At 74.9% G+C, this 53301-nt stretch carries 53 protein-coding genes and 1 tRNA gene (1 of these 54 only partly in view); 30 read left to right on the top strand and 24 right to left on the bottom strand.

Annotation, left to right across the window (positions count from 1 at the left end; translation table 11 throughout):
- The 3 genes from AB0O09_RS21560 to AB0O09_RS21550 form a co-directional block, all read left to right on the top strand.
- Window positions 1-1400, top strand: a 1400-nt coding sequence (locus AB0O09_RS21560) for a threonine/serine exporter family protein (RefSeq protein ID WP_363543516.1), incomplete at its 5' end; no start/stop codon positions are given.
- 56 nt (window positions 1401-1456) lie between these two features.
- Window positions 1457-2575, top strand: a complete 1119-nt coding sequence (locus tag AB0O09_RS21555; RefSeq protein WP_363543515.1) for a hypothetical protein — start codon at window positions 1457-1459, stop codon at window positions 2573-2575.
- A 100-nt stretch (window positions 2576-2675) separates the two neighbouring features.
- Entirely contained in the window at window positions 2676-3980 is a 1305-nt protein-coding gene (locus AB0O09_RS21550) for a GNAT family N-acetyltransferase (RefSeq protein ID WP_363543514.1), read from the top strand.
- Between the two features lie 39 nt (window positions 3981-4019).
- Here AB0O09_RS21550 and AB0O09_RS21545 read toward each other — a convergent pair whose 3' ends face one another.
- Window positions 4020-4799, bottom strand: coding sequence for a TetR family transcriptional regulator (locus AB0O09_RS21545; RefSeq protein ID WP_363543513.1), 780 nt, complete (start codon window positions 4797-4799; stop codon window positions 4020-4022).
- A gap of 232 nt (window positions 4800-5031) precedes the next feature.
- On the opposite strand from AB0O09_RS21545, the gene AB0O09_RS21540 reads away from it, so the two are divergent.
- Entirely contained in the window at window positions 5032-5559 is a 528-nt protein-coding gene (locus AB0O09_RS21540; protein WP_363543511.1) for a GNAT family N-acetyltransferase, read from the top strand.
- On the opposite strand, the gene AB0O09_RS21535 is transcribed toward AB0O09_RS21540, so the two are convergent.
- Together AB0O09_RS21535 and AB0O09_RS21530 are read right to left on the bottom strand one after the other, a co-directional pair.
- Entirely contained in the window at window positions 5547-6026 is a 480-nt protein-coding gene (locus tag AB0O09_RS21535) for a macro domain-containing protein (RefSeq protein ID WP_363543510.1), read from the bottom strand. The two genes, AB0O09_RS21540 and AB0O09_RS21535, sit on opposite strands and share 13 nt — an antisense overlap.
- A 204-nt stretch (window positions 6027-6230) precedes the next feature.
- On the bottom strand, window positions 6231-7514 hold the full coding sequence (locus AB0O09_RS21530) for an MFS transporter (protein WP_363543509.1): 1284 nt from the start codon (window positions 7512-7514) through the stop codon (window positions 6231-6233).
- 131 nt (window positions 7515-7645) lie between these two features.
- On the opposite strand from AB0O09_RS21530, the gene AB0O09_RS21525 reads away from it, so the two are divergent.
- Window positions 7646-8617, top strand: a complete 972-nt coding sequence (locus AB0O09_RS21525) for a LysR family transcriptional regulator (protein WP_363543508.1) — start codon at window positions 7646-7648, stop codon at window positions 8615-8617.
- A 27-nt stretch (window positions 8618-8644) separates the two neighbouring features.
- Here AB0O09_RS21525 and dmpI read toward each other — a convergent pair whose 3' ends face one another.
- From dmpI to AB0O09_RS21510, 3 genes are all read right to left on the bottom strand, one after another.
- Window positions 8645-8929 (bottom strand): 4-oxalocrotonate tautomerase DmpI, encoded by a 285-nt coding sequence (gene dmpI / locus AB0O09_RS21520; RefSeq protein ID WP_363543526.1) that lies wholly within the window; start codon window positions 8927-8929, stop codon window positions 8645-8647.
- A 38-nt stretch (window positions 8930-8967) separates the two neighbouring features.
- Window positions 8968-9876, bottom strand: coding sequence for a LysR family transcriptional regulator (locus AB0O09_RS21515; protein WP_363543507.1), 909 nt, complete (start codon window positions 9874-9876; stop codon window positions 8968-8970).
- 128 nt (window positions 9877-10004) lie between these two features.
- Window positions 10005-10619, bottom strand: a complete 615-nt coding sequence (locus AB0O09_RS21510; protein ID WP_363543506.1) for a YceI family protein — start codon at window positions 10617-10619, stop codon at window positions 10005-10007.
- A gap of 188 nt (window positions 10620-10807) precedes the next feature.
- Here AB0O09_RS21510 and AB0O09_RS21505 point away from each other — a divergent pair, with 188 nt between their 5' ends.
- From AB0O09_RS21505 to AB0O09_RS21490, 4 genes are all read left to right on the top strand, one after another.
- On the top strand, window positions 10808-13891 hold the full coding sequence (locus tag AB0O09_RS21505) for a DEAD/DEAH box helicase (protein ID WP_363543504.1): 3084 nt from the start codon (window positions 10808-10810) through the stop codon (window positions 13889-13891).
- A gap of 5 nt (window positions 13892-13896) precedes the next feature.
- On the top strand, window positions 13897-14136 hold the full coding sequence (locus AB0O09_RS21500) for a hypothetical protein (protein WP_363543502.1): 240 nt from the start codon (window positions 13897-13899) through the stop codon (window positions 14134-14136).
- 92 nt (window positions 14137-14228) lie between these two features.
- A complete protein-coding gene (locus tag AB0O09_RS21495; protein ID WP_363543500.1) occupies window positions 14229-14789 on the top strand; it encodes a carboxymuconolactone decarboxylase family protein in 561 nt (186 codons plus the stop codon).
- A gap of 81 nt (window positions 14790-14870) precedes the next feature.
- Window positions 14871-15443, top strand: a complete 573-nt coding sequence (locus AB0O09_RS21490; RefSeq protein ID WP_344625229.1) for a DUF4291 domain-containing protein — start codon at window positions 14871-14873, stop codon at window positions 15441-15443.
- A 19-nt stretch (window positions 15444-15462) separates the two neighbouring features.
- On the opposite strand, the gene AB0O09_RS21485 is transcribed toward AB0O09_RS21490, so the two are convergent.
- Entirely contained in the window at window positions 15463-15984 is a 522-nt protein-coding gene (locus tag AB0O09_RS21485; protein WP_363543498.1) for a MarR family winged helix-turn-helix transcriptional regulator, read from the bottom strand.
- 64 nt (window positions 15985-16048) lie between these two features.
- Between AB0O09_RS21485 and AB0O09_RS21480 the strand changes: the two genes are divergently transcribed.
- The 5 genes from AB0O09_RS21480 to AB0O09_RS21460 all read left to right on the top strand — a co-directional run bounded on the left by AB0O09_RS21480 (window position 16049) and on the right by AB0O09_RS21460 (window position 18931).
- Entirely contained in the window at window positions 16049-16498 is a 450-nt protein-coding gene (locus tag AB0O09_RS21480; RefSeq protein ID WP_363543496.1) for a MarR family transcriptional regulator, read from the top strand.
- Window positions 16495-17346, top strand: coding sequence for a nucleotidyltransferase domain-containing protein (locus AB0O09_RS21475; protein WP_363543494.1), 852 nt, complete (start codon window positions 16495-16497; stop codon window positions 17344-17346). Before AB0O09_RS21480 ends, AB0O09_RS21475 begins: the two co-directional genes overlap by 4 nt.
- Window positions 17347-17442: 96 nt before the next feature.
- Window positions 17443-17829: a helix-turn-helix transcriptional regulator gene (locus AB0O09_RS21470; RefSeq protein WP_344625233.1), complete on the top strand. Its 387-nt coding sequence runs from the start codon at window positions 17443-17445 to the stop codon at window positions 17827-17829.
- Between the two features lie 82 nt (window positions 17830-17911).
- The gene (locus tag AB0O09_RS21465; RefSeq protein ID WP_363543491.1) at window positions 17912-18466 is read left to right on the top strand and encodes a hypothetical protein; all 555 of its coding nucleotides are present in this window, start codon (window positions 17912-17914) and stop codon (window positions 18464-18466) included.
- Window positions 18467-18589: 123 nt separating this feature from the next.
- Entirely contained in the window at window positions 18590-18931 is a 342-nt protein-coding gene (locus tag AB0O09_RS21460) for a DUF2516 family protein (protein ID WP_363543489.1), read from the top strand.
- A 96-nt stretch (window positions 18932-19027) separates the two neighbouring features.
- On the opposite strand, the gene AB0O09_RS21455 is transcribed toward AB0O09_RS21460, so the two are convergent.
- On the bottom strand, window positions 19028-20650 hold the full coding sequence (locus AB0O09_RS21455; RefSeq protein WP_363543487.1) for a SpoIIE family protein phosphatase: 1623 nt from the start codon (window positions 20648-20650) through the stop codon (window positions 19028-19030).
- A 237-nt stretch (window positions 20651-20887) separates the two neighbouring features.
- On the opposite strand from AB0O09_RS21455, the gene AB0O09_RS21450 reads away from it, so the two are divergent.
- Window positions 20888-21436 carry an O-acetyl-ADP-ribose deacetylase gene (locus AB0O09_RS21450; protein WP_363543485.1) on the top strand — a complete coding sequence of 183 codons (549 nt, stop codon included), beginning with the start codon at window positions 20888-20890 and terminating at the stop codon, window positions 21434-21436.
- A 285-nt stretch (window positions 21437-21721) separates the two neighbouring features.
- Here AB0O09_RS21450 and AB0O09_RS21445 read toward each other — a convergent pair whose 3' ends face one another.
- Window positions 21722-22540, bottom strand: coding sequence for a class I SAM-dependent methyltransferase (locus tag AB0O09_RS21445; protein WP_363543483.1), 819 nt, complete (start codon window positions 22538-22540; stop codon window positions 21722-21724).
- A gap of 443 nt (window positions 22541-22983) precedes the next feature.
- On the opposite strand from AB0O09_RS21445, the gene mshA reads away from it, so the two are divergent.
- Both mshA and AB0O09_RS21435 read left to right on the top strand, forming a co-directional pair.
- Complete coding sequence (mshA, locus tag AB0O09_RS21440) at window positions 22984-24264, top strand: D-inositol-3-phosphate glycosyltransferase (protein ID WP_363543524.1); 1281 nt, start codon at window positions 22984-22986, stop codon at window positions 24262-24264.
- 93 nt (window positions 24265-24357) lie between these two features.
- The gene (locus AB0O09_RS21435) at window positions 24358-24909 is read left to right on the top strand and encodes a YbjN domain-containing protein (RefSeq protein ID WP_363543481.1); all 552 of its coding nucleotides are present in this window, start codon (window positions 24358-24360) and stop codon (window positions 24907-24909) included.
- A gap of 13 nt (window positions 24910-24922) precedes the next feature.
- Here AB0O09_RS21435 and AB0O09_RS21430 read toward each other — a convergent pair whose 3' ends face one another.
- Window positions 24923-26248, bottom strand: a complete 1326-nt coding sequence (locus tag AB0O09_RS21430; RefSeq protein ID WP_363543480.1) for an MFS transporter — start codon at window positions 26246-26248, stop codon at window positions 24923-24925.
- 149 nt (window positions 26249-26397) lie between these two features.
- On the opposite strand from AB0O09_RS21430, the gene AB0O09_RS21425 reads away from it, so the two are divergent.
- From AB0O09_RS21425 to AB0O09_RS21410, 4 genes are all read left to right on the top strand, one after another.
- Window positions 26398-27156, top strand: coding sequence for a phosphoglyceromutase (locus AB0O09_RS21425; RefSeq protein ID WP_344625240.1), 759 nt, complete (start codon window positions 26398-26400; stop codon window positions 27154-27156).
- Between the two features lie 153 nt (window positions 27157-27309).
- Entirely contained in the window at window positions 27310-27711 is a 402-nt protein-coding gene (locus AB0O09_RS21420) for a YciI family protein (RefSeq protein ID WP_359978964.1), read from the top strand.
- Complete coding sequence (locus AB0O09_RS21415) at window positions 27708-28967, top strand: DUF6596 domain-containing protein (protein WP_363543479.1); 1260 nt, start codon at window positions 27708-27710, stop codon at window positions 28965-28967. The genes AB0O09_RS21420 and AB0O09_RS21415 overlap by 4 nt, the downstream gene beginning before the upstream one ends.
- Window positions 28968-29170: 203 nt before the next feature.
- Window positions 29171-29758: a lytic polysaccharide monooxygenase gene (locus tag AB0O09_RS21410; protein ID WP_363543477.1), complete on the top strand. Its 588-nt coding sequence runs from the start codon at window positions 29171-29173 to the stop codon at window positions 29756-29758.
- A 102-nt stretch (window positions 29759-29860) separates the two neighbouring features.
- On the opposite strand, the gene AB0O09_RS21405 is transcribed toward AB0O09_RS21410, so the two are convergent.
- A complete protein-coding gene (locus AB0O09_RS21405; RefSeq protein WP_344625244.1) occupies window positions 29861-30040 on the bottom strand; it encodes a hypothetical protein in 180 nt (59 codons plus the stop codon).
- Window positions 30041-30253: 213 nt separating this feature from the next.
- Window positions 30254-30934 carry a phosphate signaling complex protein PhoU gene (phoU, locus tag AB0O09_RS21400; RefSeq protein WP_363543476.1) on the bottom strand — a complete coding sequence of 227 codons (681 nt, stop codon included), beginning with the start codon at window positions 30932-30934 and terminating at the stop codon, window positions 30254-30256.
- A 299-nt stretch (window positions 30935-31233) separates the two neighbouring features.
- Between phoU and AB0O09_RS21395 the strand changes: the two genes are divergently transcribed.
- On the top strand, window positions 31234-32535 hold the full coding sequence (locus tag AB0O09_RS21395; RefSeq protein WP_363543474.1) for an ATP-binding protein: 1302 nt from the start codon (window positions 31234-31236) through the stop codon (window positions 32533-32535).
- A complete protein-coding gene (locus AB0O09_RS21390) occupies window positions 32532-33227 on the top strand; it encodes a response regulator transcription factor (RefSeq protein WP_030267755.1) in 696 nt (231 codons plus the stop codon). Before AB0O09_RS21395 ends, AB0O09_RS21390 begins: the two co-directional genes overlap by 4 nt.
- Window positions 33228-33322: 95 nt before the next feature.
- Here the strand turns inward: AB0O09_RS21390 and AB0O09_RS21385 are convergent, their stop codons facing one another.
- Window positions 33323-33991 carry a DUF461 domain-containing protein gene (locus tag AB0O09_RS21385; protein WP_363543472.1) on the bottom strand — a complete coding sequence of 223 codons (669 nt, stop codon included), beginning with the start codon at window positions 33989-33991 and terminating at the stop codon, window positions 33323-33325.
- Window positions 33992-34450: 459 nt separating this feature from the next.
- Between AB0O09_RS21385 and AB0O09_RS21380 the strand changes: the two genes are divergently transcribed.
- The 6 genes from AB0O09_RS21380 (at window position 34451) to AB0O09_RS21355 (ending at window position 41037) form a co-directional block, all read left to right on the top strand.
- Complete coding sequence (locus AB0O09_RS21380) at window positions 34451-34933, top strand: CarD family transcriptional regulator (RefSeq protein WP_014136563.1); 483 nt, start codon at window positions 34451-34453, stop codon at window positions 34931-34933.
- Window positions 34934-35240: 307 nt separating this feature from the next.
- Window positions 35241-36026: a 2-C-methyl-D-erythritol 4-phosphate cytidylyltransferase gene (gene ispD, locus AB0O09_RS21375; RefSeq protein ID WP_363543471.1), complete on the top strand. Its 786-nt coding sequence runs from the start codon at window positions 35241-35243 to the stop codon at window positions 36024-36026.
- Window positions 36016-36534: a 2-C-methyl-D-erythritol 2,4-cyclodiphosphate synthase gene (gene ispF, locus AB0O09_RS21370; RefSeq protein WP_363543470.1), complete on the top strand. Its 519-nt coding sequence runs from the start codon at window positions 36016-36018 to the stop codon at window positions 36532-36534. Before ispD ends, ispF begins: the two co-directional genes overlap by 11 nt.
- A 158-nt stretch (window positions 36535-36692) precedes the next feature.
- A complete protein-coding gene (gene cysS, locus AB0O09_RS21365; RefSeq protein WP_363543468.1) occupies window positions 36693-38084 on the top strand; it encodes a cysteine--tRNA ligase in 1392 nt (463 codons plus the stop codon).
- Window positions 38085-38219: 135 nt separating this feature from the next.
- Window positions 38220-39212 carry a 23S rRNA (guanosine(2251)-2'-O)-methyltransferase RlmB gene (gene rlmB / locus AB0O09_RS21360; protein ID WP_363543467.1) on the top strand — a complete coding sequence of 331 codons (993 nt, stop codon included), beginning with the start codon at window positions 38220-38222 and terminating at the stop codon, window positions 39210-39212.
- A 280-nt stretch (window positions 39213-39492) separates the two neighbouring features.
- On the top strand, window positions 39493-41037 hold the full coding sequence (locus AB0O09_RS21355) for a DoxX family protein (RefSeq protein WP_363543465.1): 1545 nt from the start codon (window positions 39493-39495) through the stop codon (window positions 41035-41037).
- Between the two features lie 159 nt (window positions 41038-41196).
- Here the strand turns inward: AB0O09_RS21355 and AB0O09_RS21350 are convergent, their stop codons facing one another.
- From AB0O09_RS21350 to ugpC, 3 genes are all read right to left on the bottom strand, one after another.
- Window positions 41197-41970, bottom strand: a complete 774-nt coding sequence (locus AB0O09_RS21350; protein WP_363543522.1) for a nucleotidyltransferase family protein — start codon at window positions 41968-41970, stop codon at window positions 41197-41199.
- A gap of 255 nt (window positions 41971-42225) precedes the next feature.
- Window positions 42226-42654, bottom strand: a complete 429-nt coding sequence (locus AB0O09_RS21345) for a hypothetical protein (protein ID WP_363543463.1) — start codon at window positions 42652-42654, stop codon at window positions 42226-42228.
- 285 nt (window positions 42655-42939) lie between these two features.
- Window positions 42940-44031, bottom strand: coding sequence for a sn-glycerol-3-phosphate ABC transporter ATP-binding protein UgpC (gene ugpC / locus AB0O09_RS21340; protein ID WP_363499271.1), 1092 nt, complete (start codon window positions 44029-44031; stop codon window positions 42940-42942).
- 307 nt (window positions 44032-44338) lie between these two features.
- Here ugpC and AB0O09_RS21335 point away from each other — a divergent pair.
- Window positions 44339-44412 (top strand) — tRNA-Thr (locus AB0O09_RS21335).
- Window positions 44413-44500: 88 nt separating this feature from the next.
- Here the strand turns inward: AB0O09_RS21335 and AB0O09_RS21330 are convergent.
- The 8 genes from AB0O09_RS21330 to AB0O09_RS21295 all read right to left on the bottom strand — a co-directional run.
- Entirely contained in the window at window positions 44501-45655 is a 1155-nt protein-coding gene (locus tag AB0O09_RS21330) for a site-specific integrase (RefSeq protein WP_363543461.1), read from the bottom strand.
- Window positions 45655-45843 (bottom strand): helix-turn-helix domain-containing protein, encoded by a 189-nt coding sequence (locus tag AB0O09_RS21325; RefSeq protein WP_363543460.1) that lies wholly within the window; start codon window positions 45841-45843, stop codon window positions 45655-45657. The genes AB0O09_RS21330 and AB0O09_RS21325 overlap by 1 nt, the downstream gene beginning before the upstream one ends.
- Window positions 45844-46298: 455 nt before the next feature.
- Window positions 46299-47774: an ATP-binding protein gene (locus tag AB0O09_RS21320; RefSeq protein WP_363543458.1), complete on the bottom strand. Its 1476-nt coding sequence runs from the start codon at window positions 47772-47774 to the stop codon at window positions 46299-46301.
- A 2-nt stretch (window positions 47775-47776) separates the two neighbouring features.
- On the bottom strand, window positions 47777-48631 hold the full coding sequence (locus AB0O09_RS21315) for a bifunctional DNA primase/polymerase (RefSeq protein WP_363543457.1): 855 nt from the start codon (window positions 48629-48631) through the stop codon (window positions 47777-47779).
- Between the two features lie 226 nt (window positions 48632-48857).
- Window positions 48858-49139, bottom strand: a complete 282-nt coding sequence (locus AB0O09_RS21310; protein ID WP_363543455.1) for a hypothetical protein — start codon at window positions 49137-49139, stop codon at window positions 48858-48860.
- Window positions 49136-49342: a hypothetical protein gene (locus AB0O09_RS21305; protein ID WP_363543453.1), complete on the bottom strand. Its 207-nt coding sequence runs from the start codon at window positions 49340-49342 to the stop codon at window positions 49136-49138. The genes AB0O09_RS21310 and AB0O09_RS21305 overlap by 4 nt, the downstream gene beginning before the upstream one ends.
- A 194-nt stretch (window positions 49343-49536) precedes the next feature.
- Window positions 49537-51702 carry a hypothetical protein gene (locus AB0O09_RS21300; RefSeq protein WP_363543451.1) on the bottom strand — a complete coding sequence of 722 codons (2166 nt, stop codon included), beginning with the start codon at window positions 51700-51702 and terminating at the stop codon, window positions 49537-49539.
- Between the two features lie 116 nt (window positions 51703-51818).
- A protein-coding gene (locus AB0O09_RS21295; RefSeq protein ID WP_363543450.1) for a hypothetical protein crosses the window boundary here: on the bottom strand, window positions 51819-53301 show its 3' portion. Its footprint extends 71 nt past the window's final position; the window shows 1483 of its 1554 coding nt (coding positions 72-1554); its start codon lies off the right edge, out of view; the stop codon is at window positions 51819-51821.

The following is a 53301-nucleotide window of genomic DNA, read 5'->3' as shown; positions in this document are numbered from 1 at the left end:
CGGACCGGATGCGCACCCTGCTGCGCACCCCGATGACCGAGCGGCCCGCCTTCGAGCGGACCCCGCGCGACCTGCACCCGTCGGCCGCCCGGCACGTCCCCCGGGTGCTCGACCTCACGCTGCGGATCGGCGAACTGCTGCTCGCCAGCGGCGAGGCCGCCGAGGACGTCGAGGCGGCGATGCTGGGCATCGCGCACGCCTACCGGCTGGACCACTGCGAGCCGCAGGTCACCTTCACGCTGATCTCCATCTCCTACCACCCGTCGCTGATCGACCCGCCGGTGAGCGCCGCCCGGACGGTCCGCCGGCGCACCTCGGACTACACCCGGCTGGCCGCGGTGCACCGGCTGGTCGCGGACATCACGGCGGAGAAGATCCCGGTCAACGACGCCTACCGGCGGCTCGCCGTGATCCGCCGCAACCGGCACCCCTACCCGGTCTGGCTGCTGGCGCTGGCCACCGGACTGCTGGCGGGCGCGGCGACCTTCCTGGTCGGCGGGCGGATCGACGGCAAGGCGTGGCTGGTGTTCGCCGGCGCCTTCCTCGCCGCGGTGGTCGGCGACCGGCTGGCCTCGACGATCGCCCGGCGCGGGCTGCCGGAGTTCTACCAGTTCGTGGTCGCGGCGACGCCGGCCGCGCTGATCGGCATCGTGCTCTCCTTCAACGACCTGCACCTGCGCGGCTCGGTGGTGATCACCGGCGGCCTGTTCGCGCTGCTGCCCGGCCGGGCGCTGGTCTCCGCCGTCCAGGACGGCCTGACCGGCTTCTACATCACCGCCGCCGCCCGCCTGCTGGAGGTGCTCTACCTGATCGCCGGCATCGTGATCGGCGTGATGTCGGTGCTCTACCTCGGCGTCAACTACAACGCGAAGCTCCGCCCGGACGAGTCGATCGGCGGCGCCGTCGACCCGCCGATCCAGCTGCTCGCCGCGATGGTGCTGGCGCTGGCCTTCGCGGTGCTGCTGCAGACCGAGCGGCGGACGCTGCCGATGGCCGTGCTGATGAGCGGCATCGGCTGGTCGACGTACGGCGTGCTGACGAACGCCGGGGTCTCGCCGATCGCGGCGACCGGCGCCGCGGCCGGCCTGGTCGGCCTGTTCGGCCAGCTGACGGCCCGCTACCGGCGGGCCTCCGCGCTGCCGTACGTGACGGCGGCGATCGGCCCGCTGATGCCCGGTTCGGCGCTCTACCTCGGCATGCTGGCCTTCGCGCAGGGGCACGCCAGCGCCGGGCTGGTCTCGGTCACCCGGGCCGCCGCGCTGGCGATGGCCCTGGCGGTCGGCGTCAACCTGGGAGGCGAGGTCGCCCGGCTCTTCCTGAAGACCCCCGGCGCGACCGATCCGCTCGCGCCCCACCTGCTCGTCCCCCGCCGGGCCGCCAAACGCACCCGCGGGTTCTGACCGGTCGTTGGCCCCTCGACGCCCCGGAGCACCACCCGAGAACGAAGGCACCACCCGTGATCAACGACCTGCTGGACGGCTACCGCGAGCACATCGTCGACGCGCACAAGCAGCCGCTCTTCCTGCTGCTCGTCGGCTTCATCGTGTCCTTCGTCGGCATCCGCTTCAGCGTGCGGATGATCCGCGCCCAGGTGCGCTGGTGGCCGGGCAACATCACCCCGGGCGGGCTGCACATCCACCACATGGTGTTCGGGCTGGGCTTCCTGCTGGTCGGCGGGATCGGGGTGTTCGCCACCAACGGCGGCCACCCCTGGATCGACTGGTTCGGGCTGTGCTTCGGCATCGGCTGCGGCCTGGTGCTGGACGAGTTCGCGCTGATCCTGCACCTGGACGACGTCTACTGGAGCGAACAGGGCCGCAAGTCCGTGGACGCCGTGGTGCTCGTCCTGCTCGGCACGGCGCTGCTGCTCACCGGCTACGTCCCGCTCGGCGTCGTGCCCGGCCAGACCTCCGCGACGGGCGAGGGCCGGTGGGGCCTGGTCGCGGTGATCTCGGTGAACGCGCTGGTCTCGGTGGTCGCCCTGGTCAAGGGCAAGCTGTGGACGGGCCTGCTCGGCATCATGGTGCCCGGCCTCGCCTGGGTCGGTGCCGTCCGCCTCGCCAGGCCGGGCAGCCCGTGGGCCCGCTGGCGCTACCCCTCCCGGCCGCGCCGGATGCAGCGCGCGGTGCGCCGCGAGCGGCGGCTGCACGCCCGCGCCGACGTGGCCCGCACCTGGCTGTTCGACCTGATCGCGGGCGCCCCGGACAAGGTGCCCGCGCACCACACCGCCACCCACCGGGTCGCCGAGCGGATGGCCGCCCGGGCCACCGCCCACCTCGACGTGCAGCACGCCCGGGCGCTCGCCCGCCGCTCGGCCCGGCTCGCCGACCGGCGGGCCGCCGCGCTGGCCGGCGCCCGGCGGGCCGGAGGGGCCGCCGCGGTGCTGCCCGCCGGCCATCCGGCCGCACCGCCGGAGCCGGAGCGCCAGGCCCTGGCGCACGCCCGCCGGCGGACCGTCCGGGCCGGCCGGCAGCGGGTGTACGCGGCCCGCCCGTCCGCCGCGGAGACCCCCGAGCCGTACGCCCCCTACCGCCACCCGAAGCTGCCGCACCCGCAGCCGCGCCGGCAGGGCTGACCGCCGGGCCGCGACCGGGGGCGGGACGGGACGCCGCCGGTGCCGCGGGCCGCGCCGAAATTCGGATGCCGGCCCCCGGGACCCGCCGTACCGTGGCCGGATGAGCAAGGACGCACCGGCCGGGGCCGGCCGGCACACCGAGGGGCGGCCGACCGCACCGGACGCCGTCGAGGTCCGGGCCGTCACCGAGGACGAACTCCCGCTGTGGGACCGTGCGGTGGCCCGCGGATTCCTCCGCCCGCACCTGGCCGAGGGCACCGAGTACCGGCGGCTGACCTTCGAGCCGGGCCGCTTCCTCGGTGCCTTCGACCCGTACGACCCGTCCCGCTGCGTGGCCACCTTCCGCAGCTTCGACACCGGGCTCACCGTGCCCGGCGGCGCCCTGCTGTCGGTCGACGCGATCACCGCCGTGACGGTCAACTCCACCCACCGCCGCCGCGGCCTGCTCCGCCGGATGATGGGGCAGGACCTCGCGGCCGCGAAGGAGCGCGGCAGCGCCGCGGCGATCCTGATCGCCGCCGAGCACCCCATCTACGGCCGGTACGGCTTCGGCCCGGCCACCCGCAACCAGTCCTGGACGGTCGACCTCGGCCGCGGCCGGCTCCGCGAGGACCTGCCCGCCTCCGGCGGGCGGACCGACTTCGTCACCATGGCCGAGGCCCGCAAGCACGGCGCCGAACTGCACGAGCGCTGGCGGCGGCGGCAGCCCGGCGCGATCGGCCGCGGCGACACCTGGTGGAAGCTGCACACCGGCGAGGTCACCCTGCCCGGCTTCGACTGGAAGGAGCCCTTCCTCGCGCTGCACCGCGACGCCGAGGGCGCCGTCACCGGTCTGATCGCCTACACGGTGGACGACGTGTGGGAGGGCAACCTGCCGAACTGCACCCTCACCGTCCAGGACTTCCTGGCGCTGGACCGCGAGGCCGCCGTGGCGCTGTGGCGCCTGGCGTTCTCGGTGGACTGGGTCCGCACCGTCGCGATCGGCAACCTCGCGCCCGACGACCCGCTGCCGCTGCTGCTCACCGACCCCCGCGCGGCCGTCCCCGGGCGGGACAGCTCCGACTTCCTCTGGCTGCGGCTGCTCGACCTGCCCGCCGCGTTCACCGCCCGCGGCTACCGTGCCCCCGGCCGGCTGGTGCTGGAGGTCGCCGACCCGGACGGCTTCGCGGCCGGCCGCTGGGCGCTGGAGACCGCCGCCGACGGCACCGGCCGCTGCACCCCGACCGAACAGGCCCCCGACCTCGCGCTGGACGCCTCGGCGCTCGCCGCGCTGTACCTGGGCACCGAGTCCGCCGTCCGGCTGCACGCGGCCGGCCTGCTGGCCGAGCTGACCGGCGGCGCGGCGGACCGGGCCGACCTGCTGCTGCGCACCGCCGTGCAGGCCTGGAACCCGGACGGCTTCTGACCGGTGGGCCCGGGCCGACGCGGGACGCCGGCCGGGGGCTCAGGTCGCGGTGCGGCCTATCGTCGGCAGGATGAAGTCCTGGATCAGGCCCTTCACGTCCCGCACCAGCGGGCGGAACACCCGGTAGCGGGAGAGCACGACCACCTTGGCGACCATCGGGGTGGACCGGCGGACGAACTCGCGGGTGCGCTCCTGGTCGGGGGTGTGGTCGAAGACCCAGTACAGCACGATGATCATCAGGTGCAGCCAGAGCAGGTCCGGCAGCAGTTCGGCCAGCTCCTTGTCCAGCTTGGGCGCGACGTCGGAGCCGGTCAGCACGTCCCGGAAGAGTCCGACGGCGGTGGCCCGGGCCCGGTGCGACTCGTTGGCGAACGGGCTGAGCGAGCTGTTCGGGTCGGCGGCCGTCCGGAAGAACTGGGCGGCGAACTCGTGGTACGGCGCGGCGGTGTCCAACCAGGAGGACAGCGCCACGTGCAGCCGGTCGGCGAACTCGGTGTGGCCCTGCATCCGCCGCGCGGCGTCCACGGCGTGCTCGACCGTCATCCCGTCGTAGAACCCCTGGATGAGGAATTCCTTCGAGGCGAAGTAGTAGTACGCGTTGCCGACCGAGATCCCGGCCTCGGCCGCGATCGCGCGCATGGTGGTCTTCTCGTAGCCGCGTTCCTGGAACAGGCGCATCGCGGTCTCGAGGATCAGCGCCCGGGTCTGCTCGCTCTTGCCGGTCTTGGGGCGCGCCCGGCCACCCGGGAGCTCCGCCCCGAGCCCGGCGTCCTGGGCGCTCTCGTCCATGCCTGGGGTGCCGCCCTTCTGCTCGTCCACGGCCCTGAGCCTAGCCGGGCGCGGGGGGTGTCCCGCCCGGGCCGGGCGGCGCGGGCCGGGCGGAGCCGCACCGGATCTCCCCTCCGTACCCGGTGCGGTCCGCCCCCGCAGGTTTCGAACGCGTTCAAAACCTGCTCCGGGAGACTCTAGGGCCGTGCCCGGGACGACTTCAAGCGGAACCGGCCGCGGCCGTGCCGGACCGGGCCCCGACGGGCCGTGAAAGGCTCGGGACATGACCGCCGAGATCACCGTCCGCGAGGGCGGACCCGCCGACGCCCCCGCCGTCGCGGCCCTGCACGCCGACAGTCGGCGCACGGCCTACGCCGGCCTCGTCCCCGCGGAGGCGCTCGGCGACGGACCGCCCGCCCAGCGCCTGGAGATCTGGGAGCTGCGCCTCACCGCCGACTACGGCGGCCCCGAGCACACCCCCGTCCTGCTGCTCGCCGAGGAGCCCGGCGGCGCACCCGTCGGTTTCGCCTACCTGGTGCCCGAACCCGACGGCCGCGTCCTGCTCGACAACCTGCACGTCCGCCCCGGCCGTACCGGCGGCGGCATCGGCACCCGGCTGCTGCGCGCCGCCCTCGTCCGCGCCGCACCCGCCGCTCTCCGCCTGGAGGTGCTGCGCGACAACCACCGCGCCGTCGCCTTCTACGAGCGCGAGGGCGGGGTGCGCACCGCCGAACGGACCGCGGTGTTCCCCGGCGGCCACGAGGTCACCGAGTACGAGTACAGCTGGCCTCGGCCGGCTCACCGGTCGTAGACCGTCACGGCCACCCCCTGCTCGGCCAGCCGGGCGCGGACCAGCGGCTCCACCCGCTCCCAGCGGCCGCCGGCCAGCCCACAGCCGATCCGCGGCATGTGCACCGACGCCCCCAGCCGCCGGGCGTGCCCGGCGAGCTCCGCCAGCCCCGCGTCGATCGCCTCGTACCGCACCGGCACCCCGCTGGAGCGGCCCGTGCGGATGCCCCGCTGGCCGACGAGGTTCGCCACCCAGACGTACCTCCCCACCCGGACCAACTGCACCGCACCGAGCCCGAAGCCGTTCCGGGCCCGGTCGCGGTGCCACGCCCGGTAGGCGGTCTCCGGCTCCGGCCAGCGCCGCGACAGCGCCAGCACGAAGCCCTTGCCCCAGCCGCCCAGGTCGTTGCAGACGTGCGCGATCACCTTGACCCCGGCGCCCTGCGGCGCACTGGCGTCCCCCCGTACGTACGTGATCCCTGCGGTCATGCCCGCGACGCTAGTGCCCGGCACCGACAGCGGGCCCGGGGATTTCCGCCGGCCCGCGGCGGGTGACGCGGGGTCGGCCGGGGAGGGTGGCCGGGGCGGCGCGGTGGTGTCTGCGTGCAGGTGCGTGGTCCCTTCGGCGACGGCCTGCGGTGCCGGTGGCCGGTGTGGACGGGTGGGTGCCGGGGTCTCGTGCGTGCGGTGGGGTCAGTCGGCGCAGGCCGCAGCGGGTACGGCCCGGTCGGTGGTCCGGCGCCCGGCGGGGGAGGGGGCCGCGGCGCGCAGCCGGCGGGCGCCGGTCGCGGCGATCAGCAGGGCGGTGGCCGCGGCCGCGGCCGGGACGAGGTAGCCGGCGCCCGCGGGCATGCGCTGGGCGACCGCGCCGCCGATCGCCGAGCCGGCCGAGATGCCGACCAGGATCGCCGAGACCGCCGCGGCCATCGCCTCGTTCAACCGGCTGGCCGGCACGAGCCGCTGGACGAGCGTCATCCCGCTCACCATGGTCGGCGCGGTGCCCGAACCCGCCAGGAAGAGGGCCGTCGCCAGCACCGCGGGCCCCGCGCCGAAGAGCCCGGCCGCCGCGGGCAGCAGCATCAGGCCGGCCATCGCCGCAACGCCGCCGAGCAGCCGGGCGGCCGGGCCGCGGCGCGGCCGCAGCAGCCCGGACACCAGCCCCGACACGCACGACCCGGCCGCCACCAGGCCCAGTAGCAGCCCCGCCAGCGAGCCGTGCCCGGTCGCGTCGGTGTACGCGATGGTGGTGACCTCCATCGAGCCGAACACCACCCCGGTGGCGAGGAACATCGGCAGCAGCACCCGGAGACCGCCGCGCCCGCCCGCCGGCCGGCCGGCCCCGCTCGTCCCCTCCCCGCCGGCAGCGCCCGCGGGCGCCGGGGCGAGCGGCGGTTCGGTGCCGCGCTGCACGGCCAGCAGCAGCACACCGGCCGTGCAGAGCACCCCCGCGGTGAGCAGCCCGGTCTCCGGGGTGAACGCCCGGCAGAGCAGGACGGCCAGCACCGGGCCGAGCATGAAGCAGAGCTCGTCCAGCGCCTGCTCCAGGGAGTTGGCGAGGTGCCGGCCGGCCTCGTCGCCGCGCAGCAGGTGCGCCCAGCGCGCCCGGACCATCCCCCCGACGTTGGGCGCCGTCGAGGAGGCCGCCCAGCACAGGAACAGCGTCCAGTCGGGTGTGCCGGACCGGACGCAGAGCAGCAGCCCCGCCGTCGGCACCGCGGCCGCCAGGACGGAGGGCACCGCGACCCGGGCCTGCCCGTACCGGTCGACCAGGCGGCCCAGCAGCGGCAGCAGGACGGCGAGGGAGACCATCCCGGCGGCGGAGACGGCCCCGGCCAGTGCGTAGGAGCCGCGCCGTTCCGAGATCAGGACGACGGCACAGACCCCGCTCATCGACATCGCGAGGCGGGCCGGCAGCGCGGCGAGGGTGAAGGCGAGCGCCCCGGGCAGGGCGAGGATGCGGCGGTACGAGGCGGACACGGGTCTCCCGGTCGAGGATCGGCGGTGCCACCAGCCTCGCCGCCGCGCGGGCCGCAGGTCCAACACCTGTTCGGCCCGATTCACGCACCTGCGTTGTCAATCGGCGGCCGGTTGCCTACGCTGCCGTGATCATGCCCCAGGACCTGCACCCCCGGCTGCTGCGCGGATTCGTCGCGACCGCCGAGACCCTCCACTTCGGCCGGGCGGCCGCGCTGCTGCACCTCGCCCAGCAGGCGCTCAGCCGGGACGTCCGGGCGCTGGAACGGCAGTTGGGCGTGGTGCTGTTCCACCGCACCACGCGCAGCGTCCAGCTGACCCCGGCCGGGGAGGCCCTGTTGCCGCAGGCCCGCCGCCTGCTGGCCCTGCACGACGAGATCGTCTCCGCCGTCCGGGCCCGGCCCCTGCTGGTCGACCTCGGCAACGACGTGGACGGCGCCGACCTCACCCCCGGCCGGCTGCTCGCCGCGGCCCGCGCCGCGGAGCCGGAGGCCGAGCTGCTCGCCCGGTTCCACGGCGGACTGGCCGCCGCCGCGGCGGAGTTGCTCGCGCACCGGCTGGACGTGGCCTTCGGCCGGCAGCCCGGCCTGCCCGCCCGGGTCCGGGCCCAACTCGCGCACGTCCCCGTCCGGCTGGAGCCGATGGCGGTCTTCCTGCCGGCCGACCACCCGCTGGCCGGCCGGGCGGCCGTCCCGGTGGCGGCCCTGGCCGGCCACCCCGTGGACGTCCTGGCCGGCAACCCGGCCACCACCGAGTGGACGGACCTGGGGCTCGACCTGCTGGCCGCGCACGGTCTGACGGCCGCACCCGGGCACGCCCCGCCGGTCGGCGTTCCGGAGCTCGCCCGCTACCTCGCCCGGCACCGCGAGCCGGTGCTGACCACCGTCGGCGGGCCCGAGGTGCCGGGCTGCGTCACCCGGCCGCTGGTCGACCCGGTGCCGCTCAGCCTGGTGGGCCTGGTGCACCGGCCCGGCCTGCGCCACCCCGGGCTGACCGCGCTGCTCGCCGCGGCGGCGGACCTGGGGCGCCGGGAGGGCTGGCTGCGGCGCCCGCCGGGCAGTTGGCTGCCGGCGGAGGACGCCGCCCTGCTGCCCGGAACGGGATGATCCGCGGTCCCGGTGGCGCGGTCGCGGCTACTTGTCCGCGACCAGGGTGCCGGCGGCGCCCCAGCTGTCGGCCGGGACCTCGTGGATCCACACCTGGACGGTCTCGGCCGGGATCTCGTAGGCCTCGACGAAGGCGTCGGTGATCTTCTTGACCAGCTCGCGCTTCAGCTCGACGGTGCGGGGGCCCTGCTGCACGGTGACGATCGGCATGGTGCTCTCCTCGGTCCTCGGCCGTCCGGTGCGGCTCCTCCGCCCGGCCCGGCCTCCTGGGAGGAGTCCACACCCGGGGGTGGGCCGCGACCCAGACCCGATCGGCTCCGACAGCGATCACGAACCCTGATCGTTGCAGGTCAGTGGCTGTTCTCCGCAGGCATGGCGGACTGCGCCCGGTCCTGCCGGCAGGCGCTGAGCAGCAGCCGGGGCAGCGGTGCGCCGCGCCGGACGGCCAGCGAGGTGGGCAGGGCGAGGCGGGGGGTGCGCAGCGGACGGAAGGCCACCCGGCCCGCCACCGTCCTGCGGGCGTTCTCCGTGTAGACCACCGTCCAGGTGGCCGGGCCGGAGCCGATGGCGGCGAGGGTGTCCTGCAGGGTGCCGGAGGCCGGGCCCGGGACGGGCTCGAAGCCCGCCTCGCGGCAGGCGGCCGTCACCAGGTCGACCAGGGCGGGGTGGTTGCGCCGCTCGGTGAGCCGCAGCGGGAGGGCGGCGAGGTCGGCGAGGTCGATCGCGTCCTGCTCGGCGAGCGGGTGCCGGGCGGGCAGCGCGACGGTCAACTCGTCCTCCCAGAGCGCGAGGAGGCGCAGCTCGCCGTCCTGCTCCGGTCGGACGCCGCGGACGAAGGCGGCGTCGAGCCGGCCGTCCGCGAGCCGGGCCAGCCGCTCGGCGGCGGGCAGCGCGCAGAGTTCCACCTCCACGCCGGGGGCGTGCCGTTCGTAGGCGTCGAGGATGCGGTCGAGGCGGGCGCCGAGGCCGGTGACCGTGCCGAGGCGGAGGCGGTCCGGGGCGGTGAGCGTGGCGGCGAGGGCGCGCGCGGACCGCTCGGCGTCCAGGACGGCGCGGGCCGCGGGCAGGAAGCGTTCTCCGCTCGGGGTGAGCCGGACGTGGCGGGGCGAGCGGTCGAACAGCTCGACCTTCAACTCCCGCTCCAGGCGGCGGACCTGCTGGCTGACGGCGGGCTGTCCGAGCAGCAGCCGCTCGGCGGCCCGGCCGAAGTGCAGTTCCTCGGCGACGGCGACGAAGCAGTGCAGCTGCCGCAGTTCCATGGCCGTACCCCCCGCTCGACCTGTGACTGTAGCCGACGGCGGAGCGGGCCGGCCGGGCCCGGGCACGGCGGCGCCCCCGCCGTCGGTGTCGGCGGGGGCGTGGCCGGGTGTCGCGAACCGTACTGCCGTCAGGCGGACTTGACGGCGGAGATGTCGAAGGTGAGCTTGACCTTCTCGCCGATCAGCACGCCGCCGGTCTCCAGCGCGGCGTTGTAGGTCAGGCCCCACTCGGTGCGGTCCACGGTGGTGCGGCCCTCGAAGCCGATCCGGGCGGCACCGTACGGGTCGGTGGCGTGGCCGGTGTAGTCGAGGTCGAGGACGACCGGCTTGGTGACGTCCTTGATGGTGAGGTCACCGGTCATCCGGTAGGTGTCCTCGCCGATCCGCTCGGCGGAGGTGGAGGTGAACCGGATCTCCGGGTACGTCTCGGCGGCGAAGAAGTCGCCGGTGCGCAGGTGCTCGTCGCGCTGGGCCTGGCTGGTGTCCACGCTGGCGACCTTGATGACCAGCTCGGCGGAGGAGTTGCCGGGCTCGGCGCCGTCCAGCTTGAGCTTGCCGTCGTACTCGGTGAACTCGCCCCGGACGTTGGTCACCATCGCGTGGCGGACGGCGAAGCCGATCCGGCTGTGCGCGGGGTCGATGGCCCACTCGCCGCTCAGGTGGCCCAGGTCCGGGCCGTTGACGGCGGCCGGGGTGGTGGCGACGGCGGTGGCGGTGTCGTTGCGGCGGCTGAAGATGCCCATGGCTTCCTCCTCTGGTGCGAAGCCATATTGTTTAGGCTTCAACTTGTTGGCTCCACCATAACCCCATCTGGTTCAAAGTTCAACCATCAGTTTCGTCCGGCAGTTTCGTCCGGCCGGCGAACGGCGGCAGGGCCGCCCCCGGAGACCCCGGCTAGGGTGAACCGGTCGGCCCACGGAAGGTTCCACCCATGGACGCGCTGCACGCCCTCTGGCAGGACGGCGGCCGGCTCGCCCTCTGGGCCGAGAGCGGCGCCGCGTACCACGACCGGCCGACCCGCCCCGGGCCCGGAGCCGGCCCCGCCGCACACCCCTACGCCCTCCCCGCCGCCGCCGTCGCCCGGCTGCTCGCCGGCCTCGGCCCCGGCCCCGGCTGGCTCGCCGCCCAGGCCGCCGAACGCTGGGCGACCCTGCACCTGCCCTCGCTCGGCGGCGCCCCCGCCCCCTCGCCCCAACTGCCCACCGGCACCCGCCCGCAGGGCGCCGCCCCCACCCCCTGGCGGGTCCCCGTCCTCGTCCTCGAAGGCCCGCGCACCGCCCAACTCCTCGGCGCCCTCTTCGACCCGCACCGTGCCACCGCCCACTGCCAACCCGACGACGGCCCGCCCACCGAACTCGCCTACGGCTCCTCGCTGCGCTGGCTCACCGCCGTGCACGACCTCGCCTGGCGGCTGGTCGGCCGCGGCCGCGTCCTGCCCGCCCTCCACGAGGCCGACGGCACCCCGTACGCCCGCTGGCGGCCCGCACCCGACGGCGAGGACCGCGCCGAGGCCGCCGCCCTCGCCGCCGGCTGCCCGCGGGTCTGCCTCGCCACCGACCCGGCGGCCGCCGCCGGCCCCCGCCGGGCCGACACCCTGCTCGCCGACGCGCTCGACACCCTCACCGACCTGGAGGCCCGGGCCGCCCTCGCCGACCTGCCGCCCCCACCCGGCGACGACCCCTGGCTGACCGCCCTGCATGCCCCCGACGCCCGCCTCGACACCGTCCCCGACGGACTCGCCGAACGCCTCGCCGCCTGGCACGCCCGGGTCCCCGCCGACCTCGCCGTCCGGCTGGTGCTGCGGCTCGTCGAACCGCTCGGCCCCACCGAGGAGGAACCCGAGGGCCGCGCCGACGACGACTGGCGGCTCGACCTGCTGCTCCGGGCCGCCGACCGGCCGTCCCTGCTCGTCCCCGCCGCCGACCTGTGGGCGCAGGGCCCCGGCCACGCCGCCCTCGCCCGCACCGTCCCCGACCCCGCGGCCGCCCTCGCCGCCGAACTCGACCGGGCCGCCCTGCTCCACCCCGCCCTGCGCACCACCGCCCGCGAGATCCGGCCCACCGGCCTCGCCCTCGACCGGGCCGGCGCCCTCGCCTTCCTCCGCGACGCAGCCCCCGCACTCGACCGCGCCGGCTTCGGCATCCTGCTGCCCGCCTGGTGGCAGCGCCGCCCCCGGCTCGGACTCACCCTCACCGCCCGCACCGCCACCCCCGGCACCGTCGACCGGCCCTCCCGCATCGACCGCGACGACCTGCTCGCCTTCCGCTGGCAGGCCGCCCTCGGCGACACCCCCCTCACCGAGGACGAACTCGCCGAACTCGCCGCCGCCCAACAAGGGCTCGTCCGCCTCCGCGGCCGCTGGACGGAGGTCGACACCGCCCAGATCCGCGCCGCCCACGCCTTCCTCACCCGCCACGCCACCGGCACCATGGACCGCGCCGACCTGCTCCGGCTCGCCCTCGACGAGACCGCGCACATCGCCGGCCTCCCCGTCACCGCCGTCCACGCCGACGGACCGATCGGCGACCTGCTCGCCGGCCGCGCCGGCACGGACCCCGCCGACACCTCGGACGAGGCCGCCCCGCCCGGATTCCACGGCGAACTCCGCCCCTACCAGCGGCGCGGCGCCGCCTGGCTGCACGCCCTCGGCGGACTCGGCCTCGGCGCCGTCCTCGCCGACGACATGGGACTCGGCAAGACCGTCCAGACGCTCGCCCTGCTCGCCCGCGAGCACGCCGAGGGCGCCACCGGACCCACCCTGCTGGTCTGCCCGACCTCCATGGTCGGCACCTGGCAGCGGGAGGCCGCCCGCTTCACCCCCGGCCTGCGCGTCCGGCTCCACCACGGCCCCGAACGCGGCACCGCCCGCACCGCCGCGGCCGCCGACCTCGTCGTGACCAGCTACGACACCGTCCGCCGCGACGCCGCCGACCTCGCCGCCGTCCGCTGGCGCCGGATCGTCGCCGACGAGGCCCAGGCCGTCAAGAACACCGCCACCGACCGCTCCCGCGCCCTGCGCTCGCTGCCCTCCGGCCCGCGGATCGCCCTCACCGGCACCCCCGTGGAGAACCGGCTCGCCGAACTCCACGCCGTCCTCGACTTCGCCAACCCGGGACTCTTCGGCAGCGCCGAGTCCTTCCGCGAACGCTTCGCCGTCCCCGTCGAGCGGAACGCCAACCCGGCCGCCGCCGAACGGCTGCGCCGGCTCGCCGGGCCGTTCCTGCTGCGCCGGGTCAAGAGCGACCCCGCGATCGCCCTCGACCTGCCCGCCAAGCAGGAGTTCACCGTCCCGTGCGGGCTCACCGCCGAACAGGCCGGCCTCTACCGGGCGGTGGTCGCCGACCTGATGCAGCGCCTCGACGGGACCCGCGGCGTCGAACGCAAGGGCGCGGTGCTCTCCGCCCTCGGCCGGCTCAAGCAGGTCTGCAACCACCCCGCCCAACTCGTCCGCGACCGCGGCCCGCTGGCCGGCCGCTCGGGCAAGATCGACCGGCTGGAGGAGATCCTCGCCGCGGCCCTCGCGGGAGGCGAGCGCACCCTGGTCTTCAGCCAGTACACCGAGTTCACCGCCCGGCTCCGCCCCCACCTCGCCGAGCGGCTCGGCACCGAGGTCCTCCACCTGCACGGCGGCACGCCCCGGCCGGAGCGCGAGCGGCTCGTCCGGCGCTTCCAGGAGCCCGGCGGGCCCGGGGTGTTCCTGCTCTCGCTGCGGGCCGGCGGCACCGGACTCACCCTCACCGCCGCCAACCAGGTCGTCCACCTCGACCGGTGGTGGAACCCGGCCGTCGAGGACCAGGCCACCGACCGGGTCCACCGGATCGGCCAGCGCCGCGGCGTGCAGGTCCGCCGGCTGGTCTGCACCGGCACCGTCGAGGAACGGATCGCCGACCTCGTCGAGGCCAAGCGGACCCTGGCCGGCACCGTCGTCGGCGAGGGCGAGCAGTGGATCACCGAACTCTCCGCCGACGCCCTGCGCGACCTGCTCACCCTCTCCGCCGACGCCACCGGAGCCTGACCGCCGTGACCGCCGAACGCCCTGACGAACGCTCCGCCGAACGTCCCGACACCCGCCCCGCCGCCGGCCCGGCCGGGGCGGACCGCGCCTTCTGGGACGGCGACTTCACCCTCCGCACGGACGACGAGGACCGCCCGGCAGCCCCCGCCCTGGACCCGCTCGGCCCGTCCGGCAGCACCGTGCGCGGCCGCGACCTCGCCGACCTCCTCGCCCCCGCCTACCGGCGGTTCACCGGCACGGGCTGAGCGCACCGCGCCCCCCGGCCGCCCGGTGTCACGTTTCCGGGCGCCGCACCGTCCCCTTGCGAGAACAGCGCGACGCCCCAGGAGGCACGGCCATGGCCCGCATACCGCTCACCCCGCCCCGCACCCTGCTCAACCGCATCGGCGCCTGGTACTCCCGGCGGACGTACGGCAAGGTCCTCGACCCCGGGCTCGCCCTCGGCCACAACAGCCGGGTGCTGCTCACCTTCGTCCGCACCGAGCGCGGCGTCGCCCGCTGGAACGCCCTCGACCCCGGCCTCAAGCACCTCGCCGTGATGGCCGCCGCCGCCCGGATCAACTGCTCCTGGTGCCTGGACTACGGCCACTGGGCCGCGGACGGACTCGGCCTGCCGCTCGACAAGATCGCCCTGGTGCCGCAGTGGCGGGAGCACACCGAGGCGTTCACCGAACTCGAACAGCAGGTGATGGCCTACGCCGAGGCGGTGACCGAGACCGAGCCCGCCGTCACCGACGAACTCGCCGCCGCCCTGCTCGCCCGGCTCGGCGAGGCCGCCTTCGTCGAACTCACCGCCATGGCCGCGCTGGAGAACTTCCGCTCGCGCATCAACAGCGCCTTCGGCCTGACCAGCCAGGGCTTCTCCGCGGCCTGCGCCGTCCCGGCCCCGACCGCGTAGCCCCGCGGCCGCCCGCCCCGTCCGGCCGGTGCGGCGGAAAACCCCCTGCGCGGCCGGGCGGCCGGCTGACAGGGTGGGCCGGTGACCGAACTGCGCCAGATCCGCGCCGACTTCGACGAGCGCACCATCGTCGTCTACCAGGCGTACGGGCCGGCGATCGCCGGCCCGGCCGTCGCCGCCGGGCGGTTCGTCGAACCGTTCTCGCGCGGCCGGATGACCTGGATCAAGCCCTCCTTCCGCTGGCTGATGCACCGCAGCAACTGGGCCCGCAAGCCGGGGCAGGAGCGGGTGCTGGCCGTCCGGATCACCCGTGAGGGCTGGGAGAGCGCCCTGGCCGCCGCCGCCCCGACCACCGGGGACCCGGACGTGCTCGCCCGGGCCGCCGTGCACGTCCAGTGGGACCCGGAGCGGTCCGCGGCGGGCGCCCCGCTCAACCACTACAGCATCCAGATCGGGGTGGGCCGAGCCATGATCGGCGCCCTGGTCGACGAGTGGACCGTCTCGGTCACCGACCTCACGCCCCAGGTGCACCGGATCGCCGGGCTCATCCGGGCCGGGCGCAACGCCCAGGCCGTCCGGCTGCTGCCGCCCGAGCGCCCCTACCCGCTGGCACCCGAACTGGCCCGCCGCCTCGGGATCGCCCCGCGCCGCTGACGGCCGTCCGGCCGGGGCGTCAGACGGGGCGGCGGCCGGTGCCGGTGACCGCGGTGAAATCGGCGACGAAGCGGCCCAGCAGCCGGGCCAGGTCGGCGCGGTCCTCCGGGCTCCAACCGGCCGTGGTCTCGGCCACCACCCCGCGGCGGAAAGCGTGCACCCGGTCGAGCAGCGCCCGGCCGTCCGCGGTGAGCCGCAGCAGCGAACGGCGACCGTCCGCCTGGTCGGCCTCGCGGCGCAGCAGCCCCGCGGCCAGCGCCTGGGCGGCCAGCCGGCTGGCCCGCGGCTGGTCCACGCCGAGCGCGGCGGCTGCTTCGGTCACGGTGAGCGCGGAGGCGTCCTCCACCGCGTCCAGCAGTTCCACCACGCCGTCCGGCGGCGCGGTCGACGCGCCGCCGGCAGGCGGTCCCGTCCGGTGGGCGGCGAGCCGGGCCAGCGCCCGCCGGGACTGGCTGCGGCGCAGCGCCACCAGCGCACGGGCGATCTCGGCGACCTGCGCGTCGGCCGCCGGCTGCGCCTCGGAAACGTCCTTGCGGTCCATCGCCGCCCCGGTCCATAGTGGAGAACAATTGCATGTCATTCTACATGGATATGGGGGAGCCGCCATGGCCGCCGACCCGACCGACCGCCCCATCGGCTACTGGCTGAAGCACCTGCACGACCTCCTGGAGGACGGGTTCGCCGCCGACCTCGCCGACCTCGGCGTCGACCGGCGCCGGTGGCAGGCGCTGCACACCCTGGCCGGCGGCCCGCACACGCCGGACGGGCTCGCCGTCGCCCTCGCCCCGTTCCGGACCGGCGCGCGGGCCGGCGACGGCGGCCCGCTGCGCGGCCCCGACGGGCTGATGGCACGCGGCTGGGCCGAACCCGCGGACGGTGGTGCGTTCCGCCTCACCGCCGCCGGCCGCGACCTCCACGACGCGGTCGAGGCCCGGGTCGCCGAGCTGCGGACCGCCGTCCTGGCCGGCCTGACCCGTGATCAGTACGCGGAGACCGTCCGCGTCCTGGCCGTCATGGCGGCCAACCTCGAACGCCGGGCCGGGGCGTCCGCGTGACCGGCGGCTCGGGCGGCTCCGGCGGCTTTCGCGGTGGGCAGTGGGGCGACCGCGGGCTCGCCGAGGACGGAACCATCGCCCGCGAGGGCTCCCTCGACCGCGTCCCGACGGCCTTCCGCCCGCTCGTCGACGCGGTCCGCACCCGGACGTCCGCCCTCTTCGGGGCCGGCCGGCTGCACAGCGCCTACCTCTACGGCAGCATCCCGCGCGGGACGGCCGTCCCCGGGGTCTCCGACCTCGACCTGCTGCTCGCCCTGCACCGGGAGCCGACCGGGGCCGACCGTGCCGACGCCGAGGCCCTCGGCGCCGGCCTCGACCGGGACTTCCCGGTGGTCGACGGCGCCGGGGTGCTCGTCCATGGCGCGGCCACCCTGCTCGGTCCGCTCGAACGCCACGACCTGGGTTTCTTCGTGGCCTGCCTGTGCACCCCGCTGATCGGGGGCGACCTCGCCCGGGAGCTGCCCCGCTACCGGCCGAGCCGTCTGCTCGCCCGCGAGACCAACGGCGACCTGGCGCTCGCCCTGCCCCGCTGGCGGGAGCGCCTGGCCGCAGACCCGGACGAGGAAGAGCGCCGGCGGCTCGCCCGGGGGATCTCCCGCCGGCTGGTGCGGACGGGATTCACCCTGGTCATGCCCGACTGGAACGGCTGGACGAGCGACCTCGCCCGGTCCGCCGAGGTCTTCGCCGCCCGCTACCCCGCCCGCGCCGACCAGATGCGCCTGGCCGCCGCGACCGCCCGCACCCCCACCCCCGACCCCGCCGTGCCGGCCCTCCTGGTGGCCGACCTCGCCCCCTGGCTCGCCGCCGAGTACACCGCCGTCCACGGCACCAAGGCACCCCGCCCCTGACCGGCGGCCGGGCGGCGGCGGGCCGGGGGCGGCGCGCTGATTGCTGCAGTTAGCAGCCTGCTTGCAATTGCAAGCAGTGCTGTGCATGCTGGAGGCATGGCCTCACTGAACGTCGGCTCGCTCGGCGAGTACATCCGCGAGCAGCGCCGGAACGCGCAGTTCTCGCTGCGTCAGCTGGCCGAGGCGGCCGGGGTGTCCAACCCCTACCTCAGTCAGATCGAGCGCGGACTGCGCAAGCCCAGCGCGGAGATCCTGCAGCAGATCGCCAAGGCGCTGCGGATCTCGGCCGAGACGCTCTACGTGCAGGCCGGAATCCTGGAGGAGCGGCGCGAGGAGGGGCTCGAACTCCGCGTCGCGATCCTCGCCGACCCCCTGATCAACGAACGGCAGAAGCAGGCCCTGCTCGCCGTCTACGACGCCTTCCTCAAGGAGAACCGCGAGAGCGCGCCCGCGCCCGACGCGTCTCCTGCCGCAGAGGACTGACCCGCCGCCGGGGCGACGGCGCCCCGGCGGCGGCACCGCACCAGACCACCGCACGCACCAGCAACGCCCGGGAGGACCGGCCATGCCGATCACCGACGACATCAAGAAGACCCTCAGCGACCCGACCCCGCTCTACGCCCTCGCCGGCGCCGGCGACCTCGCCTACGAGAAGCTCCGCGAAGTCCCCGGCAAGGTCGAGGCCCTCGCCGCCGACCGCAAGGCCGCCCAGGAGAAGGCCGCCGCCCGGCTGCAGGAGGCGCAGGGCCTGCTGGTCGAGGCCCAGGGCAAGGTCACCGAGGCCGTCACCGCGCTGCCCGCCGAGCTCAAGGACCTGAAGGAGCTCCAGGAGAAGGCCCAGACCTTCGCCCTGCAGCAGGTCGGCCGTGCCGCCGAGTTCGCGGTCAAGGCCAAGGAGGCCTACGACGAGCTGGCCGAGCGCGGCAAGGCCGTCGTCGAGAAGAACCGCACCGGCACCGTCGAGCCCGCGGGCGAGGTGGCCGCCGAGGCGGCGGTGACCGAGGTCGCCCTCGACGCCGAGCCGGCCGCGGCCCCCGAGGAGAGTGCCCAGGACGGGCCGGCCGAGCCGGCCCCCACCGCCAAGAAGGCCGCCCGCGCCCGCAAGTCCACCGGCAAGTAACGGGAAGGCCCGCAGGTCCGCCGTCCCGGGCACGCCCGGGCGGTTCGGATCGTTGTCCCCGACGCGGGCCGCCCGCCGTGCCACCATGGGCGGAGGAGCCGAGGCCGCAGTGAGGAGTCCGCAGTGTTCCACATCCTGCTCTTCGACGTGCTCAACCCCTTCTGGTGGTTGTCCGTCGCGATCATCGGCTTCAAGCTGTTCGCCTTCGTGGACGCGGCGATCCGCCGCGAGGACGCCTACCGGGCCGCGGACAAGAAGACCAAGGGCTTCTGGCTGATCGTGCTGGGTCTCGCGCTCGGCATCGACCTGCTCCTCGGCGCCAACGTCCTCGGCAACTTCCTCACCCTGATCGGCCTGGTCGCGGCCATCGTCTACGTGGTCGACGTGCGGCCCGCGATCAAGCAGCTCACCGACGGCCGCGGCGGCGGCAACCGGCGGAACATCGGCCCGTACGGGCCCTGGTAGGCCTGGTAGGAGCGTCCGCCCGACGACGCCCCGTCCGACGACACGCCGAGAGGGCGGCACCCCCGCAAGGGTGCCGCCCTCTCGGCGTCCGGTGGTTCAGCCCATCAGGGCGGGCATCGGATTGCGCTCCAGCAGCAGCACCGCGACGTCGTCCGTCAGGGCACCGCCGTTCAGCTCCTCGACCTCGGCGAGCGCGCTGTCGACCAGCCGACCCCGGGTGAGCCCGGTCGCGTGGTGGTCGGCGATCAGCTCGATCAGACCGTCCTGGCCGAGCCGGCGCGACCCGGCCCCGACCCGGCCCTCGACCAGGCCGTCGGTGTAGAGCAGCAGACTCCACCCGGGCCGCAGCTCCAGCTCCACGGCGGGCCAGGCGGCCAGCCCGTCGTCGCAGGGCAGCAGGCCCAGCGCCGGACCGGCCTGGTCCGCCGGCAGCAGCCGCGGCGGCCCGTCGGGGCCGAGCAGCAGCGGCGCCGGGTGGCCCGCCAGGAACAGCCGCACCGTCTCGACCGGCAGGGTGCCGGCAGCGCCGTCCGCGGCCGTGACGCCCACGGCCGTGCCGTCGGCCGGGTCGGCACCGACGGTCTCCGCGCCCGGGACGAGGACCAGCATGCACAGCGTCGCGAAGATCTCGTCGCTGCGCCGCTCGTGCTCCAGCACGTGCTGGAGGGTGGTGAGCAGCTCCTGCCCGGTGAGCCCGGCGAAGACCAAAGTCCGCCACGCTATCCGCAGGGCCACGCCGAGCGCGGCCTCGTCCGGCCCGTGCCCGCAGACGTCGCCGATGACCACGTGCACCGTGCCGTCGTCGGTGCGGACGGCGTCGTAGAAGTCGCCGCCGAGCAGCGCCCGGCGGCGGCCGGGCCGGTAGCGGCGGGTGAAGGCCAGACCCGCGCCGTCGAGCAGCGGGGTCGGCAGCAGGTGCCGCTGCAGGCGGGCGTTCTCCTGGCCACGGAGTTCGGCCTCGACGAGCCGGCGCTGCGACTCGTCGGCCCGTTTGCGCTCGACCGCGTACCGCAGGGCGCGGGCCAGCAGCGGGCCGTCCGTCTCGCGCTTGACCAGGAAGTCCTGGGCGCCGGCGGCCACGGCCGCGGCACCGAGTTCGGCGCCGGCCGCGTCGGTGAGGACGACCAGGGCGACGTGCGGGGCGCGGCGGCGCAGCTCGCGCAGCCCATCCAGCCCGTCGGACGGGAAGTGCTCGTCGGCGGCGGGCCCGCCCTGGGTGCCGTGGGCCGGGGCGGCGAGGTCGAGCAGGACGCAGTTGAAGTCCACCGGGCGCTGACGGGTGCGCCGGGCGACCATCGGGACGGGGGCCAGCAGCGCGGCGGCCTCCTCGATGCCCCCGGCGCGGTGCAGCTCGACCCGGGCGCCGCTCTCGGCGACCAGCGACTCGATCAGGCTGACGTCCCCGGAGCCGGCGTCCGCGACGACCAGCAGCCGGTACGGCGCCTCGTCGGAGGGCTCGCCCCGCTCGGACGGGGTCGTCCGCGGATGCGGTATCGGCGCCGGCTCGCGGGCCCCGTCGGGGCGGGCCGACCTGGGGGCGCCGGTCTCCGCGGCCGCCTTGGCCCGCTGGGCGACCGGTCGGCCGGCGGCGGGGCGCCCGGCCGCGTCGGTGGTGGGCGTGCTCGTTCCGGTGCCCGCGCGGCGCGCGGTGTCGGCGGCATCGGCGGCGCCGAGCCTGGCAGCGGCAGCGGATGCCCGCCCGTCTCCCGTTGCGGGCATTGGTCGATCCTTCCTTTCCCCGACTGCCCAACGGCTGACGTCCGTGCGCAGTGCCCGCCTGGCACCGCGGGTCGGGGAGCTTCTCGCGACCATAACGTGATCTCCGGGGATTTCTCTGACTGGCGGCCGCTGCTGTGGTTATTGCCACGCTCTCGGCGGCGTTCGCGATTACCGTGAGGGCCCTGCGAGGGGGGACTGAGGGGGATTGCGGAGGGGACTGACAGGAGGTCGGTGGCGGTGACGCAGATCACGCTTGTGCAGGGTGACATCACGGATCAGCAGGTGGACGTGGTGGTGAACGCCGCGAACTCGTCGCTGCTGGGCGGCGGCGGGGTGGACGGCGCGATCCACCGCAGGGGCGGTCCGGACATCCTGGCGGACTGCCGTCGGTTGCGAGCCTCGCACTACGGCAAGGGGTTGCCGACCGGCCGGGCCGTCTCGACGACGGCCGGGCGGCTGCCGGCCCGGTGGGTGGTGCACACCGTGGGGCCGGTGTTCCTGGCGGAGGATCGGGCTGAGCGGGCTGGGCTGCTGGCCTCCTGCTATCGGGAGTCACTCAGGGTGGCGGTGGAGCTGGGGGCGCGTTCGGTGGCCTTCCCGGCGATCTCCGCCGGGATCTACGGGTGGCCGCTGGACGACGCGGCGCGGATCGCCCTCACGACGGTCGCGGACGAGGTGGCCGGAGGCCGGGCGGGCGAGGTCGCCGAGGTGCGCTTCGTGCTGTTCGGGGCCGAGGTCTACGGGGTGTTCGAGCGGGTGTGGCGCGCGCTGGATTCGGAAGTCTGAGGGCCGGCCCGTCCGCGGCGGTGCCGGCGCCGTGCGTGGTCGGGGGCCCGTGGTGTGTGCGGTCGGGGCCCGTGGTGTGCGATGTGTGCGGTGTGACGCAGCGGAGCTGACGGAACCTCACGTGGCGGTCGGCAGTTCGTGCGATCGATTCCATGGTGGCGTGACGAGGCGTCAACACGCCAGAGGAATTCGATAACTCGTTCGAGTGAATCCGCCGCTCCGCACAGCCGAGCCGTTCCGCAGGCCCGTCCGCGCCGGCAGGCGGACCCGTGCCGGGCCGGCCCGCTACGGCGCCAGGGCGGACCAGGCCACGGTGACCTCCCCGTGCCGCCACCTGCGGGTGTCCACCAGCGGCCAGCCCTGCGCCAGCGCGGCGCAGGCGGCCGTCCAGCGCTGCCGGGCGCCGAAGGCGGCGTACGGCGCCGCCGCGGCCCAGGCCCGGTCGAACTCGGTGAGGAAGGCGTGCACCGGCCGCCCCGGCACGTTGTGGTGGATCAGCGCCTTCGGCAGCCGTTCGGCCAGGTCGGAGGGGGTGTGCAGATCGGCGAGCCGGGCCGCGAAGGTGACGGTGCGGGGCCCCTCCGGTCCGAGCGCCACCCACACGTGGCGGCGGCCGATCTCGTCGCAGGTGCCCTCGACCAGCAGGCCGTCCGGGGCCAGCCGGTCGCAGAGCCGCTCCCAGACCGCGGCCACCGACTCCTCCTCGTACTGCCGCAGCACGTTGGCGGCCCGGACGAGGTGCGCCGAGGCGCCGTCCAGCGGCACCTCGAAGCCGCCCCGCCGGAAGGTCAGCAGCGGCGGGTCCGCGTACGGCAGGGCGGCCGCCACCCGGGCCGGCTCGATCTCGATGCCCACCACCCGGACGTCCGGCCGGCCGGCCCGCAGTCGGGAGGCGAGTTCGACGGCCGTCCACGGGGCCGCCCCGTAGCCGAGGTCCACCGCGATCGGCGGCTGCGGGGCCGCGCGCAGCGTCCGGGCCATGGTGTGGACGATCCAGCGGTCCATCCGGCGCAGCCGGTTGGTGTTGGTGGTGCCCCGGGTCACCGTCCCGACCGGCCGGGTCGAACGCGGCCCGCGGGCGGGGGAGGGGTCGAAGGCGGCCATGCCCGCAGCGTACGCGGCGGCCCGGGCGGTGGTGGCGGCCGTCCGGCCCCCGGCCCGGAGCCCCGGCGTCGGATCCGGGCCGCGTGCGCCGGGCCACGGGTTCCGGCCGTGGCGGGCCCGCAGGCGGTCTCACCGGTCATCCGGGAATACCCGCCGCAGCTCCCCTGGTTGGCACACTGGACGTCCGTCCGCCCGGAACGACCGGTTCCGGGCGGCTGCGCGTCGGACGCGGACCGCCGCGGCCGGGCCCACCGCCCGCCGGGGCCCGCGCCCCTGCCCGCACGACCGGATGCACCATCGACCGGGGAGCACGAGGAGGCTTCAGCCAGGTGACGCAGCACCCCGTACGCGCGGCCCGCCGCGAGCGGCTCGCGCAGCCGGGCACGGGCCCGGCGCAGACCGCCGGCACCGCCCCGTCGGCCCGTCGCGGCCGCCTCCAGGCGCTGATCGGCGGGCGGCCGCGGCGTCCGCGGCGGATCGCCATGCTGAGCGTCCACACCTCGCCGCTGCACCAGCCGGGCACCGGCGACGCCGGCGGCATGAACGTCTACATCGTGGAGCTCGCCAAGCGCCTCGCCGAGCTGGACATCGAGGTCGAGGTGTTCACCCGGGCGATCGCCTCCGACGACGCCCCGACCGTGCAGCTCGCCCCCGGCGTGCTCGTCCGCCACGTCACCGCCGGGCCGTACGAGGGCTTGGTCAAGGAGGACCTGCCGGCCCAGCTCTGCGCCTTCACCCACGGGGTGCTGCGCACCGAGGCCGGCCACCGCCCCGGCCACTACGACCTGGTGCACTCGCACTACTGGCTGTCCGGGCAGGTCGGCTGGCTGGCCGCGGAGCGCTGGGGCGTCCCGCTGGTGCACACCATGCACACCATGGCGAAGGTCAAGAACGCCTCGCTGGCCGAGGGCGACACCCCCGAGCCGGTCGCCCGGGTGATCGGCGAGACGCAGGTCGTGGAGGCCGCGGACCGGCTGATCGCCAACACCGCCGAGGAGGCGGCCGAGCTCTCGCACCACTACGACGCCCGCGGCGACCAGCTCGCGGTCGTCCACCCCGGCGTCAACCTGGACGTCTTCCGTCCCGGCAGCCGGTCGGCCGCCCGGGCCGCCCTCGGGCTGCCGCAGGACGCCGCGGTGCTGCTGTTCGCCGGCCGGATACAGCCGCTCAAGGCGCCCGACGTGCTGCTCCGCGCGGTCGCCGTGCTGCTGGCCCGGCGGCCCGAGCTGCGCGAGCGGCTGGTCGTCCCGGTGGTCGGCGGGCCGTCCGGCACCGGCCTCGCGAAGCCGGAGAGCCTGCACAAGCTGGCCGCCCAGCTGGGCATCTCGGACGTCGTCCGCTTCCACCCGCCGGTGGGCCAGGCACGGCTCGCCGAGTGGTACCGCGCCGCGACCGCGCTGGTGATGCCCTCCTACAGCGAGTCCTTCGGCCTGGTCGCCCTGGAGGCGCAGGCCTGCGGCACCCCGGTGGTGGCGGCCGCGGTCGGCGGCCTGCCCGTCGCCGTCCGGGACGGCGTCACCGGCAGCCTGGTGCACGGCCACGACCCCGCCCGGTGGGCGGCGGCGCTGGAGCCGTACGCCACCGCCCCCGAGCTGGTGCGCGAGCGCGGCGCGGCGGCGGCCCGGCACGCGGCGGGGTTCGGCTGGGACACCGCGGCCGCCGCCACCGCGGAGGTCTACGCCCAGGCGATGGCCCGCCCGGCCGGCGGGCTCCGGCTCGCCTGAGGCACCGCACGGGGCGCCCGTCGCCCCGTGCCCGCCGGGTTTCCCCGCGCCCCTGCTGGGTGCCGGGCCGTACCGCCGAGTAGCGTCGGCGTCATGGCATTCCGTACCAAGGACGAGGCGCTGACCCTGCTGCGCACCGCGCTCGACGAGGCCGGGGTGGGGTGGGAGCCGGCCGTGACCGACCCGTACACGCTGGTCGCGACGCTGCCCGGCACCCGCAAGCTGTCCACCACCTGCGCGCTGCGGGTGGGCGACCACACCCTGTCGGTCAACGCGTTCGTGATCCGCCGGCCGGACGAGAACCACGAGGCCGTCTACCGCTGGCTGCTGGAGCGCAACACCAGGCTGTACGGCGTCGCGTACGCCGTCGACCGGCTCGGCGACGTCTACCTCGCCGGGCGGCTGCCGCTGGAGGCGCTCACCCCGGACGCCGTCGACCGGCTGCTCGGCACCGTCCTGGACAACGCCGACGAGCCCTTCAACACCCTGCTGGAGCTGGGCTTCGCCACCGCGATCCGCCGCGAGTGGGAGTGGCGCACCAAGCGCGGCGAGTCCACCCGGAACCTCTCGGCCTTCGCCCACCTGGCCGGCCCGGGCGCCGACGGGCCCGCGGCGGACGCCCCCGGGCCGGTCGCGGCCGACTGAGCGGGACGGGCGGTCAGGCGCCCGCGGTGCTCGCGGCCGGCTCGGCGGCGACGGTGTCGGCCGCCCGGTCGGCCGCGACCGGGGCCCCGGCCGGAGCCGCGGCCGGTGCGGGCCGCCGGCCGAGCAGCAGGAAGGCCCCCGCCGCGACCGTGCCGAAGACGGCGCAGGCACCCCAGACCGCCCGGCCGCCGGCGTGCTCCAGCAGGTAGCCGCCGGCCGCCGGGCCGACGAACGAGGCCAGCGACCAGGAGAGCGAGTAGACGCCCTGGTAGCGGCCGCGGGCCCGGGCCGGGGACAGCTCGGCGACCAGGCCCATCATGGTCGGCGCGGCCATGATCTCGCCGATCGTCCAGACCGCCACGGTGGCGGCGTAGAACCCGGCCGAGCCGCCGGCCAGCGCGGTCAGGCCGAAGCCCCAGCCGGTCAGCAGGGAGCTGGCGACCAGCAGGCCCGTCCGGCTGCGGCCCTCCATCGCCCGGGTGAGCGGCAGCTGCAGCAGCACGATCAGCACGCCGTTGAGGCCGATGACCAGGCCGTACCGGGCCGCCGAGATGCCGGCCAGGCCCATGTCGACGGCCAGCGTGGTGCTGCCCTGCTGGGCGACCACGGCCAGCAGCAGGTTCACCGCCACCAGCGCCATGAACCGGCCGTCCCGGAAGACCGTGCCCAGGCCCGCCGGGGGCTCCGCCGCAACGGCGCCGGCCGCGGCCGCGCCCGCCGGTCGCTGCTCGGGACGGGACTCCGGCCGGGACTCGGGGACGCGGACGAAGACCACCACCGCGCAGGCGAGCGTGGAGGCCGCGTCGATCAGGAACAGCGCGAGGTAGCCGTGCGCGGCGATCAGACCGGCCACCGCCGCGGAGACGCCGAAGCCGATGTTGATCGCCCAGTAGTTCAGCGAGTACGCCCGCACGCGGTGCTCGGCGGGGACGAGGTCGGCGATGATCGCCGAGATCGCCGGCCGGGAGGCGTTGCTCGCCAGGCCGACCAGGAAGGCCGTCACGGCGATCGTCACCCGGTCCTGGCAGAAGCCCAGGGCGGCGGTCGACACCGCTGTGCCGAGCTGCGCGGCCAGCAGGGTCGGCCGCCGGCCCCAGCGGTCGGCCAGCACCCCGCCGCCGACGGCGGCGATCGCCGAGCCCAGGCCGAAGAGCGAGGCCACCAGGCCCGCGTAGGCGGGGGAGAAGCCGCGGTCGCCGGTGAGGTAGAGGGCCAGGAAGGTCACCACGAAGCCGCCGAGGCGGTTCACCAGGGTCGACGTCCAGAGCCACCAGAACTGGCGGGGCAGCCCGCCCACCGCCTGGGAGACGGTGCTGCGCAGGCGGACGGCGGCGGACATCGGCGGCTCCCGGGGCATGACCGACCGGCGCGCCCGGGAAGCGGGGTGGACCGCCCGGACGCTCGGTAAGTGGCACAAGTGGTAGCCGCACATTACCCGGGATGAGACGGTCCGACCAGCGGATAACCGGCTCCTCTAAACTGGCGCCCATGGCTGACACGACCTACCGACTCATCCTGCTCCGCCACGGCGAGAGCCAGTGGAACCAGAAGAACCTCTTCACCGGATGGGTCGACGTCGACCTCAACGAGAAGGGCGAGAAGGAGGCCGCCCGCGGCGGCGAGCTCCTCCTCTCCGAGGGGATCCTCCCCGACGTGGTGCACACCTCCCTCCTGCGCCGCGCCATCCGCACCTCCCAGATCGCGCTCGACAAGGCCGACCGCCACTGGATCCCGGTCCACCGCAGCTGGCGCCTCAACGAGCGTCACTACGGCGCCCTGCAGGGCAAGGACAAGGCCCAGACCCTCGCCGAGTTCGGCGAGGACCAGTTCCAGCTGTGGCGCCGCTCCTACGACACCCCGCCGCCCGTGCTCGCCGACGACGCCGAGTACTCGCAGGCCGGAGACGCCCGCTACGCCGAGATCCCGAGCGAGATGCGTCCGCGCACCGAGTGCCTCAAGGACGTCGTCGAGCGCATGCTCCCCTACTGGTACGACGCGATCGTCCCGGACCTCGCCGCCGGCAACACCGTCCTGGTGACCGCCCACGGCAACAGCCTGCGCGCCCTGGTCAAGCACCTGGACGGCATCTCCGACGCCGACATCGCCGGCCTGAACATCCCCACCGGCATCCCGCTCGTCTACGAGCTCGACGCCGACTTCAAGCCGGTCACCCCCGGTGGCCGCTACCTCGACCCGGAGGCCGCGGCCGCCGCCATCGAGGCTGTGAAGAACCAGGGCAAGAAGTAACGGCCCGACGCCATCGGCCCCCCGTCCGGCGCTTCCCGCGCCGGGCGGGGGGCCGATCCGCATCCTCGGCCGGGTCGGTGTAGAGAACCGGGTGACGGCTCCGTCCACGGAGCGGGTGCGCCACCGCGGCGCGCCGAAGAGCGAGGAGTCCACGTGCCGAAGTACCTGCTGATGGTCAACCACGACGGCGGAGCGTTCGAGGAGCCCATGGACCGGTGGGCCCCGGGCGACGTCGCGGCGCACTTCGACTACTACGCGGCGCTGACCGAGGAACTGGTCGCGAGCGGGGAGATGGTGCAGTTCACGCCGCTCGCCGACCCGCGGCTGGCCAGGATCGTGCGCTCGGACGGGGTCTCGGCCCCGGTGGTGACCGACGGCCCCTTCCCGGAGTCCAAGGAGGTGCTGGCCGGGTTCAACCTCGTCGAGGTGGAGTCCGAGGCCCGTGCCCTGGAGATCGCCGCCAGGATCTCGGCGGTGCCCGGCCCCGGCGGGGTGCCCACGCAGCAACCGGTCGAGGTGCGCCAGGTGATGACCGACGCGGCGTTCGACCTGTGACCGACCGGCCCGTCGCCGAGGACCTGCTGCGCTCGCTGGCGCCGCAGGTCCTCGGCGTGCTGACCCGGCGGTGGGGCGACTTCTGCGCCTGCGAGGACGCCGTCCAGGAGGCCCTGATCGCCGCCGCCCGGCACTGGCCCGCGGACGGCGTCCCGGACAATCCGCGCGGCTGGCTGCTGCGGACCGCCGAGCGCCGCCGCACCGACCTGATGCGCAGCGAGGCGGCCCGGCGGCGGCGCGAGGAGCGCGTGGCGCGGGAGCCGGCCGCGGCGCAGGCACCGGCGGCCGACGACTCCCTGGCCCTGCTGTTCATGTGCTGCCACCCGGCGCTCACGCCCGCCTCGGCGATCGCCCTGACGCTGCGGGCGGTCGGCGGCCTGACGACCGCCCAGATCGCGGCCGCCCACCTCGTCCCCGAAGCGACGATGGCGCAGCGCATCAGCCGGGCCAAGCAGCGACTCAAGGGGTCCTCGACGGTGTTCGACGTGCCGGAGCCGGACGCGCCGGACCGGCCGGAGCGGCTCCGACGGGTGCTCCACGTGCTGTACCTGATGTTCAACGAGGGCTACACCGCCTCCGGCGGGCCCGTCCTGCACCGGGCCGACCTGTCCGGCGAGGCCGTCCGGCTGGCCCGGGAGCTGCACCGGAGCCTGCCGGCCGACGGCGAGACGACCGGGCTGCTGGCCCTGATGCTGCTCACCGAGGCCCGCCGGCCGGCCCGCACCGGCCCGCAGGGCGAGCTCGTCCCGCTGGACCGGCAGGACCGCACCCGCTGGGACCGCGACCTGATCGCCGAAGGCACCGCGCTGCTCAGGGGCTCCTTCGCCCACCGGGGGCGGCCGGGCGAGTACCGGCTGCTGGCCGCCGTCGCGGCCGTCCACGACGCGGCCGCCCGCGCCGAGGACACCGACTGGCCGCAGATCCTCGGTCTGTACGGACTGCTGGAGCAGGTGGCCGGCAGCCCGCTGGTCACGCTCAACCGGGCGGTCGCCCTCGCCATGGTCAACGGTCCGGCCGCCGCCCTGGAGCTGATCGACGGACTCGACGCGGAGGGCGGGCCGCTCGCCGGCCACCACCGGGTGCACGCCGTGCGGGCCCACCTGTTGGAGACGGCGGGCGACACGGCGGGCGCGCTGGACTCGTACCGCACGGCGGCGGCCCGGACGACCAGCACGCCGGAGCGGCGCTACCTCACCGCCCGGGCCGCGCAGCTGCACGGGCGGGCCGCGAAGGGGCCGCCCGGCCGCGAGGGGTGAACCCACCGCCGGCGGGAATCCACCGACGCTCCGTCAGTCCGCCCGTGCCGCAGACTGGTTCAGACCATTGACGGGGCGGGCGGCCGCTCCTAGCGTGGTGGTCCACGCCTGGCGCGGGCACGCCAAACCCATGCTGCGCGCTGCCCGCCGGGGCTTCCCTGCACGCACACGCACACTCCATCCACCCCCACGGAGGGAGCACCATGCGCAAGCGTCACGTCCTGGCGGCCGCGGCGGCCGCCGCGGCCGTCCCCCTGGCCACCGCGATCCCCGCGTACTCGCACGCCTGGATCACCACCCCGCCGAGCCGGGCCGCCCTGTGCGCCGCCGGCACCGTGAAGAACTGCGGCGACATCCAGTGGGAGCCGCAGAGCGTCGAAGGGCCGAAGGGATTCCCGGCCCAGGGCCCGGCCGACGGCACCCTCTGCGCGGGCGGCAACAGCCGCTTCGCCCAACTCGACGACCCGCGCGGCGGGGCCTGGCCGGCCACCCGGGTGAGCGCCGGGCAGCGGCTGACCTTCACCTGGAAGTTCACCGCCCGGCACGCCACCACGCAGTTCCGCTACTACCTCACCAAGCCGGGCTACAACGCGGGCAGCAAGGTGACCCGGGCCAACCTGGACAGCACGCCCTTCCTCACCGTCCCCTACAACGGCGCGCAGCCGCCCGCCACGCTGAGCCACACCGCGACCCTGCCCTCCGGCCGCACCGGCCACCAGGTGGTCCTGGCGATCTGGGACGTCGCGGACACCGGCAACGCCTTCTACCAGTGCATGGACGTCACCTTCTAGGCGTCCGGCCCGATCCGAGCCGGCAGGGCGACGCCCCGAGCCGACACGGCGACGCCCCGGCCGGACGGCGCAGCAGCCGCCGTCCGGCCGGGACGTCCGGCGTCAGTGGCCGCCGCAGCAGCCGCCGTCCGCGCCGCCGCACTGGCAGGGGGCACCGGACTGGCAGCCGCAGCCGCACCCCGGACCGCAGCCACAGCCCGCGGCGACGACCGGCAGCAGCTTCACGGAGGGCGGCGCGGCGGGTCCCGCCGCGGCCGTGGTCGGGTTCTGGTCAGCCTTCATCGCGGTCGGGTCCTCCTCATCGACGGCTGTCGACGGCAGTCGACGGCACACCACAGCACGCCGCAGCACCCGCCGGCATGCCCAGAACGAGTGAAAACCGGTCCCGGACGGGGCGTCAACGGGCGCGCGGAGGTAGGGCGCCCGCGCACGCGTGCGCCCCCGGCCGACGCGCCCCTGCTTCCGGGCCCGCCGTGCCCCGTCCGCGTCCGCGGATCACTCGGCCTGCAGGGCCGCCGCCTCCGCCGCGAACTCGTCCGCGTGCTCGCCGGTCACCAGGAAGACCACGCGCTTGGCCACCGACACCGCGTGGTCCGCGAACCGCTCGTAGTAGCGGCCCACCAGGGTCACGTCGACCGCGGTCTCGATGCCGTGCTGCCAGCGGTCGTCCAGCAGGTGCGAGAACAGCTCGCGGTGCAGGGCGTCGATCGCGTCGTCGTCCCGCTCCAGCTCCAGGGCGGCGTTGGCGTCCTTGGTGGAGATCACCAGGCCGGCCTTGGCGACCAGGCGCTGGGCGAGCTGCCCCATCTCCAGCACGATCGGGTGCAGGTCGTTCGGCACGGCCGACGCGGGGTAGCGCAGCCGGGCCACCTTGGCCACGTGTCGGGCCAGGTCGCCGCAGCGCTCCAGGTCGGCGCTCATGCGCAGGCTGGTGACCACGATGCGCAGGTCGGTCGCGACGGGCTGCTGCCGGGCCAGCAGGTCGATGGCCCGGTTCTCCAGGTCGTGGTGGAGGTCGTTGACCTTCTCGTCGGCGGCGATCACGCTCTCCGCCAGGGCCAGGTCCGCGTCGAGCAGCGCGGTGGTGGCCCGGCCCATGGCCGAGCCGACCAGCCGGGCGAGCTCGACCAGGCCGTCGCTGATCGAGTCGAGTTCCTCGTGGTACTGGTCGCGCATGCTCTCTCCTCCTGGCCGCCCGTCCCCCCCGCAAGAAGGGTCGGCCGGTCCGTCAGTAGCTCTGTCGGTGGCGGTGCCGACCGGTCCGTCCGGAAGGGACGGCCGCTGCTGGTGGCGCGAATGGTAGCCGCGTCACCGCCCGCACGGGCTTGCTTGACCACACTGAGCCGCCCGGGCGACCGCGCACGACCCCCGCAGTGAACCGGCGAAGGACTGAAGGTGAATTCTCGGCAACGTGCGGCCGAGCCCTTGATCGCACCCTTGGGGAGCGTGCCCGACGTGCGCTTAGGCTGAGTGGCATGGACGTGAATGTGGCCACCGCCGCTGCCTGCGCCATAGCCGGGCTCGGCGTCGGTCTCACGGCCGCCATCGCCTTCCGCTGGAGCGAGCGCGAGCAGGCCCGCGGCACCACCCCCCGGGGCGGCGCCGCCGGCAGGACCGGAGGCAGCGGGCTCCTGGCGTACGAACCCCCGCTGCCGGCCGGCGTGGACACCGTGCTCTCCGTGCTGCGCTCCTGCGCGATCGTGCTCGGCGAGGGCGACGAGGTGGTCAAGGCCAGCTCCGCCGCCTACGCGATGGGCCTGGTCCGCGGCGGTGCGGTGGCCGTGGAGCAGATGCTCTCGCTGGCCCGGGCGACCCGCCGCGACGGCGAGATCCGCCAGGTCGAACTGGAGGTGCCCCGCCCCGGCGGAGCCCGCGCGGCCGATCCGCTGGCCGTCTCCGTCCGGGTCGCCCCGCTGGGCTCCCGGCTGGTCCTCGTCCTGGTCGAGGACCTGACCGAGCGGCGCCGGATCGAGGCGATCCGCCGCGACTTCGTGGCCAACGTCTCGCACGAGCTCAAGACCCCGGTCGGTGCGCTCTCGCTGCTCTCCGAGGCCGTCGCGGACGCCTCCGACGACCCGGAGGCCGTCCAGCGCTTCGCCGGCCGGATGCAGATCGAGGCGACCCGGCTGGCCAGCCTCGTCCAGGAGATCATCGACCTGTCCCGGGTCCAGGACGACCAGCTGCTGGTCGACCCCGAGCCCGTCCCGGTCGACGAGCTGATCGCCGAGGCGATCGACCGCTGCCGCCAGCCCGCCGCCGCCAAGCAGATCCTGATCGCCGCGGGCGGCACCGGCGGCCTCTACCTGCACGGCAACCGCGGCCAGCTCGCGGCCGCGCTCGGCAACCTCGTCGAGAACGCCGTCAACTACAGCCCGCCGCGGACCCGGGTGGCCATCGCCACCCGCCGCATCTCCAGCGCCGCCGCCCTCGGTGAGGCCGACGGCGAGCTGATCGAGATCTCGGTGACCGACCAGGGCATCGGCATCTCTGAGAAGGACCGCGAGCGGATCTTCGAACGCTTCTACCGGGTGGACCCGGCCCGATCGAGGGCCACCGGCGGAACCGGCCTCGGCCTCTCCATCGTCAAGCACGTCGCGGCCTCCCACCGCGGCACCGTGGCGGTGTGGAGCGTCGAGGGCCAGGGATCCACTTTCACCCTGCGGCTCCCGGCCGGGCAGGTGCCCGCCGGCGGCCGCGCGACCGTCCCGCCGACCGAGGCGGACGAGACCGACACCACAGCACCAACCCCCCTTCCTGCCCCGGAGGCCCGATCGTGACCCGAGTACTGGTGGTCGAGGACGAGGAGTCGTTCAGCGACGCCCTCTCGTACATGCTCCGCAAGGAGGGATTCGAGGTGGCCGTGGCAGCCACCGGCCCCGACGCCCTGGAGCAGTTCGAGCGCAACGGCGCCGACCTGGTCCTGCTCGACCTGATGCTGCCGGGCCTGCCGGGCACCGAGGTCTGCCGCCAGCTGCGCGTCCGCTCCAACGTGCCGGTGATCATGGTCACCGCCAAGGACAGCGAGATCGACAAGGTCGTCGGTCTGGAGATAGGTGCGGACGACTACGTCACCAAGCCCTACTCCACCCGTGAGCTGGTCGCCCGCATCCGCGCGGTGCTCCGTCGCCGCGGCGAGGACGGCAACGGCAACGGCGACGGCAGCGGCCCGGGCGCGCTGGAGGCCGGCCCCGTCCGGATGGACGTCGACCGGCACGTGGTGACGGTGGACGGCGCCAAGGTCGACCTGCCGCTCAAGGAGTTCGACCTGCTGGAGATGCTGCTCCGCAACGCCGGCCGGGTGCTCACCCGCATGCAGCTGATCGACCGGGTCTGGGGCGCGGACTACGTCGGCGACACCAAGACCCTGGACGTCCACGTCAAGCGGCTGCGCGCCAAGATCGAGCCGGACCCGGGCGCGCCGCGCTACCTGGTCACCGTCCGCGGCCTGGGCTACAAGTTCGAGCCGTAGGCCGGCCCGGGCCGGCCGACCGGCCCCGTGACGCCGACGGCCGAGGGCCCCGCTCCGTGCGGGGCCCTCGGCCGTGGTGGCTGGTGCGCCGGGGCTCAGTGCGCCGAGGCGCTCGCCGTCGCGGTGGCCGAGCCGGTCGCCGTGGCCGAGCCGGTGGCGGAGGGCGAGCCCGATGCGGTGGCGGAGGGCGAGCCGGTGGCGGTGGCCGAGGCGCTCGCGGAGGCCGACGGCTTGGCGCTCGCCTCGGGCGCCTTCGGGCCGAACGAGGCGTACAGGCCCTCGGCCGGCACGACGCCGACCGGCAGGCCGACCTTGCCCGCGGTCTTGAAGGTGAAGTCGGTGTCGGCGTAGCCGCCGAGCGGGAGCTTCGCCGAGGACAGGTGGACGGCGGGCTGGCCCTCGCCGCCGATCAGCACGGAGCCGCCGGCCGGGATGGTGATCTCGGACACCTCGGCGCCCTTGGCGTCGGTGAAGGTGGCGTTGCCGGCGCCCTCGACCGACACGGACTGCAGGACCTCGGGGGCCGAGCCGGTGTTGGCGATGTTGACCGTCAGGTTGACCGGGCCGGCCTCGTCCGAGGAGGCACCCTTGGCGGTCACCAGCAGCACGTTGTTGAGGCGCAGGTTCTGGCCGACCGAGGTCGCCGCGTTGTCCGGCTTGATCTGCAGGGTCTCCGCCTGGTTGCCGGCCGCGCAGGCGGACAGCGGCAGAACAGCGGCGAGGACGATGGCGGCGACCGCGCCGCGTCGAAGGCTCCGGCTCACGGCGGCGACTTCTCCTTGGGTGTGGATCACGGATGTGGATCACGTGGGGTGGTCAGCGATCAGACTACCGACCGCTTACGCCCGCCTCCCACGGGGTGGCCCCGTGTCGCGGTCCTCCGTCCGTACGCACCCGCAGCACGCCGCCGCGGCGATCCCGGACGTCCACGAACCGGCGCAGGTCGCACGGGTCCTATCGGGAGGGCCGCCGGATAACGGTTCGGACACGGCGGCGGATCGGACGAAAACTCAAGATCCAATCATGGTTTCGGCGGTGTTGCCAGAGGTTTCGCCGAGCTGTCGAACCGCCTCCGACCTGCGGGAAGCCCTCCTCGAACACCGGTCGCAGCACGTCATGGGGGTGGTTGTCAAGCCCTGAGACCTGCCCTGACCTGCGAAAACGCCCTTCGGGTGCGCCGAGAAGCGTGTTATTCTGGAAAGCCACGGAAGGGGTCCTGTCACATGACGTTCAAGGTTGGCGACACGGTGGTCTACCCCCATCACGGGGCCGCGCTGATCGAGGCCATCGAAACTCGCCAGATCAAAGGTGTGGACAAGACCTACCTGGTGCTCAAGGTGCAGCAGGGAGACCTGACACTGCGTGTGCCCGCCGAGAACGCGGAGTTCGTCGGCGTGCGCGACGTGGTCGGTCAGGAAGGTCTCGACCGGGTCTTCGAGGTGCTGCGCGCGCCGTACACCGAGGAGCCCACCAACTGGTCGCGTCGCTACAAGGCGAATCTCGAGAAGCTCGCCTCGGGCGATGTCATCAAGGTCGCCGAGGTCGTCCGCGACCTGTGGCGCCGCGAGCGCGAGCGCGGCCTTTCGGCCGGTGAGAAGCGGATGCTCGCCAAGGCTCGCCAGATCCTGGTCAGCGAACTCGCGCTGGCCGAGAACACCAACGAGGACAAGGCGGAGACGCTGCTCGACGAGGTCCTCGCCTCCTAAGCGGCTTCGCAACGCCCAGCGCCCGATGCCGGTGCGCGATCCCGGTCACACCGCTGTCCGGGTCGGTCTCCGGCACCTCGGGCGCTTCGGCGTGCCCGCCCGCGGTGCAGCCGGACATCCGGGCCGCGGGTACCGGCCACGTGACGACGCGTTCGGCGGGCGCGCGCCCGTCGTGCGGACGCTCCGCGCGGGCCGACGCACCCCGGTCGCACGCCGGCCCTGCGCGCGGGGGTGTCGGACTCGTCGGAGCGGTTTGGCTAACGTGCAGTCGGAAGGGGTCCGTCGCGTACGCCGTGCGGCGCACGCCATGGCCATACCCACTTCGCCGAAGGAGCGAAACCTGAACGGGTCAGCAGCAGTTGCAGCGGCGGTGGTGCCCGCCGCCGGGCGCGGGGAGCGGTTGGGGCCCGGCGCCCCGAAGGCCCTCCGCGAACTCGGCGGGGTGCCCCTGCTGGTCCACGCCGTCCGGGCGCTGGCCCGCAGCCGGGCGATCGGCCTGGTCGTGGTCGCCGCCCCGCCGGACGGGGTCGCCGAGGTGGTCGCCCTGCTCGGCAGCCACGGCCTCGACGGCAAGGACGTCCGCGTGGTCGCCGGCGGCGCCACCCGGCAGGAGTCCGTCCGGCTCGGACTCGCGGCCATCCCCGAGGAGGCCGAGGCGGTGCTGGTGCACGACGCGGCCCGGCCGCTCGTCCCCGTCGAGGTGGTGGACGCCGTCGCCGCCGCCGTCCGCGCCGGGGCCGACGCCGTCGTCCCCGCCGTGCCGCTCGCCGACACCGTCAAGCGGGTCGAGCCGCAGGAGCCCGGCGTGCCCGAGCCGGTGCTGGAGACCCCGGACCGCTCCGCGCTGCGCGCCGTGCAGACCCCGCAGGGCTTCCGCCGCTCGGTGCTGCACGAGGTGCACGAGAAGGCGGTCGCTGAGGAGTCGGCCGGCGGCCTCCCGGCGGTCACCGACGACGCCGGACTGGTCGAGCGCTTCGGCGGCCGGGTCGTCGTGGTGCCCGGCCACGAGGAGGCGTTCAAGGTCACCCGTCCGCTGGACCTCGTGCTCGCCGAGGCCGTGCTCGCCCGCAGGAGGGCCTCCGATGGTTTCTGACCCCACCGGCTCCGCCGCCCCGGCCGCTCCCGTCATGCCGCTGGTCGGCATCGGCACCGACGTGCACGCCTTCGAGGCGGGCCGCCCGCTGCGGGTCGCCGGACTCGACTGGCCGGACGCCGGTGACGGCCTGGCCGGGCACTCCGACGCCGACGTAGCCGCGCACGCCGCCTGCGACGCGCTGTTCTCCGCCGCCGGCCTCGGCGACCTCGGCGCGCACTTCGGCACCGACCGCCCGGAGTGGTCCGGCGCAGCCGGCACCGCCCTGCTCGCGGAGGCCGCCCGGATCGTCCGTGCCGCCGGCTTCGAGATCGGCAACGTGGCGATCCAGGTGATCGGCGTCCGCCCGAAGATCGGCAAGCGCCGCGCCGAGGCGCAGGCCGCGCTCTCGGCCGCGGTCGGCGCCCCGGTCGCCGTCTCCGGCACCACCACCGACGGCCTCGGCCTGACCGGCCGCGCCGAGGGCCTGGCCGCGATCGCCACCGCCCTGGTGTACCGGACCTCCTGACGTCCCGCCGGTCCGCCCGGCCCGCCGCCCTGACGGCCCGTCCGCCGGGGCGGCCCGCCCGGGCACGGGCCGGCGGTCCCCGGAACCGCTGCGGCGGCGGGAGTCGCGCGCCCGTAAAGGTGGCGGGGCACCCCCGTGGGCCCACTACGCTTGACGCTGTGACCCTTCGCCTGTACGACACCAACACCCGCCAGGTACGCGACTTCGTCCCGCTTGTACCGGGCTGTGTCTCGATCTACCTGTGCGGTGCCACCGTGCAGGCCCCGCCCCACATCGGGCACATCCGGTCCGGCCTCAACTTCGACGTGATGCGCCGGTGGTTGGGCTACCGCGGCTACGACGTCACCTTCGTGCGCAACGTCACCGACATCGACGACAAGGTGATCGCCAAGAGCCGGGAGTTCGGCATCCCCTGGTGGCAGATCGCCTACGCCAACGAGCGGGCGTTCAACGACGGCTACGCCGCCCTCGGCTGCCTGCCGCCCACCGTCGAGCCGCGGGCCACCGGCCACGTGCCCGAGATGATCGAGATGATGCGCGGCCTGATCGAGCGCGGCCACGCCTACGCCTCCGAGGGCAACGTCTACTTCGACGTGAAGTCCTACCCGGACTACCTGGAGCTCTCCAACCAGCAGCTGGAGAACCTCCTGCAGCCGGAGAGCGAGGGCGAGACCGGCAAGCGGGACGCCCGCGACTTCGCCATGTGGAAGCGGGCCAAGGAGGGCGAGCCCAGCTGGGAGACCCCCTGGGGCCGCGGCCGCCCCGGCTGGCACCTGGAGTGCTCGGCCATGGCGCACAAGTACCTCGGCCGGGCCTTCGACATCCACGGCGGCGGGATCGACCTGATCTTCCCGCACCACGAGAACGAGATCGCGCAGTCCAAGGCCTACGGCGACGACTTCGCGGCGTTCTGGGTGCACAACGCCTGGGTCACCATGAGCGGCGAGAAGATGAGCAAGTCGCTCGGCAACTCGGTGCTGGTCTCCGACATGGTGCAGCGCTGGCGCCCGATCGTGCTCCGCTACTACCTGGCCTCCCCGCACTACCGCTCGATGATCGAGTACAGCGAGGAGTCGCTGCGCGAGGCCGAGACCGCCTTCGCCCGCATCGAGGGCTTCGTCGAGCGGGCCGTCGAGCGCTGCGGCGCGGTCGACCCGGCCCCCGAGGTCCCGCTCGCCTTCGCCGAGGCGATGGACGACGACCTCGGCGTCCCGCAGGCCCTCGCCGTGCTGCACACCGCCGTCCGCCAGGGCAACAGCGCGCTGACCGCGGACGACAAGGACAGCGCGGTGGCGCGGCTCGCCGAGGTCCGTGCGATGCTCGGAGTGCTGGGCCTCGACCCGCTCGACGACTTCTGGGCCGGCGGCAGCCGCGGCGACGACCTGCACGGCGTGGTCGACTCGCTCGTCCGGCTCGTCCTGGACCAGCGCCAGGCGGCCCGGGACCGCAAGGACTACGCCACCGCGGACGCCATCCGCGACCAGCTCGGACTGGCCGGGCTGGCGATCGAGGACACCCCGTCCGGCCCCCGCTGGACGGTCAACCAGTAGGTCCCGCCCACGGGCGGGACCGGCGAACCAGTAGCCCCGGCCACGGGGCGAGCGTGGGCCGCAGCCGGTGCTCCACCGGCTACGGCCCATCCTCATGACGAACCTCAAGACGTAGAAGAGACAGGAAGTACAGCCATGGCCGGCAACAGCCAGCGCAGGAACCGCCGCAACCCCGGGTCGAAGAAGGGCGCGAGTGTCGGTACCGGCGGCCACAGCCGGAAGGCACTGCAGGGCAAGGGCCCGACCCCGCCCGGGGAGGCCCGCAAGGGGCACCCCAAGCAGCGTGCGGCCAACGCCGCGCTCAAGCGCGAGCGGGACGCCAAGTCCCGGGCCGGCATGCGCCGGGCCGGCGGCGCCGGCCGGGGCGGGCGCGGCGGCGCCGGTGCGGCCGAGCTGGTGGTCGGCCGCAACTCCGTGGTCGAGGCCCTGCAGGGCGGCGTGCCGGCCAACGCGCTGTACGTGATGCAGTTCATCGACACCGACGACCGGGTCCGCGACGCGTACCAGGCCGCCAACGAGCGCGGCGTCCCGCTCATGGAGGCCCCGCGCGCCCAGCTCGACCAGATGACCGGCGGCCTCAACCACCAGGGCCTGGTGCTGCAGGTCCCGCCGTACGAGTACGCGCACCCGGACGACCTGGTGGCCGAGGCCGCCGATGCCGGCGAGGACGCGCTGATCATGGCGCTGGACGGGGTCACCGACTCCCGCAACCTCGGCGCCGTCGTGCGCTCCGCCGCCGCCTTCGGCGCGCACGGCGTGGTCATCCCCGAGCGCCGCGCCGCGGGCATGACCGCCGGTGCCTGGAAGACCTCCTCGGGTGCCGCCGCCCGGCTGCCCGTCGCCCGCGCCACCAACCTGACCCGCGCCCTGGAGGCCTACCAGAAGGCCGGTCTGATGGTGGTCGGCCTGGCCGCCGACGGCGAGGCCGAGATCGGCGACCTCGACGCGCTCACCGGCCCGGTGGTCATCGTGGCCGGCTCCGAGGGCAAGGGCCTCTCCCGGCTGGTCGCCGAGACCTGCGACATCCGGGTCCGCATCCCGATGCCCGGCCAGACGGAGTCGCTGAACGCCGGTGTCGCCGCCGGCATCGTGCTGTACGAGGCCGCCCGGCTGCGCGCCCGCCGCTGACCGGCGGCGGGCGCCGGGGGCGGTCCGCCTCCGCCCGGCAGCGCCGCAATGGCGCCGTTCCGTCCGGAACGGACAGCTTCGTGGGAGGAACCGATCGGGTCCGGCCGGGCCCGATCGGTTTTCCCATGATCACTTCAAATCCACGCCGGGAATCCACCCGGGAGAGTGTCCTCCGGGCCCGTCACCCGGTTAGTGGGGTGTGGACACCAGAACACCTCGGCGCCCGGGACAGGGCGGCACGGCGGGGATAGACCCCGGACCGGGCCTCAGCACGGTCAGGGTGCCGTCCGATCCCGCGAAGCTCAGCAGCACCCAGGCCAGCTTCCGCATCCGGCTCGCCGCCCCGGTGGCCCCGATGATCGACGTGCCGGTCGGCGCGGCCTTCGGGGACCCGTACGGCATCCGGGCGGGCGCGGCCGGCCTCGGCGCCCGACCCCTGGTCACGCCGCAGGTCGTGGTGCCGAGCACGCAGATCCCCGCCCTCGCGGGGGCCGGCACCGCCGCGCCCCGGCGCAAGGGCCGGGTCACCACCGTCACCTGGAGCGGTCAGACGGCGCCCGGCGACATGGCGGCCACCCGGCTGCTGGAGGCCGTCCGGCTCACCACCGTCCCCGCGCCGGCGGGCGCCCCCGGCTTCGGCCCGACCGGGCCCGGCGCCGGCGGACCGGGCACCGTCGCCCCGGGCGACGAGACCCAGCCGCTGCACGCCGTACCGCGCCAGGCGGGCCCGCCCCCGCTGCCGTACGAGCCGATCACCCGGGGCTGGACGCCCAGCGGCGACCTGCCCGAGGCCCCCGCCGCCGCGGGCCCGGCCGACGCCCGGCACGCCCGCTACCCGGGCCGCCGGGTCGACCTCGGCCTGGTGCTGCTGCCGCTGCGGGTCGTGCTCGGCTCGCTCTCCGTCTACGCCGGCTTCAGCAAGCTCTGCGACCCGGTGTACTTCGACGGCGGCGAGCGCGGCTCGATGATGCGCTGGCTCTCCTCGCTGCACCCCTGGAAGGTCGCCGAGCCGCTGCTCGCGTTCGCCATGAACCACCCGGTCGGTGCCGGGCTGGGCGTGGCGTTCACCGAGATCGTGGTCGGTGTCCTCACCGTCCTCGGCCTCTGGCAGCGGGTGGCGTCCGCCGCGGCGATGACGCTCTCCGCGGCGCTGCTCTTCACCGTCAGCTGGCGGTCGGTGCCGGTGTACGACGCCCCCGACCTGATCTTCCTGGCGGCGTGGAGCCCGCTGTTGATCGCCGGGGCGCCGTTCGGCTCGCTGGACGGCCGGATCGCCCTCGACGCCTGGCGGCAGTACGGTCCCGAGGCGGCGCAGGCGATCCGCCGGCGGGTGCTGCGGCGCAGCTCCGTGGTGGCGGCGGTGGTCGTCGGGCTGACCCTGCTGATCGGCTCGATGCTCGGAGCGGCCGTCCGCACCGGCGGCGGCACCGGCCCGGCGCCGGTCAAGCCGCCGACCGACTACGGCTCCCCGCTCTGGCCGGGCAACGGCACCGGCAGCTCGCCGTCGCCGACGCCGAGCCCCTCCCCGTCGCCCAGCCGGTCGACCTCCCCGTCCCCCTCGGGGAAGTCCTCGCCGTCCTCCTCCTCGACCAGGGGCGGCAAGTCCAAGTCGACCAAGTCGGGTGCCACCGCGGGCAGCAGCGGCGGACCGGGCCGGTCCACCAGCACCCGCGGGAGCTCCTCGGGCGGCACCGGCGGCAGCGGGTCCACCCCGCGGCCCGGCAGCAGCGCCGGCCTGATCGGCGGCGTGCTCGGCAGCGCGCCGCTGGGCGGTCTCACGTCCCTCGGCATGGACCGGCCCACCGGGCCGGCGGCCACGGCCTGAGACGCCACCGGAGGAGTTGTCGGCAGCCCGGGGGCACGGGCGGCGCACCGAACGGCGGAGGGGCCTCCCACCCGGAGTGGGAGGCTCCTTCGCCGTTCCCGTGCGTGCGGTCAGCCGTCCGTGCCCGTGCGTGCGGTCCGTCGGCTGTCCCGTGCGCGGTCAGTCGTTGGCGGGACGGCCGGCCGCGGCGAGCTCCTTGGCGGCCTCCGTCAGGTCCTTGACGGTGTCGATCGCCCGCCAGTAGCAGCCCTGCGGCAGTTGATAGCCCGCCAGCTGCTTGGCCCGCGCCAACTGCGGGAAGGTCGTCCGCTCGTGGTCGCCCACGTCGGGCAGCAGCGCCCGGAACGACGGCCCGAAGACGTACAGGCCCGCGTTGATGAGGAAGGGCGAGGGCGGCGCCTCGACGAAGTCCAGCACGTTGCCGAAGCGGTCGGTCTCCACCGCGCCCCACGGGATCCGCGGGCGGGCCAGCGCCAGGGTGGCCACCGCGGCCCGCTCGTGGTGGAAGGCGGCCATCTCGCGCAGGCTGAACCGCGTCCAGATGTCGCCGTTGGTGGCGAACCAGGGCTCGGCCGGCCGCGGCAGGGCCGCGGAGGCGTACTTGAGGCCGCCCCCGCGGCCCAGCGGCTCGTGCTCGACCACCGTGCTGACCCGCACCGGCAGTTCGGTGCCGTCGAGCCACTCCTGCAGCACCTCCGCGAGGTGGCCGCACGAGATCACCACATCGGTGACACCCTCGGAGGCCAGCCAGGAGAGCTGGTGGCCGACGATCGGGATGCCCGTGCCGGGGATCTCCACCAGCGGCTTCGGACGGTCGTCGGTGTACGGGCGGAGGCGGGAACCCTGCCCGCCCGCCAGGATCACCGCCTGGGTGACGGTGGGCGCGGCGGCCAGGGTGACGGGGTCGGCGGCGGCCGCGAGCTCCGCGGCCATGTCGGCTGGCGTCTGATCAGCGGTCATAGCCAGAACAATAGGCTCCGCGGGGAGCCGGCCCCATGCGTCCGGCGGCACTGCACCCGAACGGGCCGCCGAGCCCGTCCGGCGGGATCTGCGGACAGCGGGCCGCGGGCGACGCGCAACGGGCCGCGGACAGCGGCCGTGAGCAGCCGGAAGCGCTGCGCCCGGGGTGCAGGGGCGCAGCGCTCGCGGATGGTCGGAACGGATCGGACGGTGCCGCGGGAGGGGCCGTCAGGCGGTGACGCCGGCGGCGAAGGAGCCGTCGCAGACCGGGCGGGCGAAGGAGCGGGCCCGCTGCACGTCGCCCCCGTACTTGCGGACCGCCGCGCGGCCCAGCTCCGAGGCGAGCTCGGTGCAGTACGGCGTCAGCGACGGCTTCTCGCGCATGGTGCGCTCCAGCAGGTCCAGCGCGGTGCCCGGGTTGTGCGCGTCGAGCTCGTTGAGCAGGTCCGTGCGGAGGGCGTCCCGCGGGCTGTCGGCGGACCCGGCGGAGGTGCGGCCGATGCTGCCGTCGCTGCTGGACGCTGCGACCACCTGCTGGTCGAGGCCCGTCGGAGGAGCCCACGGAACCCGGGTCACGGCGAGAGTGCCGGTGGTCACCAGGATCACCGGCAGGGTGAGGGCCACGGTCTGGCCGATACGGCGTAGGAGCTGCTTCACGCCACAGGAGCGTAGCGACGGGTGGCGGAAAGGTCGCGCTGCGTTACACCAATGAGTGACCGGTGTCCTGTTTTGTTCCGTCATGCGGTTGACGGCCGGCCGCCCGCCGGGTGGTCGGACGGGTCGCCGCCCGGGCCGGACGGGGCCGGCCGGGGGCGGGCCTGTGGGATCCCCGCCGGTGGGCCCGGCATTCCGTCCGGACGCGCCGGGGCCCCGGCGGAACGGTGTCCGCCGGGGCCCCGGTCGTGCTGCGGTGGGCGCGGCCCGGTCGCCCGGGCCGTCGGCTCACTTGCTCAGGCGCAGGCCCGTGCTGGTGGAGAAGACGTGGGTCTCGCCGCCGGTCGGGACCACGTGGATCGTCTCGCCCTTCTGCGGGACCTGGCGGCCGTGGACGCGCACGACGATGTCGGTGTCGTCGCCGCCGATCTTGGTGGTGCCGTAGACGTAGCCGTCGGCGCCGAGCTCCTCGACGACGTTGACGGTGACCGCGACGCCCTCGATGCCGCCGCCGGAGACGATCTCGAAGTGCTCCGGGCGGATGCCGACCGTGACGGTCTTGTCGGTGCCGGCGCCGGCCAGGTCCTCGCGGGAGATGTTGATGACCGAGCCGCCGAACTTCACGCCGCCGTCGACCAGCGGGACCTCGACGAGGTTCATCGCCGGCGAGCCGATGAAGCCGGCCACGAAGACGTTGGCGGGCTTGTCGTACATGTGGCGGGGGGAGTCGACCTGCTGCAGCAGACCGTCCTTGAGCACCGCGACGCGGTCGCCCATGGTCATGGCCTCGGTCTGGTCGTGGGTGACGTAGACCGTGGTGATGCCCAGGCGGCGCTGCAGGCCGGCGATCTGGGTGCGGGTGGAGACGCGGAGCTTGGCGTCCAGGTTGGACAGCGGCTCGTCCATGAGGAAGACCTGCGGCTCGCGGACGATCGCGCGGCCCATCGCGACACGCTGGCGCTGACCGCCGGAGAGCGCCTTCGGCTTGCGGTCCAGGTACTGGGTGAGGTCGAGGATCTTCGCGGCCTCCTCCACCTTCTGGCGGATCTCGGCCTTCGACACGCCCGCGATCTTCAGGGCGAAGCCCATGTTGTCGGCGACGGTCATGTGCGGGTACAGCGCGTAGTTCTGGAACACCATGGCGATGTCCCGGTCCTTCGGCGGCAGGTGGGTGACGTCGCGGTCGCCGATGCGGATGGCGCCGCCGTTGACGTCCTCCAGGCCGGCCAGCATGCGCAGGCTGGTCGACTTGCCGCAGCCGGACGGGCCGACCAGGACGAGGAACTCGCCGTCTTCGACGTGCAGGTCCAGGGCGTCGACGGCGGGCTTGGTGCCGCCGGGGTACAGGCGGGTCGCCTTGTCGAACGTGACAGAAGCCATGGCTGTGCTCTCCTTCACCGGCAGGAACGTGCCGGACGATCCGAGTAAAGGCTGGATTGTCGGGACCGGTGCTCCGCGTTCAGGAGTCGAACGGGGTCGGTCTCCCCGCGACCGTACCCGGACGTTCATCCGCTTGTCAGCCCCCGCCGGTGGCCGAATTCGGCATCGGTCCGATCACAAGCCGGACGCATCACCCAAATCACCCGCCCGGTACCCCGTCCCACCGGCCAAAACCGACGGCGCCGCCCCGCACCGGCCCGCTACACTGCCCGTGGTACCGCCGTGGTCCGCCGCGGACGGTCACCGTGCCTCCTTAGCTCAGCTGGCCAGAGCACCGCTCTTGTAAAGCGGGGGTCGTCGGTTCGAACCCGACAGGGGGCTCGCCCATATCGGCAGGTCAACGGCCTGCCAAAAGCGAAAGGCCCCGGACCGGCGACGGTCCGGGGCCTTTCGACATCTCAAAGTGACATCAGCGGGCGGGGCGCCGACGCTTCAGCAGCCGGTCCATGTGGCTCATGGCCTCCCGCTGGTGAGCCTGCACCACGTGCGCGTAGATCTCCATCGTGACCGCGATCTGGCTGTGCCCGAGGATCGCCATCAGGTCCCGCGGCTGCACGCCAGCCGCGGCGAGCAGGGTCGCGCAGCCGTGCCGGGTGTCGTGCAGCCGGACGGGCGGCAGCGCCTCGGCCGCCGAGATCCGGGTGAACGACCGACTGAGGTTCCGCGGCTCCACCGGCCGCCCGCTTGAAGTGGTGAACACGAAGTCCGACACCTCCCAGCCCTGCCCGTCGGCCAGGCGCCGGCGCCGCTGCTCGGCCTGCCGCATCCGCTGCCACCGCAGCGGCGCCACGCACATCAGCGGCAGCGGGATCACCCGCACCCGGCGCGACTTCGGGCTGTCCGCGTACAGCTCGCCGTTGACCCGCTGGAGCTGCTGGCGAACCGTCAGCGTGCGGTTCTCCAGGTCGATGTCACGCCAGTGCAGCCCCAGGATCTCGCCGCGCCGCAGTCCGAGCGCCACGGCCAGGACGAATGCCGAGTACAGCGGATCGGTGCGGGCTCCCTCCAGGAACAGCAGGGTGTCGTCGAGGCTCCACGGCCGGGTCTCGCGGTACTGAACCCGCGGCGCCTGCACCAGCTTGGCCACGTTGCGCGTGATCAGCTCGTCCCGCACCGCCGCCGACAGGGCCGTCCGCAGCACCAGGTGCGACTCCTTGGCGGTGGCCGCCGACACCTTCTTGGTCACTGTGGCGATCAGCCGGCGGACGTCGGCCGTCCCCACACCCTCCAGGGACTTGGAGCCGAGCACTGGCAGCAGGTGCAGCCGGATGTGCATGCCGTACTTGTCGTAGGTGGTGCGCTTCCGGTTGGGCTTGATGAAGTGCTCCAGCCAGTACGGCAGCCATTCGGAGAGCTTGGCCGAGCGGGTCGGGGTCGGGATGTTCTGGCGGTCGCGCCGCACCAGTTCCTGGCGCTTCTCGTCGCACTCCAGCCAGGTCTTGCCGTAGACGTACTTGCGGGCCCGGGTGCCGTCGGGCTGCGGCACGTAGACGGCCGCCTGGTAGCGGCCGTCCTTGCGCTTGGTCACCGTGCCGGAGCCGTTGGGGTTCCGCTTCTTCGCCATCAGGCGTTTTCCTCCATCTTGGTGCGGATGTAAGCGGCGAGGGAGTCGGCCGGAATGCGCCGGCTGCGACCCTCGGTGAAGGTGGCGAGCTTCTTGGAGCGGATGAGGTCGTAGACCTTGCTGCGGCTCATCCGCAGGGCGGCCATGACCTCGGGGACGGTGAGGACTTCGGGGATGGCGGTGGCCAACGCTGGATCCTTCCTGGTGCCGGGTAGGTGGCCTGCACGGTGCATGTGTCGGAGGTGCGGATTTCTGCGTCACCGCGTCACCTGCGTCACTCGGACCTCTGACCTGCGGTTTTGCGTGTCGCAGCGATCCGGGCGTGCGTCACCGCTGCGTCACCGGCTGCGTCACCGTGACGCAGCCGGTGACGCAGGTGACGCACGCGTGACGCAGAGCTGGCCGTCTGCGTCACCCCCAAAGCCGCAGGTCAGGGGCCGTTTTTCCGGGCGGGTGACGCAGGTGACGCAGCGTCTTCTTCCTTAGGAAAAAATGAGGGGATGTCTGTAGGTACTTGGGCGCCGCTCAGAGCGAAATGAGGAGCCGCTGCGCGGCGCGACCTTCGGCGGCTTCGCCGAACAGCAAGAGGAGCACCCCCCGCGCGGGCGCCGGTGCTCTTCTTGCTGTTCGGGCGGCGGCCCGGTCAGAGCAGCGGCGGCTGCTCGTGCGGCGTGGTGGGCGCCGCGCGGGTCATTTCGAGGTAGCGGCCTTCGTGGCTTCGGCCGGATTCGATGAGAACACCGCGAGCGGCGAGCGTGGGTTGGAGGCGCTTGAGCCGGTCGGAGAGGACCTTGCCGGTGGTCGGCCAGCCCTTCGGCACCGCGCGCAGCTCGTCGCCGGCGTAGACGCGGCCGAGGCAGGCCAGCCACTCGGTGGAGGTCATGCGCTGCGCGGTGCCCGGGGCGAGGGTCTCGGCGTGCTGCAGAACGGTCTGCGCGAGGAGGTCGCCCTCGATCACGTCGTCGTTCAGGTCGTCCAGGCTGGCCCGGTACGCGGCGAGCGCCCCGAGGCCGGTCGCGGCGTCGAGCTGCGCGCACAGGTGCGCGAAGTCCGCCATCCGCAGGTCGGTCGGGGTCTCCGCCTGCACCGCCCGGACCTTGACCGTGAGGTCGAGCAGCGACCCGAGGACGATGGGCAGCACCTCGGCGTACTCGGCCCACAGCTCCGCCTCGGTGCGGCGGACGGCGGGCCGCTCCAGCCGCAGCGGCAGCAGCCGTTCGGCGAGGTCGGGCCGGATGACGCCGACGTCGATGCCGGTCAGCAGCATCGGGCGGCGGTAGCCGACCCGGAACACGTCGCCGTCGGTGAACAGGGCCCGCTTGACGTTCTCGGCCCCGGTCACGATGCAGCACATCGCATCCGACATGTCCGGGGTCATGTGGCTCAGGTTGTCCAGCGCGGTGATCCAGCCGGCCGCCACGGCGGCGAGCAGGTTCTCCTCGTCCTTCGGGGCCCGGCGCAGGTCGCCGCTCATGCCCTCGATGATCCGCATGAGCATCCGGCCGGCGGTGGACTTGCCCGCACCCTGCGGGCCGGTGAGGAACGGGGCCGGCACCGGCACGGACGGCCCGAGGCAGCCGATCAGCCACGCCATGGCCAGGCACTCGGAGCTGGCGTTGGCGAAGTTGCACAGCCGAAACAGCAGGTCGATGCCCTTGCCGTCGGTGTCCTTCTCGGGCACCGGCAGTTCACCGGTGAGCTGGGTGCGCCGCCAGCACACCTCCCGCGGGTCCGGGACGGCGGTGTCCCAGCCGGTGGGGTGGATGCGCACCGACAGGCCGTCGGTGCGGCCCAGGTCCAGCCAGGTCGCCCCGTCGAACCCGGGCGCCACCCGGATGTGCACGGCTCGCACCTCCTCCGCGAGGGCCAGTGCCTCGATCAGGTCCAGCGCCTCCTTCATGGCGGTGCCGTTGAACACCCCCACCCCGTCCTTGTATAGGCCGACGATGAGTTCCTGGCGGTGGCTGCCCGTGGTGCCCTGGGAGCGGATCGGCCGGGCGACGGGGTGGCCGTTGCGCTGCGCGTACACGGTCCCGTCGGCGGTGCGGAAGTACCGGAAGTGCGCCTGCGCGTAGTCGGCGATGACCTCACGGGCCGGGTTCTTCTCGTCCTCGGCCACGGTCACATCCCCAACCTGGTCAGGGCGTTAGTCCACGCGTCGGTGCAGTGCCGCGGCGATTCGCCCTTGGCCTGCGCGGCGGCGAACAGCCGGGCGGTGTGCGCTGAGGTGAGGCACCCGCACCGGCCGTGCGTCGAGAGCACCGCGAGGAACGCCCCGAACACCGTCGCGTGCACGCCGCTCGACGCTTCGCTGATGCGCTGCTCGGCCATGGCGATGCCCCGCTCCAGGAAGGCCGGGCTGCGGTGCGGGCACCTGCCGCCCCCGGTCGGGGCGGGCACGGTGACGGGTGTCGGCCGGACCGGGGCAGGCTCCCGCGCCACCAGGGCGCGGACGGCGTCCGGCAGGGTGGTGAGGGGGCCGGTGCCGGGGCCGAGCCACCGGGCGTAGGACATCAGCGACTTGACGTCCACACCGGGCCGCACGCCGTTCGCCGACTGCATGGCGCCCCGGTAGATCCAGTGCTCGCCGCGGGTGGTGCGCACGGTCCGGGTGGCGGGCAGGTTGGCGTCCGCCCAGGCGATGGCGTCCTCGTTGTCGAGGTCCACGACCGTGAGGCCCGCGCCGCCGGGGTGGTAGGCCACTGCGGCGGACTGGCGCCAGGCCCGACCCCACACGCGCGAGGTGAGGATGCCGGGGTCGGTGGTCGCGGCGGCCCAGCCATGGCAGGGGGCCAGGCAGGTGCAGGGGCCGGGGATCTTCATGTTCGGCCGGCCGCCGCACGCGTTGTTCGCGCAGGAGGGGCAGTTGCCGAACGGCACCTTCCCGGCACGCAACGGCATCGCGGGCAGCCCGGAGGCACCCAGGGAGAGCGCCACGGGCAGGTGCTCTCCCCGAACGGGGGTGGGTTGGGTCATGCTGGAGGTCTCCAGTTCTGTTCAGGTTCTGGATTGGCGGCGGCCCCGTTTCTTGGCAGAGGGGGGCCGCCGTTGTCGTTTGCCGCGTTCTCGGCGCAGACCTTGTGTGCGGGCCTGCGCTGCTCGTCGCGGAGCGGGGTGGGGCGACTGCACCAGCGACAGGGAAGGGTGCGGGTGCGGTCGTAGTGCCGGGCGTCGCGCCAGTCGAGGACGGGCACGCCCGCTGCTATGCGGCGCGGCGGTGGGCGGGGAACTCGATGACAGTGGCGAGCCGCGGCGGGGCCGCCTCGGTGGCCGGTCGGGGCGCGGGTTCGCGCGCCGGGGGCGGGGTGCCGCCCTCGTCCTGCTGCTGGGCGCGGGCGGCGCGCTCGGCGGCGGACTCGGCGAGGACCGCGCGGACGGCTTCGGAGTCGGTGGCGCTGGCGCGCCACGTGGCGCCGAGGGCCACCCCGCTGAGGGCCGCGGGGGTGAGGAGGACGGCGGCGGCGATCAGGTCGGCGGCGCTCATGCCGCCGCCTGGCGGGCGGTGTGGGCGAGGACGTCGAGCAGGTCGGTGCCGAGTGCGGCGAGGCGGTGCTCGATGCCCTGCCAGGACTCGTTGTCGATGTGCATGAGCGCGGCCAGCGCCTCAGGGGCGTGGCCGTCGGCGGCGGCGGTGAGGGCTTCGCGGAGGTGGACGGCGGCGAGCGGCCGGATGGCGGGAGTGGGCATGGCAGGGTCCCTTTCTCGGGCCGTGCAGAACGAGGGGTGTGGTTGCGGAGCGTGTCCGTACTGGGGTGGGTGCCGGGTAGTGGGCACTGGGGAATCCGCAGCACGGGACCCCTTCCGGGGGTCTGCGGGCCGGGCGGGCGGGTAGTGGGGCGGTCCCCACTACCCGCTGTCCGGTAGCCGTGTGTGACGTGCGGTCAGGCGTGGTCGGGGTGGACGAAGACGGACAGCGGGCCGTTCTCGCGGTAGACGAGTTCGCCGCGGTCGGCGGCCGCCTGGAGGGCATTGCGGACGGTCTTGCGGTCGCGGCCGGCCATCTCGGCGACGGCGGAGACCTTCAGGCCCATGTGGCCGGCGGACTCGATCGCGTCGATCGCCTTCGCCAGCCACTCGGGTCCGGCCGGTGCCGCCGGGGCCGGGGCGGGCGTCTGCGCCGGCGGCGCGGGCCGGTCGCGGAGGCTGGACAGGTTGAGTCCGGCCGGGCGGACGTTGGGGAACGCGATGACCTCCGCCAACCCCGCCCCGGCCGCGCTGTCGTTCGGGGTGTTGTCGCGGAGCGCGCCGAGCCTCAGCCCGCCCGCCGCGGACGGCGCCGGGGCGGCGGTATCTGGCGTGCCGGTGGCGTTTTCCCAGAGCCATCCGGCGCGGTCCGCGTCCCAGCGGCGGGCGTAGTCCTCGCCCGCGGCTCGGGCGGAGATCGGGTCGAGTCGGGGGCGGCGGGCGTTGGTGGCCAGCACGACGTCGCGGACCATGCTCGGGCTGGTCCGCCAGCCCTTGAAGCCGGTGGGGGCGAAGCCGTCCGCTCCGGCGGCGCCGATGACGCCGCAGCCCTTCGCGGTGAGCTGGCGGGTGTCGACCCGCGCCGACGGGAACAGCTTGGCGAGGTTGTTTCCGGAGGACTCGCCGGAGGTGAGGGCGGCGCCGACCGGGGAGAACTTCCGCACGCTGGTGTCACCGAGAGCAGAGACGTTGCCATCGACCGCGGTCAGCACCAGGCGGATGCCCATGGCGCGGGTGGTCCGCATGGTCTTGCCGACCAGCTCCTGCAGCTCCTTCATCACCGGGTCACCGAACGAGCGTGCGGACAGCAGCTCGGCGCCCTCGTCCATCACCACCATGATCTGCGGCAGCTTGGCGGAGACCGGCAGCAGCGTGGTGTCGTTGGCGTCCAGCAGGTCCTGGTACTGCTGCTGGCGGGCCTTGTTGATGGCGATCACCGCGCGGAACATTCGGAGGGCCTCCGCCGGGGTCGACGCGACCCAGTCCACGCCCGGCCGGGTGCCGGCCGGGGCGAGGCCGGTGCCGGGCTTCGGCGCCTTCAGCCCCTGCGCCTCCAGCCACGGGCGGACCCACGGGATGCCGACCGCACCGGCCTTCAGGTCCACCACGAACACCAGCACATCGGTGCAGCGGGCGAACCCGGCGAGGACCGCGTCGAGGAACGTCGACTTCCCGGATCCGGGCGGGCCGAGGATCAGCGCGCACGCCTCCCGCAGGAACACCTCCACCAGCTCGGAGTTGGGCAGCAGCCCCCACGGGATGCCGGTCAGGATCGACAGGGGCCCGTAGTCGTCCGGGTAGGGGTAGGCGCCCGCCATCACGTTCGTGGTGGCGATGTCGAGGATCACGCGGCCCTGCCGGTCGCCCTCCTCCACCCCGACTGTGCACCCGAGCGGCAGCCTGGCGTCCGTGGCCAGGGCCCGGGCCGCGGCGGCGATCCGGTCCCACGTCGCGGAGCCGCCGGGCAGTTCGGCGGCGAGGGAGTACCCGGCGCCGGTCTTCCAGAACTCGACCGCGAACACGGCCACGTCGATGCCGGTGACGCGCCGGATGCGGTCGGCCCACTCGCGGGCGATCGCCTCCCGCTCGCCGTTCATCTTCCGCGCGGCGTCGCGGGCCTCGGCGCTCATGCGCTCCAGCTCGACGGCCTCCTCCCGGACTGCGGCGTCGGCGGCCATGGCGCCGATGCCGACGCCGAGCGCGGCGAGGGTGCCGGCGGCGGCCCAGGAGAGCGGGCCGGTGGCGATGGCCCAGGTGGTCCAGCCTCCGGCGAGCAGCCAGGATGCGGCCCGGGTGGCCATGGTTCGGCCGGTCAGCCGACGCCGAACACTGGCGCCGATGCCGTGCCCGAGCGCCCCGGCCGCACCCACCGCGAGCGGGAGGCCGGACGGCATGTGGGTGGCGGCGCCCAGCAGGGCCAGGGCGCCGGCGCCGGTGGCGGCGGAGATGGCGCCGGAGACGGGGCCGTGTTCGGCGGCCCAGTCCAGCGGCGGCACCCAGGTGGCCTTCGGGTTCTTCGCCCGACGCGGCGCCGCGGGCTTGGGGGTGTTGGTGAGGTTCAGGGTGGGCTGTGGCTCGGCCACGGCAACTCCAAGGTTGGGTCGGGTGGTGCGGGCGAGCAGGGCAGGGATGGGGCGGGCCGCCCCACAGTGGTGTGGGGCGGCCCTTGGTGGTGCGTCAGGCGGACAGGTGTGGGCGACTACTGGTTGTTGCCGATGTCCCACTTCTCCTCGCCGGTGCGGGGGTCGTCGTGGCGGGCGATGTCCTGCTGGTGGCTGTTGCGGAAGACCTTGCCGACCTCCTCCGCGGCGGTCGCGGCGTTGATGAGGAGCTGGAAGACCTCGTTCAGGGCCTCGCCGACGGTCTTGTCGAGCGGGTACTCGTCGTCGGAGCGCTCCGCGAGGACGCGGAAGGTGTTGGCGATCGACGTCAGCCCGTCGGGCATGGACTCGATCGCGGCGAGGACGTGCATCATGCCGTCGGGGTCGTAGTTCATGACGGCGCCGTACATCTCCGAGGCGACCTCGGAGAAGTTGAATCCGGCATCGGTCGGGCTGGTCACGTCGCCTCCCAGGGCGGTCTGGTGGGTGTTGGCGTGGTGGTTCCTCGGGGCCCGCGGCACGGTCTTGGCGACCGGCACTGGGGTGTTCTCGGCGGCCTGGTCGGCGGCGGTCTCGGCCTCCGCCTGGTCGGCGCGGATCTGCTGGTCCCGCTCGGCGCGGGCCTGGGCGGCCTTGCCGGCCAGACGCCGGTATAGGCGGCGGCCGGGGTGCATCAGCCAGGGCAGGCCGAGCTTGCGGCCGAGCGGGGTCGAGAGCATGCCGAGCAGCCCGACCGGCAGCGCGAGCGCGGCGGCGAGCACTCGGCGGCCGTGGTGCCGGGCGGCGGACTTCACCAGCTCGCGGCGGGCCGCCCGCCGGACGGGGGCCTTGCGGGCCTCGGTCCGCGCGTCGCCCACTCGGGTGTTCAGGCGCTTCTCAGACCCCGCACGGGCCTGCTCGCGGGCCTTGTCGAGCGAGCGGCGGACCGCGGTGCCGGGCTTGGCGAGGGCCTTGCCGGTGGGGCTCTTGGCCGCGTGCTTCCGGTCGCGCTCGGCGGCCTTCGCGGCGCGGCGGGCGTCGGCGACCTGGCGGCGGGCGGCGGTCTGCCGCTCACGGCGCTCGGCCCGCGACGGCGCCGCGGCCAGCTCGGCCTTCCGGACCGCCTTCACCGCGCCGACCTGCTGAGCGGCCCGGCGGACGGGCGAACCCGGCTTCTTCGCCGCGCTGTTGGGCACCGAGGCGAGGCCGGAGCGCTGCCCGCCCGGCCGGCCGGTGACGCCGGTGCCGGGGCGGGTCTGCTTCGGGATGCCGCCCGTGGCCCGGCCGCCGGGCTTTCCGGTGCCGGTGGTGGGCTTGACCAGGGACAGATGCCCCTTGCCGTTGTTGCGTCCGGCGCGCTGGGCGAAGCGTCCGGCGGCGGCGCGGGCGGTGCGGGTGGTGCGGGTGGCGATCGCCGTGGTGGCGGCGGTGCCGGCCACGGTGGCCAGGGCCGCGAGGGGGCCTGCGGTCAGCACGCCGGCGGAGGCGAGGCCGACCACGGTGTTGACGCCGGTGATCGCGAGCGGCACGGCGGGCAGGCCGCCGCGCTGGTGCGAGGCCGGAGAAGCGTTCTTCCCGCCGGCGGCGGGCTTCGGCTTCTCG

The sequence above is a fragment of the Kitasatospora sp. NPDC093679 genome, from assembly GCF_040683455.1.
Lineage (GTDB): Bacteria > Actinomycetota > Actinomycetes > Streptomycetales > Streptomycetaceae > Kitasatospora > Kitasatospora arboriphila.
The sequence above is the reverse complement of the archived record's forward strand: the minus strand, read 5'-3'. Positions and strand labels throughout refer to the sequence as shown.

Excerpts from the sequence above, each read along its gene's own strand:
- AB0O09_RS21505 (WP_363543504.1), top strand. The coding sequence starts at position 10,808 with ATGGACGCGCTGCACGCCCTCTGGCAGGACGGCGGCCGGCTCGCCCTC.
- AB0O09_RS21395 (WP_363543474.1), top strand. The coding sequence starts at position 31,234 with ATGGACGTGAATGTGGCCACCGCCGCTGCCTGCGCCATAGCCGGGCTC.
- AB0O09_RS21305 (WP_363543453.1), bottom strand. The coding sequence starts at position 49,342 with ATGCCCACTCCCGCCATCCGGCCGCTCGCCGCCGTCCACCTCCGCGAA.
- AB0O09_RS21435 (WP_363543481.1), top strand. The coding sequence starts at position 24,358 with ATGGCATTCCGTACCAAGGACGAGGCGCTGACCCTGCTGCGCACCGCG.
- AB0O09_RS21535 (WP_363543510.1), bottom strand. The coding sequence starts at position 6,026 with ATGACCGCAGGGATCACGTACGTACGGGGGGACGCCAGTGCGCCGCAG.
- AB0O09_RS21485 (WP_363543498.1), bottom strand. The coding sequence starts at position 15,984 with ATGGACCGCAAGGACGTTTCCGAGGCGCAGCCGGCGGCCGACGCGCAG.
- AB0O09_RS21330 (WP_363543461.1), bottom strand. The coding sequence starts at position 45,655 with ATGGCGAAGAAGCGGAACCCCAACGGCTCCGGCACGGTGACCAAGCGC.
- AB0O09_RS21310 (WP_363543455.1), bottom strand. The coding sequence starts at position 49,139 with ATGAGCGCCGCCGACCTGATCGCCGCCGCCGTCCTCCTCACCCCCGCG.
- AB0O09_RS21425 (WP_344625240.1), top strand. The coding sequence starts at position 26,398 with ATGGCTGACACGACCTACCGACTCATCCTGCTCCGCCACGGCGAGAGC.
- phoU (WP_363543476.1), bottom strand. The coding sequence starts at position 30,934 with ATGCGCGACCAGTACCACGAGGAACTCGACTCGATCAGCGACGGCCTG.
- AB0O09_RS21515 (WP_363543507.1), bottom strand. The coding sequence starts at position 9,876 with ATGGAACTGCGGCAGCTGCACTGCTTCGTCGCCGTCGCCGAGGAACTG.
- AB0O09_RS21540 (WP_363543511.1), top strand. The coding sequence starts at position 5,032 with ATGACCGCCGAGATCACCGTCCGCGAGGGCGGACCCGCCGACGCCCCC.
- AB0O09_RS21495 (WP_363543500.1), top strand. The coding sequence starts at position 14,229 with ATGGCCCGCATACCGCTCACCCCGCCCCGCACCCTGCTCAACCGCATC.
- AB0O09_RS21350 (WP_363543522.1), bottom strand. The coding sequence starts at position 41,970 with ATGGCCGCGGAGCTCGCGGCCGCCGCCGACCCCGTCACCCTGGCCGCC.
- AB0O09_RS21465 (WP_363543491.1), top strand. The coding sequence starts at position 17,912 with ATGCCGATCACCGACGACATCAAGAAGACCCTCAGCGACCCGACCCCG.
- rlmB (WP_363543467.1), top strand. The coding sequence starts at position 38,220 with ATGGCCGGCAACAGCCAGCGCAGGAACCGCCGCAACCCCGGGTCGAAG.
- AB0O09_RS21550 (WP_363543514.1), top strand. The coding sequence starts at position 2,676 with ATGAGCAAGGACGCACCGGCCGGGGCCGGCCGGCACACCGAGGGGCGG.
- AB0O09_RS21405 (WP_344625244.1), bottom strand. The coding sequence starts at position 30,040 with ATGAAGGCTGACCAGAACCCGACCACGGCCGCGGCGGGACCCGCCGCG.
- AB0O09_RS21470 (WP_344625233.1), top strand. The coding sequence starts at position 17,443 with ATGGCCTCACTGAACGTCGGCTCGCTCGGCGAGTACATCCGCGAGCAG.
- AB0O09_RS21380 (WP_014136563.1), top strand. The coding sequence starts at position 34,451 with ATGACGTTCAAGGTTGGCGACACGGTGGTCTACCCCCATCACGGGGCC.
- AB0O09_RS21445 (WP_363543483.1), bottom strand. The coding sequence starts at position 22,540 with ATGGCCGCCTTCGACCCCTCCCCCGCCCGCGGGCCGCGTTCGACCCGG.
- AB0O09_RS21510 (WP_363543506.1), bottom strand. The coding sequence starts at position 10,619 with ATGGGCATCTTCAGCCGCCGCAACGACACCGCCACCGCCGTCGCCACC.
- ugpC (WP_363499271.1), bottom strand. The coding sequence starts at position 44,031 with ATGGCTTCTGTCACGTTCGACAAGGCGACCCGCCTGTACCCCGGCGGC.
- AB0O09_RS21480 (WP_363543496.1), top strand. The coding sequence starts at position 16,049 with ATGGCCGCCGACCCGACCGACCGCCCCATCGGCTACTGGCTGAAGCAC.
- ispD (WP_363543471.1), top strand. The coding sequence starts at position 35,241 with ATGGCCATACCCACTTCGCCGAAGGAGCGAAACCTGAACGGGTCAGCA.
- AB0O09_RS21455 (WP_363543487.1), bottom strand. The coding sequence starts at position 20,650 with ATGCCCGCAACGGGAGACGGGCGGGCATCCGCTGCCGCTGCCAGGCTC.
- AB0O09_RS21315 (WP_363543457.1), bottom strand. The coding sequence starts at position 48,631 with ATGACCCAACCCACCCCCGTTCGGGGAGAGCACCTGCCCGTGGCGCTC.
- ispF (WP_363543470.1), top strand. The coding sequence starts at position 36,016 with ATGGTTTCTGACCCCACCGGCTCCGCCGCCCCGGCCGCTCCCGTCATG.
- AB0O09_RS21410 (WP_363543477.1), top strand. The coding sequence starts at position 29,171 with ATGCGCAAGCGTCACGTCCTGGCGGCCGCGGCGGCCGCCGCGGCCGTC.
- AB0O09_RS21525 (WP_363543508.1), top strand. The coding sequence starts at position 7,646 with ATGCCCCAGGACCTGCACCCCCGGCTGCTGCGCGGATTCGTCGCGACC.
- AB0O09_RS21430 (WP_363543480.1), bottom strand. The coding sequence starts at position 26,248 with ATGTCCGCCGCCGTCCGCCTGCGCAGCACCGTCTCCCAGGCGGTGGGC.